The 56189-nt window shown below is 71.6% G+C and carries 55 protein-coding genes and 1 riboswitch (2 of these 56 cut by a window edge); of the genes, 8 read left to right on the top strand and 47 right to left on the bottom strand.

Annotated elements, in window-relative coordinates:
* Positions 1 to 882, top strand: the end of a protein-coding gene (locus tag ABZX85_RS43115; RefSeq protein ID WP_355882260.1) for an AAA family ATPase. The gene continues 987 nt to the left of window position 1, outside the view; 882 of the gene's 1869 nt are visible here — the last part of the coding sequence; the start codon falls outside the window, past its left edge; it ends in the stop codon at positions 880 to 882.
* A 42-nt stretch (positions 883 to 924) separates the two neighbouring features.
* On the opposite strand, the gene ABZX85_RS43110 is transcribed toward ABZX85_RS43115, so the two are convergent.
* From ABZX85_RS43110 to ABZX85_RS43070, 9 genes are all read right to left on the bottom strand, one after another.
* Positions 925 to 1971, bottom strand: coding sequence for a hemolysin family protein (locus tag ABZX85_RS43110; protein WP_355882258.1), 1047 nt, complete (start codon positions 1969 to 1971; stop codon positions 925 to 927).
* On the bottom strand, positions 1968 to 3293 hold the full coding sequence (locus tag ABZX85_RS43105) for a hemolysin family protein (protein ID WP_355882255.1): 1326 nt from the start codon (positions 3291 to 3293) through the stop codon (positions 1968 to 1970). Before ABZX85_RS43105 ends, ABZX85_RS43110 begins: the two co-directional genes overlap by 4 nt.
* Before the next feature lie 227 nt (positions 3294 to 3520).
* Positions 3521 to 3961: a PH domain-containing protein gene (locus ABZX85_RS43100; protein WP_355882252.1), complete on the bottom strand. Its 441-nt coding sequence runs from the start codon at positions 3959 to 3961 to the stop codon at positions 3521 to 3523.
* 30 nt (positions 3962 to 3991) lie between these two features.
* Positions 3992 to 4849, bottom strand: a complete 858-nt coding sequence (gene hisG / locus ABZX85_RS43095; RefSeq protein WP_355882249.1) for an ATP phosphoribosyltransferase — start codon at positions 4847 to 4849, stop codon at positions 3992 to 3994.
* Positions 4850 to 4894: 45 nt separating this feature from the next.
* A complete protein-coding gene (locus ABZX85_RS43090) occupies positions 4895 to 5167 on the bottom strand; it encodes a phosphoribosyl-ATP diphosphatase (protein ID WP_081223298.1) in 273 nt (90 codons plus the stop codon).
* A gap of 33 nt (positions 5168 to 5200) precedes the next feature.
* Positions 5201 to 5686, bottom strand: a complete 486-nt coding sequence (gene ribH / locus ABZX85_RS43085; RefSeq protein ID WP_355882245.1) for a 6,7-dimethyl-8-ribityllumazine synthase — start codon at positions 5684 to 5686, stop codon at positions 5201 to 5203.
* Positions 5683 to 7071 carry a GTP cyclohydrolase II gene (gene ribA, locus ABZX85_RS43080; protein WP_355882242.1) on the bottom strand — a complete coding sequence of 463 codons (1389 nt, stop codon included), beginning with the start codon at positions 7069 to 7071 and terminating at the stop codon, positions 5683 to 5685. The genes ribH and ribA overlap by 4 nt, the downstream gene beginning before the upstream one ends.
* On the bottom strand, positions 7068 to 7691 hold the full coding sequence (locus ABZX85_RS43075; protein ID WP_355882239.1) for a nicotinamide mononucleotide transporter family protein: 624 nt from the start codon (positions 7689 to 7691) through the stop codon (positions 7068 to 7070). The genes ribA and ABZX85_RS43075 overlap by 4 nt, the downstream gene beginning before the upstream one ends.
* A complete protein-coding gene (locus tag ABZX85_RS43070) occupies positions 7688 to 8296 on the bottom strand; it encodes a riboflavin synthase (RefSeq protein WP_355882236.1) in 609 nt (202 codons plus the stop codon). The genes ABZX85_RS43075 and ABZX85_RS43070 overlap by 4 nt, the downstream gene beginning before the upstream one ends.
* Positions 8297 to 8449: 153 nt before the next feature.
* A riboswitch (FMN riboswitch) is annotated at positions 8450 to 8580 on the bottom strand.
* A 118-nt stretch (positions 8581 to 8698) separates the two neighbouring features.
* On the opposite strand from ABZX85_RS43070, the gene ABZX85_RS43065 reads away from it, so the two are divergent.
* Together ABZX85_RS43065 and ABZX85_RS43060 are read left to right on the top strand one after the other, a co-directional pair.
* Positions 8699 to 9583: an RNA polymerase sigma-70 factor gene (locus ABZX85_RS43065; RefSeq protein WP_355882233.1), complete on the top strand. Its 885-nt coding sequence runs from the start codon at positions 8699 to 8701 to the stop codon at positions 9581 to 9583.
* Positions 9584 to 9698: 115 nt separating this feature from the next.
* Positions 9699 to 10439 (top strand): NAD(P)H-binding protein, encoded by a 741-nt coding sequence (locus ABZX85_RS43060; RefSeq protein ID WP_355882230.1) that lies wholly within the window; start codon positions 9699 to 9701, stop codon positions 10437 to 10439.
* Positions 10440 to 10484: 45 nt separating this feature from the next.
* On the opposite strand, the gene ABZX85_RS43055 is transcribed toward ABZX85_RS43060, so the two are convergent.
* Positions 10485 to 11678 (bottom strand): ROK family transcriptional regulator, encoded by a 1194-nt coding sequence (locus tag ABZX85_RS43055; RefSeq protein ID WP_355882227.1) that lies wholly within the window; start codon positions 11676 to 11678, stop codon positions 10485 to 10487.
* A gap of 132 nt (positions 11679 to 11810) precedes the next feature.
* Between ABZX85_RS43055 and ABZX85_RS43050 the strand changes: the two genes are divergently transcribed.
* Together ABZX85_RS43050 and ABZX85_RS43045 are read left to right on the top strand one after the other, a co-directional pair.
* The gene (locus tag ABZX85_RS43050) at positions 11811 to 12998 is read left to right on the top strand and encodes an MFS transporter (protein ID WP_355882224.1); all 1188 of its coding nucleotides are present in this window, start codon (positions 11811 to 11813) and stop codon (positions 12996 to 12998) included.
* A 93-nt stretch (positions 12999 to 13091) separates the two neighbouring features.
* Positions 13092 to 13781, top strand: coding sequence for a DUF5995 family protein (locus ABZX85_RS43045; protein ID WP_355882221.1), 690 nt, complete (start codon positions 13092 to 13094; stop codon positions 13779 to 13781).
* A 2-nt stretch (positions 13782 to 13783) separates the two neighbouring features.
* On the opposite strand, the gene ABZX85_RS43040 is transcribed toward ABZX85_RS43045, so the two are convergent.
* The 11 genes from ABZX85_RS43040 to fmt form a co-directional block, all read right to left on the bottom strand.
* Positions 13784 to 15481, bottom strand: a complete 1698-nt coding sequence (locus ABZX85_RS43040; RefSeq protein WP_355882219.1) for an NAD(P)/FAD-dependent oxidoreductase — start codon at positions 15479 to 15481, stop codon at positions 13784 to 13786.
* Between the two features lie 14 nt (positions 15482 to 15495).
* Positions 15496 to 16281: a carbon-nitrogen hydrolase family protein gene (locus ABZX85_RS43035; RefSeq protein ID WP_355882216.1), complete on the bottom strand. Its 786-nt coding sequence runs from the start codon at positions 16279 to 16281 to the stop codon at positions 15496 to 15498.
* A 154-nt stretch (positions 16282 to 16435) separates the two neighbouring features.
* Entirely contained in the window at positions 16436 to 16876 is a 441-nt protein-coding gene (locus ABZX85_RS43030; protein WP_355882213.1) for an Lrp/AsnC family transcriptional regulator, read from the bottom strand.
* Between the two features lie 31 nt (positions 16877 to 16907).
* The gene (locus tag ABZX85_RS43025) at positions 16908 to 17408 is read right to left on the bottom strand and encodes a GNAT family N-acetyltransferase (protein ID WP_355882210.1); all 501 of its coding nucleotides are present in this window, start codon (positions 17406 to 17408) and stop codon (positions 16908 to 16910) included.
* Positions 17409 to 17462: 54 nt separating this feature from the next.
* Positions 17463 to 18905, bottom strand: coding sequence for a GuaB1 family IMP dehydrogenase-related protein (locus tag ABZX85_RS43020; RefSeq protein WP_355882207.1), 1443 nt, complete (start codon positions 18903 to 18905; stop codon positions 17463 to 17465).
* A 78-nt stretch (positions 18906 to 18983) separates the two neighbouring features.
* Entirely contained in the window at positions 18984 to 19241 is a 258-nt protein-coding gene (locus ABZX85_RS43015; protein WP_355882204.1) for a barstar family protein, read from the bottom strand.
* On the bottom strand, positions 19238 to 19618 hold the full coding sequence (locus tag ABZX85_RS43010) for a ribonuclease (RefSeq protein ID WP_355882201.1): 381 nt from the start codon (positions 19616 to 19618) through the stop codon (positions 19238 to 19240). The genes ABZX85_RS43015 and ABZX85_RS43010 overlap by 4 nt, the downstream gene beginning before the upstream one ends.
* Positions 19619 to 19658: 40 nt before the next feature.
* Entirely contained in the window at positions 19659 to 20669 is a 1011-nt protein-coding gene (locus tag ABZX85_RS43005) for a sugar-binding domain-containing protein (RefSeq protein WP_355882285.1), read from the bottom strand.
* A gap of 109 nt (positions 20670 to 20778) precedes the next feature.
* Entirely contained in the window at positions 20779 to 21459 is a 681-nt protein-coding gene (gene rpe, locus ABZX85_RS43000; protein WP_355882198.1) for a ribulose-phosphate 3-epimerase, read from the bottom strand.
* 113 nt (positions 21460 to 21572) lie between these two features.
* The gene (locus ABZX85_RS42995; protein WP_355882195.1) at positions 21573 to 22988 is read right to left on the bottom strand and encodes a transcription antitermination factor NusB; all 1416 of its coding nucleotides are present in this window, start codon (positions 22986 to 22988) and stop codon (positions 21573 to 21575) included.
* 75 nt (positions 22989 to 23063) lie between these two features.
* Complete coding sequence (gene fmt / locus ABZX85_RS42990; RefSeq protein WP_355882192.1) at positions 23064 to 23996, bottom strand: methionyl-tRNA formyltransferase; 933 nt, start codon at positions 23994 to 23996, stop codon at positions 23064 to 23066.
* A gap of 449 nt (positions 23997 to 24445) precedes the next feature.
* On the opposite strand from fmt, the gene ABZX85_RS42985 reads away from it, so the two are divergent.
* Positions 24446 to 24976: a hypothetical protein gene (locus tag ABZX85_RS42985; RefSeq protein ID WP_355882189.1), complete on the top strand. Its 531-nt coding sequence runs from the start codon at positions 24446 to 24448 to the stop codon at positions 24974 to 24976.
* A gap of 460 nt (positions 24977 to 25436) precedes the next feature.
* Here ABZX85_RS42985 and ABZX85_RS42980 read toward each other — a convergent pair whose 3' ends face one another.
* Positions 25437 to 27587 (bottom strand): primosomal protein N', encoded by a 2151-nt coding sequence (locus tag ABZX85_RS42980; RefSeq protein ID WP_355882186.1) that lies wholly within the window; start codon positions 27585 to 27587, stop codon positions 25437 to 25439.
* An 88-nt stretch (positions 27588 to 27675) separates the two neighbouring features.
* On the opposite strand from ABZX85_RS42980, the gene ABZX85_RS42975 reads away from it, so the two are divergent.
* Entirely contained in the window at positions 27676 to 28341 is a 666-nt protein-coding gene (locus tag ABZX85_RS42975; protein ID WP_355882183.1) for a hypothetical protein, read from the top strand.
* Positions 28342 to 28405: 64 nt separating this feature from the next.
* Here ABZX85_RS42975 and metK read toward each other — a convergent pair whose 3' ends face one another.
* The 13 genes from metK to pyrR form a co-directional block, all read right to left on the bottom strand.
* Positions 28406 to 29614, bottom strand: a complete 1209-nt coding sequence (metK, locus tag ABZX85_RS42970) for a methionine adenosyltransferase (RefSeq protein WP_355882180.1) — start codon at positions 29612 to 29614, stop codon at positions 28406 to 28408.
* A 241-nt stretch (positions 29615 to 29855) separates the two neighbouring features.
* Positions 29856 to 31073 carry a bifunctional phosphopantothenoylcysteine decarboxylase/phosphopantothenate--cysteine ligase CoaBC gene (gene coaBC, locus ABZX85_RS42965; RefSeq protein WP_355882177.1) on the bottom strand — a complete coding sequence of 406 codons (1218 nt, stop codon included), beginning with the start codon at positions 31071 to 31073 and terminating at the stop codon, positions 29856 to 29858.
* Positions 31074 to 31191: 118 nt separating this feature from the next.
* Positions 31192 to 31461 carry a DNA-directed RNA polymerase subunit omega gene (gene rpoZ, locus ABZX85_RS42960; protein WP_010357929.1) on the bottom strand — a complete coding sequence of 90 codons (270 nt, stop codon included), beginning with the start codon at positions 31459 to 31461 and terminating at the stop codon, positions 31192 to 31194.
* Between the two features lie 81 nt (positions 31462 to 31542).
* Positions 31543 to 32136, bottom strand: coding sequence for a guanylate kinase (gene gmk, locus ABZX85_RS42955; RefSeq protein ID WP_355882174.1), 594 nt, complete (start codon positions 32134 to 32136; stop codon positions 31543 to 31545).
* A gap of 59 nt (positions 32137 to 32195) precedes the next feature.
* Positions 32196 to 32519: an integration host factor gene (locus tag ABZX85_RS42950; protein WP_355882171.1), complete on the bottom strand. Its 324-nt coding sequence runs from the start codon at positions 32517 to 32519 to the stop codon at positions 32196 to 32198.
* Positions 32520 to 32818: 299 nt separating this feature from the next.
* Positions 32819 to 33649, bottom strand: a complete 831-nt coding sequence (pyrF, locus tag ABZX85_RS42945) for an orotidine-5'-phosphate decarboxylase (protein ID WP_355882168.1) — start codon at positions 33647 to 33649, stop codon at positions 32819 to 32821.
* Positions 33646 to 34752, bottom strand: a complete 1107-nt coding sequence (locus ABZX85_RS42940; protein ID WP_355882165.1) for a quinone-dependent dihydroorotate dehydrogenase — start codon at positions 34750 to 34752, stop codon at positions 33646 to 33648. Before ABZX85_RS42940 ends, pyrF begins: the two co-directional genes overlap by 4 nt.
* A gap of 61 nt (positions 34753 to 34813) precedes the next feature.
* Positions 34814 to 38122, bottom strand: coding sequence for a carbamoyl-phosphate synthase large subunit (gene carB, locus ABZX85_RS42935; RefSeq protein ID WP_355882162.1), 3309 nt, complete (start codon positions 38120 to 38122; stop codon positions 34814 to 34816).
* Positions 38115 to 39257, bottom strand: coding sequence for a glutamine-hydrolyzing carbamoyl-phosphate synthase small subunit (gene carA, locus ABZX85_RS42930; protein WP_355882159.1), 1143 nt, complete (start codon positions 39255 to 39257; stop codon positions 38115 to 38117). The genes carB and carA overlap by 8 nt, the downstream gene beginning before the upstream one ends.
* Positions 39254 to 39823 (bottom strand): hypothetical protein, encoded by a 570-nt coding sequence (locus ABZX85_RS42925; RefSeq protein ID WP_355882156.1) that lies wholly within the window; start codon positions 39821 to 39823, stop codon positions 39254 to 39256. The genes carA and ABZX85_RS42925 overlap by 4 nt, the downstream gene beginning before the upstream one ends.
* Complete coding sequence (locus ABZX85_RS42920; protein ID WP_355882153.1) at positions 39820 to 41106, bottom strand: dihydroorotase; 1287 nt, start codon at positions 41104 to 41106, stop codon at positions 39820 to 39822. Before ABZX85_RS42920 ends, ABZX85_RS42925 begins: the two co-directional genes overlap by 4 nt.
* 4 nt (positions 41107 to 41110) lie before the next feature.
* Positions 41111 to 42100, bottom strand: coding sequence for an aspartate carbamoyltransferase catalytic subunit (locus tag ABZX85_RS42915; RefSeq protein WP_355882151.1), 990 nt, complete (start codon positions 42098 to 42100; stop codon positions 41111 to 41113).
* 85 nt (positions 42101 to 42185) lie between these two features.
* Entirely contained in the window at positions 42186 to 42743 is a 558-nt protein-coding gene (gene pyrR / locus ABZX85_RS42910) for a bifunctional pyr operon transcriptional regulator/uracil phosphoribosyltransferase PyrR (protein WP_355882148.1), read from the bottom strand.
* 252 nt (positions 42744 to 42995) lie between these two features.
* Here pyrR and bldD point away from each other — a divergent pair, with 252 nt between their 5' ends.
* Positions 42996 to 43496, top strand: a complete 501-nt coding sequence (gene bldD / locus ABZX85_RS42905) for a transcriptional regulator BldD (protein WP_010357917.1) — start codon at positions 42996 to 42998, stop codon at positions 43494 to 43496.
* A 219-nt stretch (positions 43497 to 43715) separates the two neighbouring features.
* Here bldD and nusB read toward each other — a convergent pair whose 3' ends face one another.
* The 12 genes from nusB to alaS form a co-directional block, all read right to left on the bottom strand.
* Positions 43716 to 44141 (bottom strand): transcription antitermination factor NusB, encoded by a 426-nt coding sequence (gene nusB, locus ABZX85_RS42900; RefSeq protein ID WP_355882144.1) that lies wholly within the window; start codon positions 44139 to 44141, stop codon positions 43716 to 43718.
* A gap of 2 nt (positions 44142 to 44143) precedes the next feature.
* On the bottom strand, positions 44144 to 44710 hold the full coding sequence (efp, locus tag ABZX85_RS42895; protein ID WP_355882142.1) for an elongation factor P: 567 nt from the start codon (positions 44708 to 44710) through the stop codon (positions 44144 to 44146).
* 51 nt (positions 44711 to 44761) lie between these two features.
* The gene (locus ABZX85_RS42890) at positions 44762 to 45853 is read right to left on the bottom strand and encodes an aminopeptidase P family protein (RefSeq protein ID WP_355882139.1); all 1092 of its coding nucleotides are present in this window, start codon (positions 45851 to 45853) and stop codon (positions 44762 to 44764) included.
* Between the two features lie 107 nt (positions 45854 to 45960).
* Positions 45961 to 46893 (bottom strand): AAA family ATPase, encoded by a 933-nt coding sequence (locus ABZX85_RS42885; RefSeq protein ID WP_355882136.1) that lies wholly within the window; start codon positions 46891 to 46893, stop codon positions 45961 to 45963.
* A gap of 197 nt (positions 46894 to 47090) precedes the next feature.
* Positions 47091 to 48164, bottom strand: a complete 1074-nt coding sequence (gene aroB, locus ABZX85_RS42880; RefSeq protein ID WP_355882133.1) for a 3-dehydroquinate synthase — start codon at positions 48162 to 48164, stop codon at positions 47091 to 47093.
* Entirely contained in the window at positions 48161 to 48676 is a 516-nt protein-coding gene (locus ABZX85_RS42875) for a shikimate kinase (protein WP_355882130.1), read from the bottom strand. Before ABZX85_RS42875 ends, aroB begins: the two co-directional genes overlap by 4 nt.
* Positions 48673 to 49857, bottom strand: a complete 1185-nt coding sequence (gene aroC / locus ABZX85_RS42870) for a chorismate synthase (RefSeq protein WP_355882127.1) — start codon at positions 49855 to 49857, stop codon at positions 48673 to 48675. The genes ABZX85_RS42875 and aroC overlap by 4 nt, the downstream gene beginning before the upstream one ends.
* Before the next feature lie 167 nt (positions 49858 to 50024).
* Entirely contained in the window at positions 50025 to 50354 is a 330-nt protein-coding gene (locus ABZX85_RS42865; protein WP_355882125.1) for a hypothetical protein, read from the bottom strand.
* Positions 50355 to 50411: 57 nt separating this feature from the next.
* Positions 50412 to 51251: a shikimate dehydrogenase gene (locus ABZX85_RS42860; RefSeq protein ID WP_355882122.1), complete on the bottom strand. Its 840-nt coding sequence runs from the start codon at positions 51249 to 51251 to the stop codon at positions 50412 to 50414.
* Positions 51252 to 51368: 117 nt separating this feature from the next.
* Positions 51369 to 53093, bottom strand: a complete 1725-nt coding sequence (gene mltG / locus ABZX85_RS42855; protein WP_355882120.1) for an endolytic transglycosylase MltG — start codon at positions 53091 to 53093, stop codon at positions 51369 to 51371.
* Between the two features lie 133 nt (positions 53094 to 53226).
* Entirely contained in the window at positions 53227 to 53679 is a 453-nt protein-coding gene (gene ruvX / locus ABZX85_RS42850) for a Holliday junction resolvase RuvX (RefSeq protein ID WP_187750760.1), read from the bottom strand.
* On the bottom strand, positions 53679 to 56189 hold the 3' portion of the coding sequence (gene alaS / locus ABZX85_RS42845) for an alanine--tRNA ligase (RefSeq protein WP_355882117.1). It continues 162 nt past the right edge of the window; 2511 of the gene's 2673 nt are visible here — the last part of the coding sequence; the start codon falls outside the window, past its right edge — the gene reads right to left on this strand; its stop codon occupies positions 53679 to 53681. The genes ruvX and alaS overlap by 1 nt, the downstream gene beginning before the upstream one ends.

The following is a 56189-nucleotide window of genomic DNA, read 5'->3' as shown; positions in this document are numbered from 1 at the left end:
GCCGACCCCGTCTTACTTGAGGAGGCGCTCGCCGAACTGGAGCGCATGGTCGGTCTCGAACCCGTGAAACGGCAGGTCAAGGCGCTCTCCGCGCAGCTCAACATGGCGCGTCTGCGGGCCGGTCAGGGCCTGCCCGTGCAGCCGCCGAAACGGCACTTCGTCTTCTCCGGGCCCTCCGGCACCGGCAAGACCACCGTCGCCCGCATCCTCGGCCGGGTCTTCTACGCGCTCGGGCTGCTCGGCGGGGACCACCTCGTCGAGGCGCAGCGGGCCGACCTCGTCGGGGAGTACCTCGGGCAGACCGCCGTCAAGGCGAACGAGCTGATCGACTCCGCGCTCGGCGGCGTCCTCTTCGTCGACGAGGCGTACTCGCTCTCCAACTCCGGCTACGGCAAGGGGGACGCGTACGGCGACGAGGCGCTCCAGGTGCTGCTGAAGCGGGCCGAGGACAACCGGGACCACCTCGTCGTCATCCTCGCGGGGTACCCGGAGGGGATGGACCGGCTCCTCGCCGCCAACCCCGGGCTGTCCTCCCGGTTCACCTCCCGCGTCGACTTCCCCTCCTACCGCCCCCTCGAACTCACCTCCATCGGCGAGGTGCTGGCCGCGGAGAACGGGGACGTGTGGGACGAGGAGGCCCTCGACGAGCTGCGCTCCATCGCCGGGCACGTCGTCGAGCAGGGGTGGATCGACGAGCTGGGCAACGGGCGGTTCCTGCGGACGCTGTACGAGAAGAGCTGCGCGTACCGGGATCTGCGGCTGTCGATGTACACGGGCGCGCTGTCGCGGGACGACCTGTCGACGCTGCGGCTGGCGGACCTGATGCAGGCGTACGGCGAGGTGCTGTCGGGAAGGGGACCGCAGGACCCGTCGGCGATGTGACCGACCGGCCCGCGGCCCCCTCCTGATCGGACGATCGGACGGTCAGACCGCCAGCGCCCCTTCCGGAGCCTCCCGGTGGGCCGGGTCCGTCACCTCCCCCACCAGCATCTCCAGCACGTCCTCCAGCGCCACCAGCCCCAGCACCCTGCCGGACGCGTCCGCTACCTGGGCGAGGTGGGTGGCCGCCCGGCGCATCACCGTCAGGGCGTCGTCCAGGGGGAGTTCGGAGCGCAGGGTCGTCATCGGGCGCCACAGGTGCTGGGGGACCGCGCGCTGCGAGTCCTCCAGGTCCAGGACGTCCTTGACGTGGAGGTAGCCCATGAAGGCGCCGTTCTCGGCCGTTATCGGGAAGCGCGAGTACCCCGTACGGGCCGTCAGGGCGACGATCTCGCCGGGCGTCACCGCCGGGGTCACCGTCACGAGGGCCTCGCGTTTGAGGAGGACGTCCGTGACCGGGCGGGAGCCCAGCTCCAGGGCGTCCTCCAGGCGCTCGCGCTCCTCGGGGTCGAGGAGGCCCGCCTGGCCGGAGTCTTCGAGGAGCCGGTTGAGCTGCTCGCTCGTCACCACCGCCTCGACCTCGTCCTTCGGCTCGACGTGGAAGAGCCGCAGGATGCCCTGGGCCACGGCGCCGAGGGCGATCGTGACCGGCTTGCAGAGGCGGGCGAACCAGACCAGGCCGGGGCTGAGCCAGAGCGCGGCCTTCTCGGGGGCCGCCATCGCGAGGTTCTTCGGGACCATCTCGCCGATGACGAGGTGGAAGAAGACGACCGCCGCGAGGGCGATGACGTACCCGAGGGGGTGGATCATGCCGTGCGGGATGTGCATCCACTCGAAGACCGGCTCCAGCAGCTGGGCGACGGTCGGTTCGGCGACCGCGCCCAGCGTCAGCGAGCAGAGCGTGATCCCGAACTGGGCCGCCGCCATCATCTGCGGAAGCCGCTCCAGGCCGTAGAGGACCTGGCGGGCCCGCGCCGTGCCCAGCGGCTCGATCTGGCTGCGGCGCACGGAGACGAGCGCGAACTCGGCACCGACGAAGAAGCCGTTGGCGAGGACGAGGAGCCCGGCGAACAGGAGCTGGAGGAGACTCATCGGGCGGCCTCCACGACAGCCCCCGTACGCACCACGCGCACCCGTTCGGCGCGGTAGTGGCCGACGCGGCGCACCGAGAGCCGCCAGCCGGGGAGTTCCGTGCGGTCCCCCACGGCGGGGATGCGGCCGAGGAGGTCGGCGACCAGGCCGGCGACCGTCTCGTAGGGCCCCTCGGGGACGTCGAGCCCTATGCGCTGGAGGGTGTCGACGCGGCAGCTGCCGTCGACGTCCCACGCGGGCCGTCCGTCCTCCGGCGGGGCCGCGGCCAGTTCGGGGGTGTCCTGGCCGTCGTGCTCGTCGCGAACCTCGCCGACGATCTCCTCGACGATGTCCTCCAGGGTGACCACCCCGGCCGTACCGCCGTACTCGTCGACGACGACGGCGATGGGCTGCTCGCTGCGCAGCCGGGCCAGCAGGGGCTGGACGGGGAGGGTCTCGGGGACCAGCAGGGCGGGGCGGGCGATCCGGCTCGCCGGGGTGCGCAGCCGGTTTCGGGCCGGGACTGCGAGGGCGTCCTTCAGATGGACCATGCCGACGATCTCGTCGATCTTCTCGCGGTAGACGGGGAATCGGGACAGCCCGGTGGCCCGGGTGAGGTTGACGACGTCCTCGGCGGTGGCCGACGCCTGGAGGGCGCTGACCTTCACGCGGGGTGTCATCACGTGCTGGGCGGTCAGCTCGGCCAGGGAGAGGGTGCGGACGAACAGGTCGGCCGTGTCCTGCTCCAGGGCGCCCGCCTGCGCGGAGTGCCGGGCCAGGGAGACGAGTTCACCGGGGGTGCGGGCCGAGGCCAGCTCGTCGGTGGGCTCGACGCCCAGGGCGCGGACCAGCCGGTTGGCGACGGTGTTCAGGGCGGCGATCACCGGGCGGAAGAGCCGGGAGAACGCGTGCTGCGGGCCGGCGACGAACCGCGCGACCTGCAAGGGCTTGGACACCGCCCAGTTCTTGGGCACGAGTTCGCCGATCACCATCTGGATGGCCGAGGCCAGCAGCATGCCGACGACGACGGCGACCCCGGAGACGGCGCCCTCGGGGACGCCGATCGCGGTGAACGGGCCGTCGAGGAGCTCGGCGAGGGCCGGTTCGGCGAGCATGCCGACGACGAGGGACGTGATGGTGATGCCGAGCTGGGTGCCGGAGAGCTGGAAGGAGAGTTCCTTCAGCGACTCCACGACCGTACGGGCGCGTTTGTCGCCCTCGGCGGCGGCCTTCTCGGCGTCGGGGCGCTCGACGGTGACGAGTCCGAACTCCGCGGCCACGAAGAAGCCGTTGGCCAGGATCAGGACGAACGCGGCCGTCAGGAGCAACAGGGGGGTGGTCATGATGCCGCCGCCTCCGGGGTGAGGGGGGAGGGGGCGGCGCAGGTACTACAGGACGATCCGTCCATTGCCGGAGGGAGTCACTCCTCGGATAGCAGGTGATCCCCTGCCCGCCGGGGCGCGGTACGGCAGGGGCGAAGACGCCACGAATGCGTCTCCGCCACCAGATTAATCAAGACAGGGCCCTCAGCGGCAGGCCCGGCGGCCCCGAGTCAGCCCCGAACTTGCCCCTAGGACGGCTCGGGGTCCCGGATCGAGCGCGCCTCGGCCAGCGCGCGCAGGGCGGTCGCGTCGGTGATGGCGTGCTTCTTGTCCAGGCCCGGCTGGATGCCGAGCGCGGGCAGGCTGGTGCCGTCGCTGAGGTTCAGGAACACCCAGGGGTCGCCCGGACGCAGGTTGACCTGGAGGATCTCGGCCCAGTCCAGCCGGCGCCGGGAGGCGATGTTGACGACGGTGACCCCGGCGTCGTCGGCGACGACCCGGACCCGCGCGAGCAGCGCGAGGACCCAGAAGACGAGGCCGCCGGTGACGATGAAACTCAGCCGCTCCCCCGGGCCGAGCTGTTCGAGCAGCAGGGAGATGACGGTGATGGTGAGGAAGATCATCACACCGGAGCCGAGCAGCACCGCGCGGGTGCGGCCGGGGCGGAAGGTGACAGGCAGATCAGGCATGGCGCGACCCTTCGGGACCTCGCGGGCGGGTCAGAGCCGGCAGGCGTGGATGGCCGTCGTGAGGATCGCGCGCGCGCCGATGTCGTACAGGTCGTCCATGATCCGCTGGGCCTCCTTGGCGGGGACCATGGCGCGGACGGCGACCCAGCCCTCGTTGTGCAGCGGGGAGACCGTCGGGGACTCAAGGCCGGGCGTGAGGGCGACGGCCTTCTCCAACTGCTCGACGCGGCAGTCGTAGTCCATCATCACGTACGTCCGGGCGACCAGGACGCCCTGGAGGCGGCGCAGGAACTGCTGGACCTTCAGCTCGACGGCGTCCTCGGTGTCCGCGCCGGTCCGGCGGATCACGACCGCCTCGGACTTCATGATCGGCTCGCCGAAGACCTCGAGTCCCGCGTTGCGCAGGGACGTTCCGGTCTCGACGACGTCGGCGATGACCTCGGCGACGCCCAGCTCGATGGCCGTCTCGACGGCGCCGTCGAGGTGGACGACGGAGGCGTCGATGCCGTTGTCGGCGAAGTACTTGGCGACGATCCCCTCGTACGAGGTGGCGACCGTCTTGCCGGCGAGGTCGGCGATGCTCGACGCCGTGCCGGGCTTGGCGGCGAAGCGGAACGTGGAGCGGGCGAAGCCGAGCGGGAGGATGACCTCCGCGTTCGCGCCCGAGTCGACCAGCAGGTCCTCGCCGGTGAGGCCGATGTCGAGGCGGCCGGAGGAGACGTAGATCGCGATGTCGCGGGGGCGGAGGTAGAACAGCTCCACCTCGTTGACCGGGTCGACGACCCGCAGCTCCTTGGACTCCCGGCGCTGCTGGTAGCCGGCCTCATGCAGCATGTCCGCCGCAGGGCCGGAGAGGGAACCCTTGTTGGGGACGGCGATGCGCAGCATGAGGGCGGCTTCCTTTGCTCTGGGTGGAGTGGTGACGGGAACGGTTTACAGGTGGGCGTACACGTCGTCCAGCGAGATTCCGCGGGCGACCATCATCACCTGGACGTGGTAGAGGAGCTGCGAGATCTCCTCCGCCGCGGCGTCCTTGCCCTCGTACTCGGCGGCCATCCAGACCTCGGCGGCCTCTTCGACGACCTTCTTGCCGATGGCGTGGACGCCCTTGCCGACGAGTTCGGCGGTGCGGGAGGTGGCGGGGTCGCCGGTGGCGGCCTTCTGCTGGAGCTCGGTGAACAGCTCCTCGAACGTCTTCTTGGACATGGTGGGGTCACTCTAGCCCGACGCTCATCTGGCTCAGTGCCATGGTTCGGATACTGAACGCAGCACGGCCGCCGTCGCGAGCGCCGCCGTCACCGCCTCGTGCCCCTTGTCCTCGTTCGAGCCCTCGATACCGGCCCGGTCGAGGGCCTGTTCCTCGGTGTCGCAGGTGAGGACGCCGAAGCCGACGGGGACGCCGGTCTCCACGGAGACCTGGGCGAGACCCTGGGTGACGCCCTGGCAGACGTACTCGAAGTGGGGGGTGCCGCCGCGGATGACGACGCCGAGGGCGACGATCGCGTCGTAGCCGCGGCCGGCGAGGACCTTCGCGGCGACCGGGAGCTCCCAGCTGCCGGGGACCTTGATGAGGGTCGGCTCGTCGATGCCGAGGTCGTGCAGGGCGCGCAGGGCGCCGTCCACCAGGCCGTCCATCACCTTCTCGTGCCACTGGGCCGCGATGACGGCGACCCGCAGGTCACCCACATTGCGTACGGACAGCTCCGGTGCGCCCTTGCCGCTCACTTCTCTCCTCGGTTCTCTCGCTGATCGCCGCCGGCCGCATCCAGCCAGGGCAGGTCGTGGCCCATCCGGTCCCGCTTGGCGCGCAGGTAGCGGATGTTGTGCTCGCCGGCCACGACGGGGACCGGCTCACGGGCCGTCACCGTCAGGCCGTACCGGGCGAGCGCGGTGGTCTTGTCGGGGTTGTTGGTCATCAGGCGTACGGTGCTGACGCCCAGGTCGGCCAGGATGCGGGCGCCCGCGCCGTAGTCCCGGGCGTCGGCGGGCAGGCCGAGCTCCAGGTTGGCGTCGAGGGTGTCGTGCCCCTGTTCCTGGAGCTCGTACGCGCGCAGCTTGGGCAGCAGCCCGATGCCGCGTCCCTCGTGTCCGCGCAGGTAGACGACGACTCCCCGGCCCTCCTCCTGGACCCGCTCCAGCGCGGCGTCCAGCTGGGGCCCGCAGTCGCACCGCCGTGATCCGAAGACGTCCCCGGTGAGGCACTCGGAGTGCAGCCGCACGAGGACGTCCTCGCCGTCGCCGAGGTCGCCGTGCACGAGCGCGACGTGCTCGACACCGTCGGCGGCGCGGTAGCCGTAGGCGGTGAAGGCGCCGTGAGCGGTGGGGAGGGGGGTCTCGGCCTCGCGGTGGACGAGGGGGGCGACGAGGGGCTCGGGGGTCACGGAGAGCCGGTCCCGTAGTCCCTCGGTCAGTTCGCCGCGTCCGACGCTCGTCAGGTCGGCGCCTGCGGTGAGTTCCCTGGTCCGGCGGTAGGCGATCAGGGCCTCGATGGAGATGATCGTCAGCCCGTGCTTGCGGGCGAAGGGGACCAGCTCGGGCAGGCGCAGCATCCGGCCGTCCTCGCCGGCGATCTCGACGATCGCGCCGGCCGGGCGCAGCCCCGCGAGGCGGGCGAGGTCGACGGCGGCCTCGGTGTGGCCGTCGCGGGCGAGGACGCCGCCGGGGCGGGCGCGCAGCGGGAAGACGTGCCCGGGGCGGACGAAGTCGTCGGCGACGGCGTCGGCCGCGGCCAGGAGGCGGATCGTGGTCGCGCGGTCGGGCGCGGAGATACCGGTCGTGACGCCGTGGGCGCCGGACGCGTCGACGGAGACGGTGAACGCCGTCTTCATGGACTCGGTGTTGTCGCCGACCATCTGCGGCAGGGCGAGCCGGTCGAGTTCGGCGCCCTCCATGGGCACGCAGATCAGTCCCCGGCACTCGCTCATCATGAACGCGATGATCTCGGGGGTGACCTTCTCGGCGGCGACGACGAGGTCGCCCTCGTTCTCGCGGTCCTCGTCGTCGACGACCACGATGGGCCGCCCGGCGGCGATGTCGGCGATGGCCTGCTCGACGGGGTCGAGGGAGAGATCCGTGTCGTGGGCGTCGTACAGGACGGTTGCCGTGCTCATGCGGGGGCCCCTTCCAGGACGGTCCGGCGGGAGCGCAGCCACCAGTCGCGCATGCCCCACAGGACGAGCGCGCCGTAGATGACGTAGACGAAGCCGGAGAAGGCGTAGCCGTTGGCGAAGTTGAGGGGGACGCCGACGGCGTCGACCAGGAGCCAGGCGAACCAGAACTCGACCATGCCCTTGGCCTGCGCGTACATGGCGACGAGCGTGCCGACGAAGATGTACGCGTCGGGCCAGGGGTCCCAGGACAGGCTGGGGTTGGCCTTGAAGATCAGAGCGACCGCGACCGTGCCGGCGGCGCCCGCCGCGATCATCGCGCCGCGTTCGTTCCACGTGGCGAACCGGGGGCTGATGCCGCTGCGACCGCGCTTGCGGGTCCACTCCCACCAGCCGTACACCGCGACGACCATGACGACGACCTGCTTGCCGGCGCTGCCCGCGAGATGCCCGTAGAAGGCGCCGAACAGGATCAGGCCGGAGAGGAACTGGACGGGCCAGGTCAGCAGATGGCGGCGCCAGCCGAGGGCGAGGGCGACGAGGCCGAGGATGTTGCCGATCATGTCCGACCACTTGATGTGCTGGTCGAGCAGGACGAACGCCTCGGAGTTCAGCCAGTTCACTTCGCCGCTCCTGGGACCCGGTCGCCCATCAGGCGCTCGACGTACTTCGCGATGACGTCCACTTCGAGGTTGACCGGGTCGCCGGGCTGCTTGTGGCCGAGCGTGGTCAGCGCGAGGGTCGTCGGGATGAGGCTGACGGTGAAGAAGTCCGCGCCCGCCTCGACGACCGTGAGGCTGATGCCGTCGACGGTGATCGAGCCCTTCTCGACGACGTAGCGCCGGAGGTCGGCCGGGAGGGAGACCTTGACGATCTCCCAGTTCTCGGAGGGCGTGCGGGCCAGGACCTGGCCGGTGCCGTCGACATGGCCCTGGACGATGTGGCCGCCGAGGCGCGCGCCGACGGCCATGGGGCGTTCCAGGTTGACGCGGGAGCCGACCGCGAGGGCGCCGAGGCTGGAGCGGTCGAGGGTCTCGGCCATGACGTCGGCGGTGAACTCGTCGCCTTCGTGCTCCACGACGGTGAGACAGACCCCGTTCACGGCGATGGAGTCGCCGTGCTTCGCGCCGTCGGTGACGACGGGGCCGCGCAGCCTGAACCGGGAGGCGTCGCCGAGGTTCTCGACGGCGGTGATCTCACCCAGTTCTTCAACGATTCCGGTGAACACTTCCCGGGTCCTCCTGCCACGTCGGGCACGGACTCCGGGGCCTGTCGAGAGACGACAGAGAAGACGGACAGGAACACACTCGGGGGAGGTCGCCGGACGCACCCGTCCACGGACGGGTACATATACGGCGGCGCACCCCGAAGGGCCTGCCCGCCGCGCACTGCCTCCCATCCGGACTTTAACCGTCGGTCCAGGAATTCCACCTGGTCAACCGATCACTGGAAGCGATCGGGTCGCGGACTGTAACCGCCGGTTCGGACTTTCACCGACCCCGGAGTGCGCTGCTGTTGGTACAGGGTCAGTGTGCCACGCCGGGCGGTGGTCCATACGGGTGAAGTGTGTGGAGTGGCTCACAGGGAGTGCCCCGGCACGCTGTGTGCCCGCTTCGGGCACAGTGGGCACATGACGACCGCGCTCGCCGAGGAGTTCGAGACCCACCGCCCCCGTCTGTTCGGGCTGGCCTACCGGATGCTGGGCTCCGCCGAGGAGGCCGAGGACACCGTCCAGGACGTCTACCTGCGGTTCAGCGGTGTGGACCGGGCGGGCATCGAGCACCTCGGGGCCTGGCTCGCGAAGGCCACGACGAACCTGTGCCTGAACCGGCTGACCTCGGCGCGGGCCCGCCGCGAGCGGTACGTCGGCCCCTGGCTGCCGGAGCCGGTCATCACCTCCGGGGGCGCGCTCGGCCCGCTGGAGACGGCCGAGCAGCGCGACGCGGTCTCGCTGGCGCTGCTCGTCCTGCTGGAGCGGCTCACCCCGACCGAGCGGGCGGTGTACGTCCTGCGCGAGGCGTTCGCCTACGGGCACGCGGAGATCGCGGGCGTCCTCGATCTCACGGAGGCAAACTCCCGTCAGCTGTACCGGCGGGCTGAGCGGCGGATCGCCGAGGAGCGGACCCGGTTCGAGCCGGACTCCGGGCAGCGGGCCTCGCTGCTGACCTCCTTCCTCGCCGCCGCGCAGGAGGGCGACCTCTCGGGTCTGGAGAAGCTCCTCGCCGCCGATGTCACCTGGTGGGGCGACGGCGGCGGCAAGGTGTCCGCGACCCTGCGGCCGGTGCTGGGGCGGGAGAAGGTGGCGCGGTTCACGGACGGGATCTTCCGCCGCCACCTGGTCGGCAAGAAGTTCACCGTGGTCGAGATCAACGGCACGCCGGGGGCGCTGTTCTGGGACGGCGACGTCGTCTTCGGCGCGGTCGGCTTCGACTACCGGGACGGCCTCGTCACCGGCGTGCGGGCGGTCCTCAACCCCGACAAGCTGACTTTCGTACGGCGGCAGCTGGCCGGCTGACGCGGCTGTCACGTTCCGCCGGGCTATCACGTTTCGGCAGGCTGTCACGTTCCGGCGGGCCGTCCGGTCTCAGGGGTGTCAGGGGTTGTCCTCACCAGCCAAGGAGCTGATACGCATGGCCACGATCCTGGTGACCGGAGGGACCGGGACGCTCGGGCGGCCGGTCGTCGAGCGGTTGCGGGCGGACGGGCACGAGGTGCGGGTGCTGAGCCGGCGCGGCCCGGAGCACCCCGTCGACCTGTCCGTCGGCGGGCCCGCCCTCGATACGGCGCTGGCGGGCGTCGACACGGTCGTCCACTGCGCGAGTTCGCCGCGCGGGGGTGACGAGAAGGCCGCCCGCGTCCTGATCGAGGCGGTGCGGCGGGCCGGGGTCGGGCATCTGGTGTTCATCTCGATCGTGGGCGTGGACCGGGTGCCGTTCGGCTACTACCGGGCCAAGTTCGCCGTCGAACGCCTGGTGGAGGAGTCGGGGGTGGGCTGGACGACCCTCCGCGCCACCCAGTTCCACGACCTGGTCGCCCAGGTCCTGGGCGCCCTCTCGAAATCCCCGGTGATGCCGGTCCCCTCCGGAGTGAGCGACCAGCCGATCGAGGTGGCCGAAGTCGCCGTACGCCTCGCGGAGTTGGCGACGGGCGAGCCCCAGGGCCGGGTCCCCGACATGGGCGGCCCCGAGATCCGTACGTTCGACTCCCTGGCCCGCTCGTACCTGCGCTCCCGGGGCAAGCGGCGACTGGTGGTCCGGGTCCCGCTGTGGGGCGCCGCGTACCGGGCGTTCCGGGCGGGCGCACATCTGACGCCGGAGCACGGGGTAGGGAAGGGGACGTTCGAGGAGTACTTGTCGGAGAGGGCCGGCTGAGGCGGAGGGGCCGGAGGGGTCGTAGGGGCGGCGAGGGCGTCGGGGCTAAGGCGTCCCGAACAGCTCCCCCTGCGCCGCCTCCCTCGCCGTCAGCAGCGCCCCCCGCAGCACGGCTCCACCCCCCAGCCCGCTCGCCCTCACCTCGGTCACCAGCGGCGCCATCCCCCGTATCCGCCGCTCGACCCTCCGCGCCAGCTCCGCCCCGCCCGCCTGTCCGACCTCCCCGCCGAGCACGACACACCCGGGATCGAGCACGGCGACCACGGAGGCGACCCCGAGGGCGATCCGCTCAGCGAGGGCGTCGAGGAAGAGCGAGGCGGGGACGGGTACGACGGCGAGGGGCCCCTGCTCGACGGAACCCACCGCCCCCACAGCCCATCGGACCACCCCCGCGGCCCCCTCCCCCGGCACGCCGAACTCCCCCGCGAGCCGCTCCACGGCCAGCCCCCCGGCCACCGAGTGGAACCCGCCCTCGCAGTCCCCGGCCGACGGCAGCCCCGCCCCCGGCACCGGCAGGAACCCGATCTCGCCGGTGCCTCCGGAGGCGCCCCGGCGCAGGGTGCCGTCCAGGACGACGGCCGCGCCGATGCCGTGGCCGAGCCACAGCAGGACGAACGTGTCGCGGTCCCGGGCCGCCCCTTCCTCGCGCTCCGCGAGCGCCGCGAGGTTGGTCTCGTTCTCGACGAGGGCCCGTGTGCCGGGGAAGCGTTCCTGGAGGGCGGCGACGAGGCGGCGGTGCCAGGTGGGGAGGGTGCCGGAGTCGCGGAGGTCGCCGGTGGCGGGGTCGATGAGGCCGGGGGCGCCGACGCAGACGGTGTGCAGGGCGTCCGCGCCGGCCTCCTTCGCGGCCCGTTCGACGAGGGTGACCGCCTGGTCCAGCGCGGGCCCGGTGTCCGTGTCACCGCCGATGGGGACAGACGCCTCGGCGAGGACGCGGCCGACCAGGTCGGAGACGATGACGGCGACGCTGTCGGTGCGGGCGTCGAGCGCGGCGAGGTGGGCGCGGGAGGCGACGATGCCGTACAGCTTCGCGTTGGGCCCCCGGCGGTGCACCCCCGACTCGCCCGCGACCTCGATCAGGCCGGCGGCGGTGAGGCGCTCGACGAGGTCCGCGACCGTCGGCCGGGACAGCCCCGTGAGCTGCTTCAACTGCCCTGCGGTGAGCGGGCCTTCCCGCTGGAGCAGGTCCAGCGCGAGCCGGTCGTTGATGGCTCGGGCCGTGCTCGGTGATGCGGGCATGGCGAGATCCTCCCATGGCCGGGACCGTCTCGAACGGCAAGCGCCCTCTTTTTATCAGGAAGGGTCCCTGATAGTTTTCCGCGCGGCATGAACTGACACGTGGCATGACCTGACATACGAGGAGGGCCGGGGATGGGCGGGGATGTACGCCGGGGCCGGTACGCCGTCGCGGCGGTGTTCGCCGTGCACGGCGGGGTGACCGGTTCGTTCGCGACCCGGGTGCCGTGGGTCCAGGACCACGCGGGGCTCGGCGCGGGACAACTCGGCTTCGCGCTGGCGTTCACCGCGTTCGGCGCGGCCTGCGCGATGCCGCTGGCCGGCTGGATCACCCACCACCTGGGCAGCCGTACGGCCCTGCGCCTGCTGCTCTCGCTGTGGACCCTCTCCCTGGCCCTCCCCGCCCTCGCGCCGAACCTCCTCACCCTGTGCCTCGCGATGTTCACGTACGGGGCGGCGGCGGGCATGGCGGACGTCGCGATGAACGCGATGGGCGTCGAGATCGAGCGGCGCCTCGGCCGGTCGATCATGTCGAGCCTGCACGGCATGTGGAGCGTGGGCACCCTGGCCGGCTCGGGCGTCGGCACGCTCGCCGCGCACCTCGACGTGGACGCCCGCGTGCATCACACGCTGGCCGCGCTGGTCCTGACCGCGCTGGGGCTGACCGCCTGCCGGTGGGTGCTGGACCTGCGGCCGACGGAGGAAGAGGAGGCGCCGCCGCGCTTCACGCTGCCGCCCCGCTCGGCGCTGCTGATCGGCGCGGTCGGCTTCTGCGCGGTGTTCGCGGAGGGCGCCAGCATGGACTGGGCGGCGGTCTACCTGGAGGACCGGCTCACGGCGTCGGCGGGTCTCGCGGCGGCCTGCGCGACCGGGTTCATGCTGACGATGGCGATCGCGCGGCTCGTCGGGGACACGGTCGTCAACCGGTTCGGGGTCGTACGGACCGTGCGGACGGGCGGGGCGCTGGCGGTCGCGGGCGGGGCGCTCGTCGTCGTGGCGGAGCAGCCGGCCGTCGCGATGGCCGGGTTCGGGCTGATGGGGTTCGGGATCGCCGTCGTCGTCCCGCTGTGCTTCGCGGCGGCCGGGCACGCGGGGCCGAATCCGAGCCAGGCGATCGCGGGGGTGGCGACGATCACCTACACCTCGGGGCTGATCGCGCCGAGCCTGATCGGCGGGGTGGCCCACGCGACGAACCTGACGGTGTCGTTCGGCGTCGTGACGGTCCTGGCGTGCGGGCTGCTCCTCTTCGCGGGCGTCCTGCGCGGCGCCGAACGCGTCAAGCCGGGCGTGCCGGCCGCCCCGGTGCCGGACCCGCGCCCCTGACGGATGGCTACGGCCGTGCTGTCCCGTCCCTCGTTCCGGCGAAGCCCGCCGCCCGGGGCCCCGAACCGGGCCCGCCCCTGGCACCCTTCCCCCATGCCGGAGTTGGAGCAGTTCACGTCGTCCGCCGTAGATGCGGTGATCGCCCGGATGCGGGACCTGGAGGCGGGGCTGCCCGCGCGGGACGGGGTCGCCGTGTTCAACCGGGTCTATCTGGCCGTCACCGAGGAGGTGGACCGGCGGATCGACCGGGGCGGTTTCGCGGACGCGCGCGCGGCGGCGGCGCTGGACGTGCGGTTCGCGCGGCGGTACCTGGACGCCGTCGACGCGGTGGCGGACGACAGGCGCCCGCCCGCCTGCTGGCGCCCGCTGTTCCAGATGCGCCGCCATCCGGGCGTGCGGCCCCTCCAGTTCGCGCTGTCGGGGATCAACGCCCACATCGGGCACGACCTGGTGCTCGCGGTCGTCGACACCTGCCACGGCCTGGGCTGTGAACCGGCCGAGCTGGAGGACGAGTTCGACCAGGTCGGTGACCTCCTCGTGGCGCTGGAGGAGCAGATCAGGGAGGAGCTGATGCCGGGCCCCGACCTGCTCCAACTCGCCGACCCGCTCACCCACTTGATGGGTTCGTGGAGCCTGGAGCGGGCGAGGTCGGCGACCTGGTCGGCGGCGCGTGCGCTGTGGGCGCTGCGGCGGTTCCCCGATCTCGCCGAGGAGTTCACCGAACGGCTGGACGCGGCGGTGGGGCTCGCGGGGCGAATGCTGCTCACCCCGCTGCCCGACTAGCCCTAATCCTCGGGGAGTTCGACCGGCGCGATCTCGTCGTACACGTCCCCCGGTCCCGGGTTGCTCGCGTCGGTCTCGCCGCCGAAGTGGTGCATGACGCCCCACACGGCGTTCAGCGCGGTCTGCACGGCGCCCTCGGCCCAGCCGGCGGTCCAGGAGATGTCGTCCCCGGCGAGGAACAGGCCGCGCCGGTCGGCGGGGAGGCGGTCCTGCATGAAGTGGGTGAACAGGCGGCGCTGGTAGCGGTAGTGGCCGGGGAGGTTGGCCTTGAACGCGCCCATGAAATAGGGCTCGTTCTCCCAGGAGACGGTCACCGGGCTGCCGATGACGTGCCGCCGGATGTCGACACCGGGGTAGATCTCGCCGAGGGACTTCAGCATGACCTCCATCCGCTCGTTCGCGGACAGCGGCAGCCACTTGAGGCTGTCGTCGCACCAGGTGTACGACAGGCAGATCACGGCCGGCCTGTCGGGGCCGTCGTCGAGGAGGTAGGTCCCGCGCGTCATCCGGTCGGTGAGGGTCATCGACATGGTGTCCCGGCCGGTCGCCGGGTCCTTGTCGAGCCAGAACGGGCGGTCGACGGGGACGAACAGCTTGGAGCTCTCCATGTAGTGGGTGCGCTCGATGGCGGTCCAGTGGTCGACCGGGAAGAGGTCGTCGTCGCACACGACCTTGGAGAGCAGCATCCAGGACTGCGCGGTGAACACGGCCGCGCGATACGTGCGGATCTCGCCGTCCGCGTCCGTGACGGTGATCCGGTTCCCGGCGGTGCGGTGCAGCCGGGTGACGGCGGGCCGGGGTTCGCCGTGCGGGTGCAGCGTCCTGAGGGAGGTGCCGTAGGGCCAGTGGACGAGCTTCTGCGGCTCCGACTCCCAGAGCCTGAGCGGGAGTTGCTGCGAGCCGCCGACGATCCCCCGGTGGTGGTCGTCCGCCTCGGTGTAGACGACCCGCAGGATCTCCAGGATCGAGTTCGGGAAGTCGGTGTCCCAGCCGCCGGTGCCGAACCCGACCTGGCCGAAGATCTCCCGGTGCCGGAACGACCTGAACGCCTCGGAGGCGCACAGGAATCCGTAGAACGTCTGGTTGTCGAGCTTCTCGACGAGCCGCGCCCAGATCTCCCGGATCTTCGGCACGTCCCGCTCGCGCAGGGCCCGGTTCATCTCGCCGAACTCGGCACCTTCCTCAAGGCACTTGGCCCACGCCTCGGCGACGTCCCGGTAGACCTGCGGGAGATCCTCGGCCGTCTCCGCGTAGTGGGACTCGCCCTTGAGGTCGACGACCGTCGAAGGAGTCGCCTCGGCAAGGGGGTTGGGGAACGGGCGGGTCTCCAGGCCGACCAGGTCGATGTAGTGCCGGAGGGCCGTGGAGGACGGCGGGAAGCGCATCGCGCCCATCTCGGCGGTCAGCGAGGGATCGCAGCCCTCGAAGCCGACCGTCCGCAGCCGGCCGCCGATCCGGTCCGCCTCGTACACGACCGGCTTGAGGCCCATCCTCATCAGCTCGTACGCGGCGACGATCCCCGAGAGGCCGCCCCCGATGATCGCGACCTCGGCGCCGTGCTCGGTCGCCGGGACCTGGCCGAGACCTGCCGGGTGGGCGAGGAAGTCGTCGTAGGCGTAGGGGAAGTCGGGGCCGAACATGGTGATCGGGGGCTGCTGCGCGTCGGTGTGCTCGACGGCGTTGGGCACCATGGAGGTCATCGGGGTACGGGTTCCTAGCGGGTCAGGGAGCGGTAGAGGTCCGGGCGCCGGTCGGCGAGGTACGGGTTGGCCTCGCGGGACGCGGCGAGGAACGCGGGGTCGGCGTCGGCGAGGAGCAGTTCCTCGTCCCGGCCGGCGCGGGCGCGGGCGACTCCGTCGGGGCCGGCGAGCACGGACAGGCCGACGAAGTCGAACTCCCCTTCCTCACCGGCCCGGTTGACGTACGCGACGTACATCTGGCTCTCGAACGCCCGCACCGGGATCATCGACTCGGCGACGAACTGGAAGGGGTGCATCTGGGCCGTCGGGACGATCAGGAGGCCGGTGCCGGCGAGGGCGTGCGCGCGGACGTTCTCCGGGAACTCGACGTCGTAGCAGATCATCAGGCCGACCGTGAGACCGCCCAGTTCGGTCTGGACGACGGGCTGCTCGCCGGGGGTGAAGTGGTCGCGCTCGAAGCAGCCGAAGAGGTGGGTCTTGCGGTAGTTGACGAGCCGGTCGCCGCTCGCCGCGATCACCTGCGCGGAGTTGAAGACGGCGTCGCCGGCCCGCTCGGGGTAGCCGTACGCGATCGCCAGTCCGTGCCGTGCGGCCAGGTCCGCGACCGCGTCCGCCGACTCCCCGTCGGCCGGCTCCGCGAGGCCCTGGACGTCGACCGCGTACCCCGTCAGGAACATCTCCGGGGCGACCAGCAGCTCCGCGCCCGCCTCCGCCGCCCGCCCGGCCGCCTCGCCGAGCACCTTGAGGTTCCCCTCGACCGCTCCGGGACGTCCGGAGCTCTGGAGCAGGGCGATGCGCATGCGTGTCCTCACCTGGGGCGGAGGGGGTGTCGGGGGCCAGATAGACGGTACGGTCGGGCCGGCCGGGCCGACAATAGGCACCCGTTGCACATGGGTGAGCGATTCGTTGCGCGGGGCTGGGGTGCCCCGGCGATTCGTTGCGCGGGGCCCCGCGTCAGGCGGGTGCCCTCCTCAGCAGCGGCGACAGCACCAGCACCGACTTGGTCCGCTCCACGAACGGCTCCCCCGCGATGCGTTCGAGGACCCGCTCGAAATGCCGCATGTCGGAGGCGAAGATCTGGGCGACGGCATCGGCGTCCCCGGTGACGGTCGACGCCGCCACCACCTCCTGGTACCGCTCAAGGCCCCGCCGGATCGTCTCCGGCGAGGTGTTGCGCCGGCAGTGGATCTCGACGAACCCCTCGGTCTCCCAGCCGAGCGCCGCCGGATCGACCCGTACGGTGAACCCGGTGATCGCCCCGCTCTCCCGCAGCCGGTCCACGCGCCGCTTCACGGCGGGCGCGGACAGCCCGACGAGCTGCCCGATGTCGGCGTAGGAGCGCCGGGCGTCCTCCGCGAGGGCGTGCACGATACGTTCGTCCAGGTCGTTCAACACATACCGCAGTAGACCACGCCCCGAGGGGATCTCAGCAGCTCAGCTCCCGGGTGAGGAACCGGCACGGGTCGGCGTGTTCGTGCCGGACACCGTTGCGGGTGAACTCGGTCCAGCGGTCGGTGTACCGCACGCCGGGCCGGTATCCGAGGCGCTCGTACAGCGCCGCCGCGCGCGGGTTGCGGTCGTCCACGCCGAGTCCCATGATCTCGACGCCCCGGGCGAGCGCCCACTCCTCGGCGGCCCGCACCAGCGCCGTGCCGATGCCCCGCGAGCGCAGGTCCTCGGGCCACACGACCAGGCCGTTGATCTCGGGGCAGCCGGGATGCGCGACCTGGACCTCGGGCGCCTCGCAGCCGGTCCAGCGGACCTCCGCGTGCCCGACGGGGCGCCCGTCGAGCCACGGGATCAGGTACGTACTGTGCCCCTTCTCCTGCCGGGCGAAGCGCATGGGGTGGCTGCCGTCGATACTGTCCGACGGCATGACGCGTTCCAGTACGACGAGGTCCTCGCGACGGCAGGCCATGATCTCCATGGGGACGACGCTAGAACGCGCCGCCCCCGGCCCGCTGCTCCTTTTCCGAAGCGGCTAGTTCCAGCTGGCGTGCAGCGGCTTGCCCTCGGCGTAGCCGGCGGCGCTCTGGATGCCGACGACGGCCTTCTCCTCGAACTCGGCCAGGGAACCGGCGCCCGCGTACGTGCAGGACGAGCGGACGCCCGCGATGACGGAGTCGATCAGGTCCTCCACGCCGGGGCGGGCCGGGTCGAGGAACATGCGGGAGGTCGAGATGCCCTCTTCGAACAGCGCCTTGCGGGCCCGGTCGTAGGAGGACTCATCGGAGGTGCGGTTACGGACCGCGCGGGCCGAGGCCATGCCGAAGGACTCCTTGTACAGGCGCCCGTTCGCGTCCTGCTGGAGGTCGCCCGGCGACTCGTACGTCCCGGCGAACCAGGAGCCGATCATGACGTTGGACGCCCCGGCGGCGAGCGCCATCGCGACGTCGCGGGGGTGGCGGACACCACCGTCGGCCCAGACGTGCTTGCCGTGCCTGCGAGCCTCGGCGGCGCACTCCAGGACGGCGGAGAACTGCGGCCGGCCGACGCCGGTCATCATGCGGGTCGTGCACATCGCGCCGGGGCCGACCCCGACCTTGATGATGTCCGCGCCGGCCTCGATCAGGTCCCGCACACCCTCGGCGGAGACGATGTTGCCGGCGACGATCGGCACCCGGGGGTCCAGCGCCCGGACCGTCCGGATCGCGCTGATCATCGACTCCTGGTGGCCGTGGGCCGTGTCGATGACGAGCGTGTCGACGCCCGCGTCGAGGAGCTGCTTGGCCTTGCCCGCGACGTCGCCGTTGATCCCGACGGCGGCGGCGATCCGCAGCTTGCCGTCCGCGTCCACGGCCGGCGTGTAGAGGGTCGCCCGCAGCGCGCCCTTGCGGGTGAGGATGCCGGCGAGCCCGCCGTCCTCGTCGACGGCGGGGGCGTAGCGCCGGTTCGCCGCGTCGAGGCTGGTGAACGCCTCGCGCGGGTCGATCCCGGCGTCGAGGAGCAGCAGGTCACGGGACATGACCTCGCCGAGCTGGGTGAACCGGTCGACGCCGGTGAGGTCCTGGTCGGTGACGACGCCGACGGGCCGGCGGTTCTCGTCGACGACGACTCCGGCGTTGTGGGCGCGCTTGGGGAGCAGGGCGAGGGCGTCGGCGACGGTCTGCTGGGGGGAGAGCACGATCGGCGTGTCGAGGACGAGGTGCCGGCTCTTGACCCAGCCGACGACGTCGGTGACGACGTCGATCGGGATGTCCTGCGGAATGACGACGAGCCCGCCGCGCCGGGCGACCGTCTCGGCCATCCGGCGTCCCGCGATCGCGGTCATGTTGGCGACGACCAGCGGGATCGTCGTCCCCGTGCCGTCCGGCGAGCGGAGGTCGACGGCCTGGCGGGAGCCGACCGCGCTGCGGCTCGGCACCATGAAGACGTCGTCGTACGTGAGGTCGTACGCGGGCTTGATGTCATTGAGAAAACGCACGTACTTGAGTCTCCCACGCGGGCCCCCGAAACCACCCCGGAGAAACGTCCAGCCTGCGTGGGAGCGTCCTGGAGTTTCCTACAGGGCGAGCAGGACCGTAAGGTCCGCCTCCTCGAAGATCTCCAGCGCGATCTCCCACTCGTCGGGCCTCGCCTTGGCGTACGGCCGCCAGTCGCGGACGACGATCCGCCGCCCCCCGGGGACGTCGCGCAGGACGTCGGCCAGCGCGTCCCAGTTGCGGCCGAACCAGTCGGGGAGGCTCAGGCCGTCGGCGAAACGATCCATCAGCCCGGTCCTGGCCGTGACGCCGCCGAGGTCGATCACGATGTCGGTCATCTCAGTACCGTCCGGAACGAGTCGTAGTGATCATCGGTGTAGTAGATCTCGCCGTCCTGCCCGGTGACAATGCGCCGGGCGCCCCGGTCGCGCGAGCCCGGGGTCCTGACGGTGTACTCGTGGTAGTACCCGCGCTTCTCCTTCGGCAGCCGCCCCTCGAAGTTCCCGAAGACGACGCCGTCGCGGGAGTAGGGGTAGGGGCCGCCCTTGTCGATGAGGGCGAGGGTCTTGCGGGCTTCGGCGGGGAGGTCGGCCGCCTTGACGGTGGCGAGGCCACTCGCGCTCGCGTTCGTACGATGGTCCGACGAACACCCGGCGACACCCCCGACCAGGACCAGCACACACAGAAGCACCCGGGAGACGAACCGCAGCAGCATGCCGTAGATGCTGCCACGGCCGTCCCCGTGCGGCCTTCTGTCAGACCCCGTCCGGGTCGGCCCGGTTCAGCGCCGACTTGGGGGTGGGCCCGGCGGTCATCAGGTAGTCCGCCGCCGAGGTGTCCGTGACGAGGCTGGTGACCAGCCCCGAGCGGAGCACCGCGTCGATCGCGGCGGCCTTGCGCTGTCCGCCCGCGATCGCGACGACCTCGGGGATACGGCGCAGCTGGTCCGCCTTGACGGTGATGCACCGCTCGCCGAGGTCCCGGCCGACCCGGCGGCCGTCGGCGTCGAAGAGGTGCGCGGACATCTCGGCCGCGACGCCGAGGGAGGAGTAGTGGGCCCGCTCCTCGTCCGTCAGCATGTCGTGGACCGTGGAGATGCCCGGCTCCCAGGAGCCGATGGAGACGCAGGCGACGGTGACCTTGTCGAAGTACTCGAAGGCCCGCGCGATCCCGGTCTGGCTGCGCAGCGCGGCGGCGGTGGCCGCGTCCGGCAGCAGCATGGGCGCGTAGATGGGGTGGGCGTCGCCGCCGGACACCTGAGCTGCCCGGCGGACCGCCTCGACCGAGCCGCGCTCGGCCGTACCCGCGTCGTACACACCCGTCAGCTGCACGACCGTGCACGGCGGGAGCCGGTCGAGGGCCGCCGCCATGTTGATGGTGGAGCGGCCCCAGGCCAGGCCCAGGACGTCGCCCTCGTCGACGAGTTCGCCGAGCAGGTCGGCGGCCACCTCGCCCAGGTTCTCGGGGTCGGGGGACTCCTCGGCGTCGGCCGGGGACTCGACCACGACGGCGTGCCTCAGTCCGTAGCGGGCGCGGAGCGCGTCGGAGCGCTCGGCGTCCAGCTCGGCCGGCACGCGGATCTCGATGCGTACGAGATCCCGTTCGAGAGCGGTCTCCAGGACCCGGGCCACCTTGAAGCGGCTGACGCCGAACTCCTCGGCGATCTGGATCTTGGACTTGCCCTCCAGGTAGAAGCGGCGGGCCATGGCCGCCGCCTGCACCAGCTCTGCGGGTCCCATCCGCATGGCCGACCGGCCCGCCGACATACCCGACACGGCGATCTCCTCACTGCTGTTTCACACTCTGGATTCGCCGTTCATCCTCGCAGATCCGGCGGTCTTGATCAGCCCTGAAGGGCTCTGTCACGGGGTTCGTTCACCTGCCCGTGGCCCGGTGGTCGCACACGGCCTCGGCCTGGGCGCGCAGGGCACGGACGGCGGCGGCGGGGTCGCTCGCGCCGTACACCGCCGAACCGGCGACGAAGACGTCCGCGCCGGCCTCCGCGCAGCGTTCGATGGTGCTCGCCGAGACTCCGCCGTCGACCTGGAGCCACATCTGGAGGCCGTGCTTGTCGATCAGCTGCCGGGTGCGGCGGATCTTGGGCAGCATGATGTCGAGGAACGCCTGGCCGCCGAAGCCCGGTTCGACCGTCATGATCAGCAGCATGTCCAGCTCGGGGAGCAGGTCCTCGTACGGCTCGATCGGCGTCGCCGGCTTCAGGGCCATCGACGCCCGGCCGCCCTTGGCGCGGATCTCGCGGGCGAGGCGGACGGGGGCGGCGGCGGCCTCGACGTGGAAGGTGACCGAGGAGGCGCCGGCCTCGATGTACTGCGGGGCCCAGCGGTCGGGGTCCTCGATCATCAGGTGGCAGTCCAGCGGGGTGTCCGTCGCCTTCGCCAGGGACTCCACGATCGGGACGCCGAGGGTGAGGTTCGGGACGAAGTGGTTGTCCATGACGTCGACATGGAGCCAGTCGGCGCCGGTGACCGCGTCGGCCTCTTCGGCGAGGCGGGCGAAGTCGGCGGACAGGATGCTGGGGTTGATCTGCACGGCCATGGGGCTAGCCTCCCATGTCCGGGCGGGGTGGTGGGCACCGGTGGGGGAGGTGGGAGCACTTTAGTGCGATGATCTCATTTACCTCGCCTTTACCTTTTCGTACGATGATCCACTCACCCGGTACGGCGGATCAGCGCCAGATACATCGCGTCCGTCCCGTGCACATGCGGCCACAGCTGTACGTCGGGACCCTCCCCCAGCCCCGGCACACCCGGCAGCAGGGGGCGCGCGTCGATCAGGTCGGCCCGCGGGAACTGCTTGAGGACGTCCGAGACGACCGCCCGGGTCTCCGCGAGGTGCGGCGAGCAGGTCGCGTACCCGACGACCCCGCCGACCCGCACCGACTCCAGCGCCGTCCTCAGCAGGTCCCGCTGCAACGGGCCGAACCCTTCGAGGTCCTCCGGACGACGCCGCCAGCGGGCCTCCGGACGGCGGCGCAGGGCGCCGAGGCCGGTGCAGGGGACGTCCATCAGGACGCGGTCGAAGGACCCAGGTTTCCACGGCGGGCGCGTCCCGTCGGCCGTGACGACCTGGTACGGCCCCGGGTTGCCGGCCAGCGCCTTCGCGACCAGTCCCGCGCGGTGCGGCTGTTTCTCGGAGGCCAGCAGGGTCGCGCCCCGCCGCGCGGCGAGGGCGGCGAGGAGCGCGGCCTTACCGCCGGGTCCGGCGCAGCCGTCCAGCCAGTGCGCGTCCGGGCCGTCGAGGGGGGCGTTCGCGAGGGCCAGCGCGACGAGCTGGCTGCCCTCGTCCTGCACCCCGGCCCGCCCCTCCCGCACGGCGTCGACCGCGCCCGGTTCGCCGCCCTCGGTGAGCCGTGCGGCGTACGGCGACCAGCGGCCGGGGACGGCGGCCTCCTCCGCCAGCAGCTCCCGGACCTCGGACCGGCCCGGCCGGGCCACGAGGGTCACCTCGGGCCGTTCGTTGTCCGCCGCGAGCAGCTCCTCGATACCGGCCCGGCCGCCGCCCAGCGAGTCCCACAGCGCCGAGACGATCCAGCGGGGGTGGGAGTGGACGACGGCGAGGTGGTCCTCGGGGTCGTCGTCGTAGGGCGGGGCGACCTTCGCGGTCCAGCCGTCCAGGTCGTCCTGGGCGATCTTCCGGAGCACCGCGTTGACGAACTTGGCACGGCCGTCGCCGAGGACGACCCGGGCCAGCTCCACCGAGGCGGAGACGGCGGCGTGGGTGGGGATGCGGGTGCCGAGGAGCTGGTGGGCGCCCAGGCTGAGGACGTCGAGGACCGGGGGGTCGACCTCTCGGAGCGGGCGGTCGATGCACGCGGCGATGATCGCGTCGTACGTCCCCTGCCGGCGGAGTGTGCCGTACACCAGTTCCGTCGCCAGCGCGGCGTCCCGGCCGTCGAAGTCGCCCTTCTCGCGGGCTTTGCGCAGCAAGGGGGGCAGCACCAGGTTCGCGTACGCGTCCCGCTCGTCCACCGCGCGCAGCGCCTCGAACGCGAGCATCCGGACGGGGTCCTTCTTGGGGCGCCGGTACGGCTTGCCGGTCTGCGGGGGGCGTGCGGTGTCGCTCACGAAAAAGGTGCTCCGGATTTCAGAAAAGGGGACGCCTCAAGCCTACGTCGGGCGTCGGAGGTGAGGGGGCGGGGCTCAGTCGCCCAGCGTCTCGCCGTCGGCGCCGCGCACGCCCCGCGCCCAGTCCGCCGCGCGCATCGGCTTCTTGCCCTGGGGCTGGACCCAGAGGAGTTCGACGGCGTACGAGCCGGTGCCGGCGTACACGTTGTTCTTGCCGACGGCGAGCTGTCCCGGGGTGAGGCCGCCGCGGTCGGGGAGCGGGGTAACCTGGATCAGCTTGAGGCGTTCGCCGCGGAAGGTGGTCCAGGCGCCGGGGGCGGGCGTGCAGCCGCGGACGACGCGGTCGACGCGCAGCGCGGGGGCCGACCAGTCGACGCGGGCGTCCTCGACGGTGATCTTCGGGGCGAGCGTGACGCCCTCACCGGGCTGGGGGACGGCGGTCAGGGTGCCGTCCTCGATGCCGTCCATCGTCGCCGAGAGCAGGCCGGCGCCGGCGAAGGCGAGGCGGGTGAGGAGGTCGCCGCTGGTGTCGGTGGGGCGGATCTCCTCGGTGACGGTGCCGTACACCGGGCCCGAGTCGAGGCCCTCCTCGATGAGGAACGTGGACGCGCCGGTGATCTCGTCGCCGGCCATGATCGAGTGCTGGACGGGGGCGGCGCCGCGCCAGGCCGGGAGGAGGGAGAAGTGGAGGTTGACCCAGCCCTTGGCGGGCACGTCCAGCGCGACCTTGGGCAGGAGGGCGCCGTACGCGACGACCGGGCAGCAGTCGGGGGCGATCTCCCGGAGGCGCTCCAGGAACTCCGGGTCCCTCGGGCGGGCCGGCCTGAGCACCTCGATCCCCTCCTCCATCGCCCGCTCGGCCACCGGTGACGCCACGAGCCTGCGGCCCCGGCCCGCCGGTGCGTCCGGGCGCGTCACCACCGCGACCACCTCGTGCCGGCCCGAGCCGATCAGGGCGTCCAGGGCGGGGACGGCGACCTCTGGGGTACCAGCGAAGACAAGCCTCATGGAAGAGCGGAACCTCTCGGACGGAACGGATGTGGCGCGGATGTGGCCGGCACAGCAGTTTAGGAGGCGGGGGTGGGGAGGGGGGTGAGGGGGAGTGGCGGGTGGTGGCCCGTGGAGTGGGTGCGGGTACGTCGTGGTTGTTCGCGCAGTTCCCCGCGCCCCTGAAGGATGGGGTGCTGGTGAGTGGTCGAGTGCGGGAAGTCCCCGGGCCCGGTCGGCCTGCGCCGCCGGTGGTCGGGGCGGCGCGTCCGTGGATGTGCGTGCCGTCGGGGGCGAGGGGCGTGCTCGGGTGGGACCGGCGTGCTCGGTCCGGAGGTTCGTGTGCCGTCGGGAGCGGGGGGCGTACGCATATGCCCATACGCCCCCACCCCGTGACCCGGGGAGCGAATCCGCGTTGGTCAAGAAAGAGTTGACCCCTATCTCTTAACGCCGGTTCGAGAGGCTTGTTCATGGCCGACCACGCAACCCACGACGCCCAGGCCCGGGCCAGCCTGCACTTGCTGGTGCGGGACATCGAGCGGGTCCGTCGACAGGTGGACGCACTCCGTACGCTCACCGCCCAGTTGGGCAACGTCTACCGCCCCCGCCGCTCCGGCCCCTCCACGGGGTTCGTGGTCTACGGCCGCGCCCCCGCGCCCACCGTCCGACTGGCCCAGGAACTCCGGGACAGCGTGGAGACGCTGGTGACGGCGGCGGTCGAGTTCGACCGCTCCCTCGGCTTCTCCTGGGACGCGGTCGGCTCCGCCCTGGGCGTCACGAAACAGGCGGTCCACCGCCGCTACGGCGCCCGCCGCACACCCCCCTCCTCCCTCCCGGACCAGGACCTCCCCCAGGACCACCCCCTGAACGTGGGCGGCGGCATCACCACGGTCCCCACCGTCCCGGCGGCCCGCTCCATGCCGACCCAGCCCACAGCCGGCAGCCCCGCCCTCCACAACGACCCCCGCCCCACCCCTTTCCCCAGCCCCCGCAACGGCTGACCCCTCCCCCCACCCTGCCCTCTCGCCCGACCACGAGGGGGCAGCGGCATACCCACACCCACTCTCCCCCACACCGCGCACCCAAAGCCGACCAAGCCCCTGCCCACCACCCGCACCCCATCCTTCAGGGGCGCGGGGAACTGCGCGAACAACCACGACGCACCCGCACACACCTCACGGGCCACCCCTCAGCGACAACCCGCCGCACCCTCCACACACCCGGCGAGAGCCCGCAGTACCCTCCACACACCTGGTGAAAGCCCGCCGCACCCTCCACGCCCACCCACCCGCAGCCACTCCACTCCCCCTACCTAGCTGCGGGCAGTCGTGCCGCCAGGGCACGGGTGGGCTGGGGGTCCCCCTGCTCGAAGAGCTCGGGGGAGGCACCCCGCACGCGCGGGCAAGCGCCCCACCCGCCCCAGCCACCCACCGGCCGCACCACCCCCCAACCCCCACCCCCTCACCCAATATCCGGCGGATCAACCCGAACCCAAACCCGCCCCTCCTCCCCCCCACCCCCCCGAGCCATCCGCGCAGCCAACGCCGCCTTCAACGCCCCGGCCAACACCCCACCCCGCCCCGGCGGCACCCGCACCAACGCCCGCTCCCACCGCTCCCCCGGCGGCGGCCCCCCCACCCTCCGGGGCCGCCCGACAGGCGTGACCGGCACCGGAACCGGCCCCAACACCTCAGCCTCGGCGGGCAGTTCGACGACGGACAGGAACCCGGCCACAGCCTCCGCGCTCCCCGACACCGAGGCCATCCGGGAAACCGGCGGAAACCCCAGCTCCGCCCGCTCGGCAAGCTCCCGCACCGCATGCCCCACAGGGTCCCACCGCACCAACGCCTGCACAGCCCGCAACGTGGGCTCGGCGACCACGACGACGGTCCCCCCCACCCCCTGCCCCCGCACCAGCCCCGCCGCCCCGATCCACCGCCGCAACGCCTCCTCCCCGGCCCGCAGATCGGGCCGCCCGAGCATGGCCCACCCGTCGAGCAGCAACGCGGCGGCATACCCCCCTTCGGCCACCGGCTCGGCCCCGGGCGTACTCACGACCAACGCCGGCACCCCCGGCACCGTGTCCAGCACCTGCTCCCGCCCGGACGTCCGCACCGGCACGGCCGGAAACGCCCGCCCCAGCTCCTCCGCGGTCCGCCGAGCCCCCACGACCTGCGCCCGCAACCGCACACCCCCGCACTCGGCACACCGCCAGCTCCCCTCCCCCCGCCCGCACCACCCGCACACGAGCCCACCCCCGTCGACCCCCTCCAACGGCCCCGCGCAGTGCCGGCACCGCGCCGGCTCCCGGCACTGCGCACAGGCCATCCGCGGCACGTACCCCCGCCGAGGCACCTGCACCAGCACCGGCCCCGACCGCAGCCCGTCCCGCACGACCTGCCACGCGAGCGACGGCAGCCGCGCCGCCCGCGCCGCCTCGTCCCGCGCCAGCTCCTGATCCCCCACGGTCCGCACGAGCGGCGCGGCCGACCGCACCTGCTCCCGCCGGGCGACGACCGGCCGAGCCCACCCGCTCTCGACGAGCTGGGCGGCCTCGACGGTGCAGCTCCAGCTCCCCAGCAGGAACCCGCACCTCTCCTGCGCGGCCCGCAGCAGCAGCACGTCGCGCACATGCGGCTGCGGGGCATGGGGCTCGCTGTGGCTCCCGTCCCCGTCGTCCCAGACGACGACCAGCCCCAGATCCCGCACCGGCGCGAACATCGCGGCCCGCGTCCCGACGACGGCCCGCACGCTCCCCCGCGACACGGCGAGCCACTCCCGGTACCGCTTCTCGGGCCCGGCGTCGGCGGTCAGCACGGCATGCCGCCCCTCCCCCAGCACCCCCCGCAACGCGGCGTCCACCCGCCCGACGGCCCGCCCGTCGGGCACGACGACGAGGGCCCCCCGCCCCGAGGCGAGCGTGGCCCCCACGGCCCGGGCGACCTCCTCGCTCCACCCCTCCCCCGGCAGCGCGTTCCACACGGCCCGAGGCGCCCCGCCCCGCCCCAGCGCCTCCACGAACGCGACCCCGGACTCGTACCGCTCCCACGACCCCGCCGAGGGCATCTCCGGCGGCCCCACCGGCTCCGGCGAAGCCCTCTTCTCGGCCCGGGCGCTCCGCGGCGGCACAGCGAGCTGAAGCACATCGGCCAGACTCCCCGCATACCGGTCCGCGACCCCCCGGGCCAACGCCAACAACTCAGGCCCGAGCACCACCTCGGGCGAGACGACCTGCGCGAGAGCGGCCAACGGCCCGGAGTAGTCGGAGCCGGCCACCCGCTCGACGAGATACCCGTCGATGAGCCCGCCCCCCTCCCGCCGCCCGTCCCGCACTTTCCCCCGCCCCGCCCCGAACCGCACCCGCACCCGCACCCCAGGCTGAGCCACCGCATCCAACTCGGCAGGCACCGCGTAGTCGAACAACCGATCCAGATGCAGCACCCCCTTGTCCACCAACACCCGAGCCACCGGCAGCTCCCCCGCCAGCTCGGCCCCCCGCCAGCTCCGAGGCTTCGCCCGCTCCCCCTTCCCCTTCCTGACCCCCTCCCTGATGAAGGCCAACTGCTCAGCCCCCACCCCGCCCCCACTCCCCGACCCGTCCACGCTGCTCACACCCCCATAGATACCAAACCCCACTGACAACGCGGTCCATGCGCGGACCGGAGTTCCGTTTCCCGGGATGAGCGGCTTGGATGACCGGATGACCGTTCATGACACAGCCCGGGATCTGCCCGAGATCACCGCACTGCGTGACCATTGCCGTTCGCTGGCCGTCCTGGAGGCGATACTCAGCCCCGAATGGGCGGACCGCTACCACTCGTTCGACGCGAGCTGGTCGGAGACCGAGGAAACCGCGTCGATGCGGGACGGTGAGGGGGACGAGTACTCCATCGTGTTCTCGCCGGCCGGCGCGTACGTGCGCGGCTTCGCCCACGAGTCGCCCATGAGCCCCTACCAGAACGACGGCCCGTGGCCGGGTGTCCTCGATTCCGTCCCGGAGGTGTTCGCCCCGTGCGTCGACGAGCCCGCGTTCAGCGACGAGGACGGGATGCCGGTCGTGACCGCGTGCCTGTGGCGGCGGACCGGGGACGAGGGGTGGTCGACGGGGGAGATCGACTTCCCGGAGTCCTTCAACGGGGACCCGGACGGCTCACGGTCCCTGTTCGCCCTGTTGACGGACCGCAGCGCGGAGGCGTTCCAGGAGTGGGCGGAGGACTACTACGAGACCGAGGTGGACCTGGACGCGATACGCCACGTCCTCGCCTCACGCCCGCTGACCGAGGACGTCGTCACCCGCCTCAACCCGGAGGTGCGCCTCACCGGCTTGGCCAAGGAGCTGACCGAGGCCGGTTACCCGCAGGCGTGAGCGGACGCACGGAGGCCCGGCGCCCATCAGGGTGCCGGGCCTCACTGAGCGAGCAGGTCAGGACCTACAGGCCCGCGGCCTTGCGGAGCGCGTCCACCCGGTCCGTCCGCTCCCACGTGAAGTCGGGGAGCTCGCGGCCGAAGTGGCCGTACGCGGCGGTCTGGGCGTAGATCGGGCGCAGGAGGTCGAGGTCGCGGATGATCGCGGCGGGGCGGAGGTCGAAGACCTCGTCGATCGCCTTCTCGATCTTGTCGGTGTCGACCTTGTGCGTGCCGAAGGTCTCGACGAAGAGACCGACGGGCTCGGCCTTGCCGATCGCGTAGGCGACCTGGACCTCGCAGCGGGAGGCGAGCCCCGCGGCGACGACGTTCTTGGCGACCCAGCGCATCGCGTACGCGGCGGAGCGGTCGACCTTGGACGGGTCCTTGCCGGAGAAGGCACCGCCGCCGTGGCGGGCGAAGCCGCCGTACGTGTCGATGATGATCTTGCGGCCGGTGAGGCCGGCGTCGCCCATCGGGCCGCCGATCTCGAAGCGGCCGGTCGGGTTGACCAGCAGGCGGTAGTTCTCGGTGTCGAGCTTGATGCCGTCGTCCAGGAGGGCCTTCAGCTCGGCCTCGACGACGAACTCCCGGATGTCGGGCGCGAGGAGCGACTCCAGGTCGATGTCGGAGGCGTGCTGCGAGGAGACGACGACCGTGTCGAGGCGGACGGCCTTGTCGCCGTCGTACTCGATGGTGACCTGGGTCTTGCCGTCGGGGCGCAGGTAGGGGATGGTCCCGTTCTTGCGGACGTCCGAGAGGCGCTTGGCCAGGCGGTGCGCGAGGAAGATCGGCAGCGGCATGAGGGTCGGCGTCTCGTCCGACGCGTAACCGAACATCAGGCCCTGGTCGCCGGCGCCCTGCTTGTCGAGTTCATCTTCGTCGCCCTCGACCCGGGACTCGTACGCCGTGTCGACGCCCTGCGCGATGTCCGGGGACTGCGCGCCGATGGACACGGAGACGCCGCAGGACGCGCCGTCGAAGCCCTTCTTCGACGAGTCGTAGCCGATCTCCAGGATCTTCTCCCGGACGAGCTGCGGGATCGGCGCGTACGCCTGGGTGGTGACCTCACCGGCGACGTGTACCAGGCCGGTGGTGATCAGCGTCTCGACGGCGACGCGGGACGCGGGGTCCTCGCGCAGCAGCGCGTCGAGAATCGTGTCGCTGATCTGGTCAGCGATCTTGTCGGGGTGACCTTCGGTCACGGACTCCGAGGTGAACAGGCGACGGGACACAACGCTCCCTGTGGTTGCAGCGGCTGCTGGCTGATCATTGGCGGGCCTCCCGGGAGCTGCGCCCGGTGCGGTCCGGGAACAGCTTATCGGTCGTACCCCGCCACCGGCCCACCCGTCTCGCCTCTCGGGAGCGCTGTGAGCTGCGGCACGGGCATTCTGACCGATGCCTCACGGGCTTGGCCAGAGCCGCCGCTCCCGATCCGGGCGAGTCTCCAGTGGTTCCGGGGTGCGCATCCAAGCGTCATTCGAGGCGCCGCGTCACCAGGTCCCACACGATTTCGGCCAGTTCCTCCTTGGGGCCGTGGGGTACGGGGGTCTCGCTGCCGTCGGCGCCGAGGACGACCGCCTCGTTCTCCTCGGAGCCGAAGGTCCGGCTCTCCCCCACCTCGTTCACGACCAGCAGATCGCATCCCTTCCGGGCGAGTTTCGCGCGTCCGTTGGCGAGGACGTCGTCGGTCTCCGCGGCGAACCCGACGATCACCTGTCCGGGCCGGGCGCGGCTCCCGGAGATCTCCGCGAGGATGTCCGGATTCCGTACGAGAACGATCGGCTCCGGCTCCTGGCCGTCCTTCTTCTTGATCTTGCCCGCCGCGTACGTCTGCGGCCGGAAATCGGCGACGGCCGCCGCCATCACCACCACGTCGGCGTCCGCCGCGTGCTTCAGCACGGCCTCCCGCATCTGGACGGCCGTCCCGACGGGGACGACGTCGACGCCGGCCGGGTCGGGGAGGCTCGCGTTCGCCGCGATCAGCGTGACGCGGGCGCCGCGCGCCGCCGCCGTACGCGCGAGGGCGTAGCCCTGTTTGCCGGAGGAGCGGTTGCCGAGGAAGCGGACGGGGTCGAGGGGTTCGCGGGTGCCGCCGGCGCTGACGACGACATGGCGCCCGGCGAGGTCGGGTTCACGGACGCCGCGCGCCGGGCCCTGCCTCCTCAAGACGTTTCGGCAGACCTCGAAGATCTCGGCGGGGTCGGGAAGACGGCCCTTGCCGGTGTCGACGCCGGTGAGGCGGCCGACGGCGGGTTCGATCACGACGGCTCCGCGGCGGCGCAGCGTCGCCACGTTCTCCTGCGTCGCCGGGTGTTCCCACATCTCCGTGTGCATCGCGGGGGCGAAGACCACGGGGCAGCGGGCCGTCAGGAGCGTGTTGGTGAGGAGGTCGTCCGCGAGGCCGTGGGCCGCCTTGGCGAGCATGTCGGCGGTCGCGGGGGCGACGACGACGAGGTCGGCGCCCTGGCCGATCCGGACATGCGGCACCTCGTGGACGTCGTCCCAGACCTCCGTCGAGACCGGGTAGCCGGAGAGGGCGGACCAGGTCGCGGCGCCCACGAAGTGCAGCGCGGAGTCCGTGGGGACGACCCGGACGTCGTGCCCCGACTCGGTCAGTCTGCGCAGCAGCTCGCACGCCTTGTACGCGGCGATGCCTCCGCTGACCCCCAGGACGACCTTGGGCTTGTCCACCGTCACTCCCCTCTCGGAAACCCGTACGACCCCATGACACACCACAGGCCCGGCAATCTGCTTGCCGGGCCTGTGGATAAGTCAGTCGCGAACTGACAGTCGTACTTACGAGCCGTACTTACGCCGGGTCCGGAACGGCCTCGGACGTCAGCAGACCGGCGTTGATCTCGCGCAGCGCGATCGACAGCGGCTTCTCGTGGACGTGCGTGTCGACGAGGGGACCGACGTACTCCAGGAGGCCCTCACCGAGCTGCGAGTAGTACGCGTTGATCTGACGGGCGCGCTTGGCCGCGTAGATCACGAGGCTGTACTTCGAGTCCGTGGCTTCGAGGAGCTCGTCGATCGGAGGGTTGATGATGCCCTCGGGCGCGGAGATGGAAGAGGACACGCTCTACCTTCCGTGGATGGGAGAAATCTCAGACTGTGTTGCCATAAGACAGTTGCCATAAGACATTGGTGACCGTAACGGTCACACCACATCCATCAAGGCTAGCAGCTCACGCGCCACATCCTCGACAGAGGTGTTGACCAGCGTCTCGTCGAACTCCGGCTCGGCCGCGAGTTCGATCTTGGCGGCGTCCAGGCGGCGCTCGATCACGTCGGGCGCCTCGGTGCCGCGGCCGGTGAGCCTGCGCACCAGCTCCTCCCAGGAGGGCGGCGCGAGGAACACGAGCTGGGCGTCCGCCATGGACTCGCGGACCTGCCGGGCACCCTGGAGGTCGATCTCCAGGAGCACCGGCTCGCCGTTCTCCAGCCGCTCCAGCACGGCCGCGCGGGGCGTGCCGTAGCGGTTGCCGGCGAACTCGGCCCACTCCAGCAGCTCGCCGTTGGCGATCAGCTTGTCCATCTCGTCGTCGCCGACGAAGAAGTAGTGGACGCCGTGCTTCTCACCCGGACGGGGCCCCCGGGTCGTCGCCGACACCGACAGCCACACCTCCGGGTGGGCCTTGCGCATATGAGCGACGACCGTGCTCTTACCGACCCCTGAGGGGCCGGAGAGCACGGTCAGCCGCGGACGTACGTCCGGGGGCTCGGGGGTCGTCCCCCGGAATGTTGCAGCCATGCAGCGATTATTCCAGCAATCCCGGAGTGCCCGGGACGCCCTGCCCGGCGGCGCCGGGATCAGGAACCGGTGCTGCCGAACTCACGCTCCAGGGAAGCGATCTGGTTGGAGCCGAGGCCGCGCACACGGCGGCTCTCGGAGATGCCGAGTCGCTCCATGATCTGCTTGGCGCGGACCTTGCCCACACCCGGCAGGGACTCCAGAAGCGCGGAGACCTTCATCTTGCCGATGACGTCATTCTTCTGACCCTGCTGGATGACCTCTTGCAGGGAAGCGCCGGAGTGCTTGAGTCGATTCTTGACCTCGGCCCGCTCCCGGCGAGCCGCGGCGGCCTTTTCGAGCGCGGCTGCGCGCTGTTCGGGGGTAAGGGGCGGAAGAGCCACGCCTACGTCACCTCGGATGTCGAACTGTCGGATACGGACCGGTGAGGAACCTAGTCGCCCCACACCTGGCGAGCGACGAGCAACACGCTTGCCCGTTCACTCTCCGTCGGAGACTAGCGGCCAACTCCGCCTGAGTCAGCGAGAACAGCGGAAAAGTCCTGGTCAGCCTCTACGGGACCGGACATATGCCGCAAAACTCCCCGGATTTGAGACTGTATCCATCCTCAAGTCGGCGAGAACCAGCCGGTCGAGCCCACCCGAGGTTCCGTTCGACCGCCTCGACCGGCCCTCGCCACGCCCTACCCCACCGCCTCCCGAACCTCCCCCGAGATCCGATCCGCCGCCTCCCGCAACCCCCGCACATCAGGCCCGAACCGCAACACCCCCCGGCTCACATTCGGCACGACCCGCGAAACGGCGCTCCCGAACACCCGTGGCAGATCGGCGGCGGTGGCCCCCTGCGCCCCCACCCCCGGCGCCAGCAGAGCCCCGCCCATGTCGAGGTCGTAGGCGGAGAGATCCCCCAGCGTCGCCCCCACGACCGCGCCGAAGGACCCCAGCGGCCCCTCCCCGGCGTTCTCGGCCCGAAGATGCGCCAGCATGGTCGCCGCGACGTCCACCCCGTCGGCACGGACGGCCCGCTGCACCTCCCCGCCCTCGGGATTGGAGGTCAGGGCCAGCACGAACAGCCCGCACCCGTTCTCCCGGGCGAGCGACACGGCCGGCGCGAGCGACCCGTACCCGAGATACGGCGACACGGTCAGCGCGTCGGAGAACAGCGGCGAGGCGGGCGAGAGGAACGCCTCGGCGTACGCGGCCATGGTCGACCCGATGTCCCCCCGCTTGGCATCCATCAGCACCAGCGCCCCCGCCGCCCGGGCCTCCGCGACGGACTTCTCCAGCACGGCCACCCCCCGCGACCCGAACCGCTCGAAGAACGCGCTCTGCGGCTTCAGCACGGCGACCCGGTCGGCGACCGCCTCCACGACGGTCCGGCTGAACCGTTCGAGCCCGGCGACGTCGTCGTCGAGCCCCCACTCCGCGAGCAGCGAGGCATGCGGATCGATCCCCACGCACAGCGGCCCGCGCTCGTCCATCGCCCGGCGCAGCCGCGCCCCGAACCCGCTCATACCGTCTTCCTCACGTCGGAGCCGACCGCGTCGGCGAGAGTGGCGTACGGACTCGTGCGGAGCCGCGCGGCGAGCCCCTTGTGCAGCGCGCGGTTCCAGAACGGGCCCTCGTAGATGAACGCGCTGTACCCCTGGACGAGCGTCGCGCCCGCGAGGACGCGCTCCCAGACGTCCTCGGCGTTCTCGACGCCGCCGACCCCGACGAGGGTGATCCGGTCGCCCACGCGCGCGTACAGGCGCCGCAGGACGGCGAGGGAGCGTGCCTTGAGGGGTGCCCCGGAGAGCCCGCCGGTCTCCTTGACGAGATCCGGAGCGGATTCGAGGCCGAGCCCCTCGCGGGCGATGGTGGTGTTCGTCGCGATGATCCCGTCCAGCCCCAGTTCGACCGCGAGATCGGCGACGGCGTCGACGTCCTCGTCCGCGAGGTCCGGCGCGATCTTCACGAGCAGCGGCACGTGCCGTCTGGGAACGACCCGGTCGGCCGCCTCACGCACGGAGGTGAGAAGCGGTCGCAAGTGATCGACCGCTTGCAGATTCCGCAACCCGGGCGTGTTGGGCGACGACACGTTGACGACGAGGTAGTCGGCGTACGGCGCGAGGCGCTCCGCGGACTTCACGTAGTCCCCGGCGGCCTCCTCCTCGGGCACCGCCTTGGTCTTGCCGATGTTGACGCCGACGACGGTCCGGAAGACCGCCTCCCGGGAGGCGAGCCGCGCGGCGACGGCCAGCGAGCCGTCGTTGTTGAAGCCCATCCGGTTGATGAGCGCCCGGTCGGCGACCAGCCGGAACAGCCGCTTCCTGGGGTTGCCGGGCTGTGCCTCCCCGGTGACCGTGCCGATCTCGACATGGTCGAACCCGAGCATGGCCATTCCGTCGACGGCGACGGCGTTCTTGTCGAAGCCGGCGGCGAGCCCGAACGGGCCGTGCATCCGCAGCCCGAACGCCTCGGTGCGCAGCTCCTTGTAGCGGGGCGCGAGGGCGGCGGCGACGAAGGTGCGCAGCACGGGCACGCGGGCGGCGAGCCGAATCCACCGGAAGGCGAGGTGGTGGGCGCGCTCGGGGTCCATGCGCTGGAAGAAGAGCCGGAAGAAAAGTCCGTACATCACATGTCCTCATGAAGAGGGGGACACCGGCTCCGGTGTCCCCCTCGTGGCTGCTGGTGCCTCAGTCCCGTGCCGCGGTCAGCTGTTCCGCGTGTTCCTGGAGCGAGCGCACGCCCACTCCGCCGTGGTTGAGCGCGTCGATGCCCTGGACGGCGGCGGCGAGCGCCTGGACGGTCGTCAGGCAGGGCACGGACCGGGCGACGGCGGCCGTCCGGATCTCGTAGCCGTCGAGCCGGCCGCCCGTGCCGTACGGGGTGTTGACGATGAGGTCGACCTCGCCGTCGTGGATGAGCTGGACGATCGTCCGCTCGCCGGCGGGGCCCTCGCCGTCGCTGAGCTTGCGCACGACCGTCGCGTTCAGGCCGTTGCGCTTGAGGACCTCGGCCGTCCCGGAGGTCGCGAGGAGCTCGAAGCCGTGGGCGACGAGTTCACGCGCCGGGAAGATCATCGAGCGCTTGTCGCGGTTGGCGACCGAGATGAACGCGCGGCCCTTGGTCGGCAGCGGCCCGTACGCGCCCGCCTGCGACTTGGCGTACGCCGTGCCGAAGACGGAGTCGATGCCCATGACCTCGCCGGTGGAGCGCATCTCCGGGCCGAGGACCGTGTCGACGCCCCGGCCGTGGATGTCGCGGAAGCGCGACCACGGCATGACGGCCTCCTTGACGGAGATCGGCGCGTCCATGGGCAGCTCGCCGCCGTCCCCGCGCGCGGGCAGCAGCCCCTCCGCGCGCAGCTCGGCGACGGTCGCGCCCAGGGAGATCCGGGCGGCGGCCTTGGCGAGCGGCACGGCGGTCGCCTTCGAGGTGAAGGGGACCGTGCGGGACGCGCGCGGGTTGGCCTCCAGGACGTACAGGATGTCCCCGGCCATCGCGAACTGGATGTTGATCAGACCGCGGACGCCGACGCCCTTCGCGATGGCCTCCGTGGAGGCGCGCAGCCGCTTGATGTCGTGGCCGCCGAGGGTGATCGGGGGCAGCGCGCACGCCGAGTCGCCGGAGTGGATGCCGGCCTCCTCGATGTGCTCCATGACGCCGCCGAGGTACAGCTCCTCGCCGTCGTACAGGGCGTCCACGTCGATCTCGATCGCGTCGTCCAGGAACCGGTCGACGAGGACCGGCCGCGAGGGGCTGATCTCGGTCGACTCGGCGATGTAGGACTCCAGCCGGGTCTCGTCGTAGACGATCTCCATGCCGCGCCCGCCGAGGACGTACGAGGGCCGCACCAGGACCGGGTAGCCGATCTCGTCGGCGATGGCCTTGGCGCCCGCGAAGGTGGTCGCCGTGCCGTGCTTGGGGGCCGGGAGGCCCGCCTCGGCGAGGACCTGCCCGAAGGCGCCCCGGTCCTCGGCGGCGTGGATCGCCTCGGGGGAGGTGCCGACGATCGGTACGCCGTTGTCCTTGAGCGCCTGCGCGAGGCCGAGCGGGGTCTGCCCGCCGAGCTGGACGACGACGCCCGCGACCGGTCCGGCCTGCGTCTCCGCGTGGACGATCTCCAGGACGTCCTCCAGGGTGAGCGGCTCGAAGTAGAGCCGGTCGGAGGTGTCGTAGTCGGTGGAGACGGTCTCGGGGTTGCAGTTGACCATCACGGTCTCGTACCCGGCGTCGGACAGCGCGAAGGAGGCGTGGACGCAGGAGTAGTCGAACTCGATGCCCTGGCCGATGCGGTTCGGCCCGGAGCCGAGGATGATGACGGCCGGCTTCTCGCGCGGGGCGACCTCGGTCTCCTCGTCGTAGGACGAGTAGAAGTACGGGGTCTTCGCGGCGAACTCGGCGGCGCAGGTGTCGACCGTCTTGTAGACCGGGCGGACGCCCAGCGCGTGCCGGACCTCACGGACGACGTCCTCGCGCAGGCCGCGGATCTCGGCGATCTGCTGGTCGGAGAAGCCGTGCCGCTTGGCCTCGGCGAGGAGGTCCGCGTCGAGGCGCTCGGCGGCGGCCAGCTCGTCGGCGGTCTCCTTGATCAGGAAGAGCTGGTCGACGAACCAGGGGTCGATCTTGGTGTACTCGAAGACCTCCTCGGGCGTGGCGCCCGCGCGGATGGCCTCCATGACGGTGTTGATCCGGCCGTCGGTCGGCCGTACCGCCTCCTCCAGGAGGAGAGTCTTGTCGCCGACCGGGCCGACGAAGGTGAACTGGCTGCCCTTCTTCTCCAGCGAGCGCAGCGCCTTCTGGAACGCCTCGGTGAAGTTGCGGCCGATGGCCATCGCCTCGCCGACCGACTTCATGGTGGTCGTCAGGGTCGAGTCGGCCTGCGGGAACTTCTCGAACGCGAACCGGGGAGCCTTGACGACGACGTAGTCGAGCGTCGGCTCGAAGGAGGCCGGCGTCTCCTGCGTGATGTCGTTGGGGATCTCGTCGAGGGTGTAGCCGACGGCGAGCTTCGCGGCGATCTTCGCGATGGGGAATCCGGTCGCCTTGGAGGCGAGCGCGGAGGACCGGGAGACACGCGGGTTCATCTCGATGACGATGACCCGGCCGTCCTCGGGGTTGACCGCGAACTGGATGTTGCAGCCGCCCGTGTCGACGCCGACCTCGCGGATGATCGCGATACCGATGTCCCGCAGGATCTGGTACTCGCGGTCGGTCAGCGTCATCGACGGCGCCACCGTGATCGAGTCGCCCGTGTGGACGCCCATCGGGTCGAAGTTCTCGATGGAGCAGACGACCACGACGTTGTCGTTCTTGTCGCGCATCAGCTCCAGCTCGTACTCCTTCCAGCCGAGGATGGACTCCTCCAGGAGCACCTCGGTGGTCGGGGAGAGCGTGAGGCCCTGTCCGGCGATGCGGCGCAGCTCCTCCTCGTCGTGCGCGAACCCCGAACCGGCGCCGCCCATCGTGAAGGAGGGGCGGACGACGACGGGGTAGCCGCCGAGGGTGTCGACGCCCGCGAGGACGTCGTCCATGGAGTGGCAGATCACCGAGCGGGCGGACTCGCCGTGCCCGATCTTCGCGCGGACGGCCTCGACGACGCCCTTGAACAGGTCGCGGTCCTCGCCCTTGTTGATCGCCTCGACGTTGGCGCCGATCAGCTCCACGCCGTACTTCTCCAGCACACCCTGCTCGTGCATGGAGATCGCGGTGTTGAGGGCCGTCTGGCCGCCGAGGGTCGGCAGCAGGACGTCGGGGCGCTCCTTGGCGATGATCTTCTCGACGAACTCCGGGGTGATCGGCTCGACGTAGGTCGCGTCGGCGATCTCCGGGTCGGTCATGATCGTCGCCGGGTTGGAGTTGACCAGGATGACCCTGAGGCCCTCGGCGCGCAGGACGCGGCACGCCTGGGTGCCGGAGTAGTCGAACTCGGCGGCCTGGCCGATGACGATCGGGCCGGAGCCGATGACCAGGACGGACTGGATATCGGTGCGCTTAGGCACGCTGGCCCTCCAAGAGGCTGACGAAGCGGTCGAACAGGTAGGCGGCGTCGTGCGGGCCCGCCGCGGCCTCCGGGTGGTACTGGACGGAGAAGGCGGGCTGGTCGAGCAGGCGCAGCCCCTCCACCACGTCGTCGTTGAGGCAGACGTGGGAGACCTCGGCGCGGCCGAACGGCGTCTCGCTGACCTGGTCGAGCGGCGCGTCGACGGCGAAGCCGTGGTTGTGCGCGGTGACCTCGACCTTGCCGGTCGTGCGGTCCTGGACGGGCTGGTTGATGCCCCGGTGGCCGTACTTCAGCTTGTAGGTGCCGAAGCCGAGGGCGCGGCCGAGGATCTGGTTGCCGAAGCAGATGCCGAACAGGGGGGTCTTCCGCCGGAGGACCTCGGTCATCAGGGCGACCGGGCCCTCGGCGGTGGCGGGGTCGCCGGGGCCGTTGGAGAAGAAGACGCCGTCCGGCGCGATCGCGTACACGTCTTCCACGGTCGCCGTCGCGGGCAGGACGTGCACCTCGATGCCGCGCTCCGCCATGCGGTGCGGGGTCATGCCCTTGATGCCGAGGTCGATCGCGGCGACGGTGAACCGCTTCTCGCCGACCGCGGGGACGACGTACGCCTCCTCGGTGGCGACCTCCTCGTACAGGCTGAGGCCCTTCATCGGGGCCTGTGCCTGGACGCGGGCGACGAGGTCGGACTCCGGGGCGATCGTCGCACCGGAGAAGATCCCGGCGCGCATCGAGCCGCGCTCGCGGAGGTGGCGGGTGAGGGCGCGGGTGTCGATCCCGGAGATGCCCACGACGTTCTGCGCCACCAGTTCAGCGTCGAGCGAACGCGTGGCACGCCAGTTGGAGGGCACGCGCGCGGGGTCGCGGACGACGTAGCCGGAGACCCAGATGCGGGACGACTCGTCGTCCTCGTCGTTCCAGCCGGTGTTGCCGATCTGGGGGGCGGTCGCGACGACGATCTGGCGGTCGTAGGACGGGTCGGTCAGGGTCTCCTGGTAGCCGGTCATGCCGGTGGAGAAGACCGCTTCGCCGAAGGTCTCCCCCACGGCCCCGTAGGCACGGCCGCGGAAGACCCGGCCGTCCTCCAGGACGAGTACGGCGGGAGTCTTGTCGGCTCCCCTGGTGGAGGTCGTCATCGTTCGGCGCCTTCCGTCTGGTTGTTCTTGATCATGGAGTTGATGGCCTCGACCCAGTCGGTGTGCTCGGCCGCGTGGTCGGAGCGGAATCCGGAGTCGATCAGCTTGTCGCCGTGCGCCCAGGTCACCACGAGGAGCCCGCCCTCGCTGAGGACCTTGCCCGCGATGCCCTTGCCGAGCAGCGCCTCGCGCAGCGCGTCGGCCGGCACGAAGAAGTCGGCCGCGCCGGGCCGGACGACGTCCAGCCCGGCGTCCGTCAGGGTCAGCTCGACCCGGCTGCGGGTGCCCAGGCCGTGCGCGACGATGCGGTCGAGCCACTGACCGGCGGTGGTGGAGCCGTGGTAGCGGCCGGTCATGGTCAGTCTGGCCTCGCCCGGCGATTCGGGCGCGGTGGGCAGCTCGGGCAGGTCGCTCTGGAGCGTGCCCCGCCACTTCCAGCCCTCGCGCATCAGCCAGTAGACGAGGGCGACGAACAGGGCGAGTCCGACGACCCAGCCGATCCGCGCGGCCCAGTCGGTCACCGCGGCCGATTGCTTCTCGGCGGCGATCAGGAGAGGTGATGTCACGTGAGCTTCCCGTCGACGAGCGTGGCCTTCCCCCGCAGCCAGGTGTGCGTCACACGGCCCGGCAGCTCACGCCCCTCGTACGGGGTGTTGCGGCTGCGCGAGGCGAAACCGGCGGGGTCCACGGACCCACGGTATGCCGTGTCGACGAGCGTGAGGTTGGCGGGCTCACCTGCCGAGACGGGGCGGCCGTGGCCCTTCGCCGCGCCGATCTCGGCCGGCTTGGACGACATGCGCTCGGCGACCCCGGCCCAGTCCAGCAGGCCCGTCTCCACCATCGTCTCCTGCACCACCGACAACGCGGTCTCCAGGCCGACCATCCCCATCGCGGCGGCGGCCCACTCGCAGTCCTTGTCCTCGTGCGGGTGGGGCGCGTGGTCGGTGGCGACGATGTCGATCGTGCCGTCCGCGAGCGCCTCCCGCAGCGCGAGGACGTCCCGCTCGGTGCGCAGCGGCGGGTTGACCTTGTAGACCGGGTTGTAGGAGCGGACCAGCTCGTCGGTGAGGAGGAGGTGGTGCGGGGTGACCTCGGCGGTGACGTCGATGCCGCGGGACTTGGCCCAGCGGACGATCTCGACGGACCCGGCGGTCGAGAGGTGGCAGATGTGCACGCGCGAGCCGACGTGCTCGGCGAGCAGGACGTCCCGGGCGATGATCGACTCCTCGGCCACCGCCGGCCAGCCCCCGAGCCCCAGCTCGGCGGAGACGACGCCCTCGTTCATCTGGGCGCCCTCGGTCAGCCGGGGCTCCTGCGCGTGCTGCGCGACGACCCCGCCGAACGCCTTCACGTACTCCAGCGCGCGGCGCATGATGACCGCGTCGTCCACGCACTTGCCGTCGTCGGAGAAGACGGTCACCCCGGCGGCCGACTCGTGCATCGCGCCCAGTTCGGCGAGCTTCCTGCCCTCCAGGCCGACGGTGACGGCGCCGATCGGTTGGACGTCGCAGTAGCCGTGCTCCCGGCCGAGCCGGTAAACCTGCTCGACGACGCCGGCCGTGTCGGCGACGGGGAAGGTGTTGGCCATGGCGAAGACGGCCGTGTAGCCGCCGGAGGCCGCCGCGCGCGTGCCGGTCAGCACGGTCTCGGAGTCCTCGCGGCCGGGCTCGCGCAGGTGGGTGTGGAGGTCGACGAGGCCAGGGAGCAGCACCTTGCCGTCGGCCTCGACGACCTCGGCACCCTCGGCGGACAGGCCCACGCCGACCTCGGCGATCGTGTCTCCGTCGATCAGGACGTCCTGCGGCTCGCCGCCGAGCACCTTCGCACCACGGATCAGGATCTTGCTCATGGTCTTACTTCTCCTCGGAACCGGTGGTGGGGCGGGTGTGCGTGACGGCGGGTTCGTTGCCGCCCAGCAGGAGGTACAGGACGGCCATCCGGATCGACACGCCGTTGGCGACCTGCTCGACGACCGTGCAGCGCGGGGAGTCGGCGACCTCGGCGGTGATCTCCATGCCGCGGACCATCGGGCCGGGGTGCATGACGATCGCGTGCTCCGGCATCCTCGCCATCCGCTCGCCGTCCAGCCCGTAGCGGCGCGAGTACTCCCGCTCGGTCGGGAAGAACGCGGCGTTCATCCGCTCCCGCTGGACGCGCAGCATCATCACCGCGTCCGACTTGGGCAGCACCGCGTCGAGGTCGTACGACACCTCGCAGGGCCAGTTCCCGACGCCGACCGGCACCAGGGTCGGCGGGGCGACGAGCGTGACGTGGGCGCCGAGGGTGTGCAGCAGGTCGACGTTGGAACGGGCGACCCGGCTGTGCAGGACGTCACCCACGAGGGTGATCCGCTTGCCGCTCAGGTCCTGGCCGAGCCCGGCGTCGCGGCCGATGAGCCGGCGGCGCATCGTGAACGCGTCCAGGAGGGCCTGGGTGGGGTGCTGGTGGGTGCCGTCACCGGCGTTGATGACGGCCGCGTCGATCCACCCGGAGGTGGCGAGGCGGTACGGGGCTCCCGAGGCGCCGTGCCGGATGACGACGGCGTCGACGCCCATCGCCTCCAGGGTCTGCGCGGTGTCCTTCAGGGACTCGCCCTTGGAGACCGAGGAGCCCTTGGCGGTGAAGTTGATGACGTCCGCGGAGAGGCGCTTCTCGGCGGCCTCGAAGGAGATGCGGGTACGGGTGGAGTCTTCGAAGAAGAGGTTCACGACCGTGCGTCCGCGCAGGGTGGGGAGTTTCTTGATGGGCCGGTCGGCGACCCGGGCCATCTCCTCGGCGGTGTCGAGGATCAGGACGGCGTCGTCGCGGGTGAGGTCGGCGGCCGAGATGAGATGACGCTGCATCTGTCAGGCTCCGTAAAAGGTCTGTTTCGGGAGGTTCGAGGCAGGCCGGGGCATGCCGGAGAGACCGGCGTGCCGCACGGGCCCGCTACTGGTCCGGCTTCGCGCCGAGCAGCACGGTGTCGCGACCGTCCTCCTCGGCGAGCTGGACCTTGACCGTCTCCCGCAGCGACGTGGGGAGGTTCTTGCCGACGTAGTCGGCGCGGATGGGCAGCTCCCGGTGACCCCGGTCGACGAGCACCGCGAGCTGCACCGCGCGCGGGCGCCCGATGTCGTTCAGGGCGTCGAGGGCGGCGCGGATGGTGCGGCCGGAGAAGAGCACGTCGTCGACGAGGACCACCAGCCGGCCGTCGATCCCGTCACCGGGGATCTCGGTGCGGGCGAGGGCGCGCGGCGGGTGCATGCGCAGGTCGTCGCGGTACATCGTGATGTCCAGCGAGCCGACCGGGATCGCGCGCTCGGTGATCTCCTCGAGTTTCTCGGCGAGACGCCGGGCGAGGAACACGCCGCGGGTCGGGATGCCGAGGAGCACCACGTCGTCGGCGCCCTTGGCGCGCTCGACGATCTCGTGGGCGATGCGGGTCAGTACCCGCGCGATGTCGGGGCCCTCGAGAACGGGCCGCGCATCGGACGATCGGATGTCCATGGAAAAGGGACCTCCTTCTCCGCCTCACGGGACGGACCTTAAAGGACGTCGGGTTTGCGCCGTCAACCGTAGCAGGCCGTCGCGTCCTGGCTGATCACCCCCCTGGAGTAATCGGCCATCGCTACCACGGAAGGGTCGGTGTGGACCATTCGGCTTGACGCAGGAGAATCACGCTGCGTAACCTCACAATGAGTTACCAGCCGAGCGGGACGGCAACACAGCCGTCCGCGTCGACACAGCGCCGGGAGCTATATGTCCAGCGAATACGCCAAACAGCTCGGGGCCAAGCTCCGCGCGATCCGCACCCAGCAGGGCCTTTCCCTCCACGGTGTCGAGGAGAAGTCCCAGGGCCGTTGGAAGGCGGTCGTCGTCGGGTCGTACGAGCGCGGGGACCGCGCCGTCACCGTGCAGCGCCTCGCCGAGCTGGCGGACTTCTACGGCGTCCCGGTGCAGGAGCTGCTGCCGGGCACCACCCCGGGCGGCGCCGCCGAGCCGCCGCCGAAGCTGGTCCTGGACCTGGAGCGCCTCGCCCACGTCCCGGTCGAGAAGGCGGGCCCCCTCCAGCGCTACGCGGCGACGATCCAGTCCCAGCGCGGCGACTACAACGGCAAGGTCCTCTCGATCCGCCAGGACGACCTGCGCACCCTCGCGGTCATCTACGACCAGTCCCCCTCGGTCCTCACCGAACAGCTGATCAGCTGGGGCGTCCTCGACGCGGACGCCCGCAGAGCGGTGACCCACGAGGAAGGCTGAGAGCGCCGAGCGCTTGCAGCACCTGAGCAGAAACGTGCCGCCGGGTTGGCCAGAACCGAGTGATTCGGTTCCAGCCACCTGGCGGCACGTTTTTTGTGAAGCGGCGGCGCTGGGAGACGCAGGGCTCCTCGCAAGGGCCTTTTGCTTTTAGGGGCGCGGGGAACTGCGCGACAAGCCACGACGCAGCCGCAGCCGCCCGCGCAGAGGACTCCCCACCCCCTATCGGCGCAAGGACCCCTTCAGCTCCTTGAACCGCCCCAGAAGCCCGTTCACGAACGCCGGGGACTCGTCCGTCGAGAACTCCTTCGCGAGCTGGACCATCTCGTCCAGCACCACCGCGTCCGGCGTCTCGTCGACCCAGATCAGTTCGTACGCGCCGAGCCGCAGAATGTTCCGGTCCACCACCGGCATCCGGTCGAGCGTCCACCCGACCGAGTACTGGGAGATCAGCGAGTCGATCCGGGCGGCATGCTCCGCATACCCCTCGACCAACTGCATCGTGTACTCACTGACCGGCGGCTGCCGGTCGTCGGACCGGGACAGCCGCACCCAGTCCGCGAGCACCGTCAGAACGTCCGCATCCCGCTGGTCGCCCTCGAACAGGATCTGGAAGGCACGCTTGCGGGCCGTGTTGCGAGCAGCCACGGTTAGCTGTTCACCCGGCCGAGGTAGTCGCTCGTACGGGTGTCGACCTTGATCTTCTCGCCGGTCGTGATGAAGAGCGGAACCTGGATCTGGTGACCGGTCTCCAGCTTCGCGGGCTTCGTGCCCCCGGTGGAGCGGTCGCCCTGGAGGCCCGGCTCGGTCTCGGCGATGACCAGCTCGACGGCGGCCGGCAGCTCGACGAAGAGCACCTCGCCCTCGTGCCGCGCGACGGTCGCCTCGAAGCCCTCGATGAGGAAGTTCGCGGCGTCACCGACGGTCTTGCGGTCGATGTGCAGCTGGTCGTAGGTCTCCATGTCCATGAAGACGAAGTAGTCGCCGTCCATGTACGAGAACTGCATGTCGCTCTTGTCGACAGTGGCCGTCTCGACCTTGACGCCGGCGTTGAAGGTCTTGTCGACCACCTTGCCGGACAGCACGTTCTTGAGCTTGGTGCGCACAAAAGCCGGGCCCTTGCCGGGCTTGACGTGCTGGAACTCGACGACGGACCACAGCTGGCCGCCGTCGAGCTTGAGCACCAGGCCGTTCTTGAGGTCGTTCGTGGAAGCCACGGTTGCGGAATCTCCTGGACTGACGTGGACGACCCCGGCGCACGCCACTGGCTAGAGGGCGAGCAGCTCCTTGGTCGTGATGGTGAGTAGCTCGGGTCCGCCGTCCGCCTCGGGGCGCACGACGAGCGTGTCATCGATCCGGACGCCGCCCCGGCCCGGGAGGTGTACCCCGGGTTCGACGGTGACCGGCACGCAAGCGTCCAGTTTACCCATGGCCGCGGGGGCGAGCTGCGGGTCCTCTTCGATTTCCAGTCCGACGCCGTGTCCCATGGCCCCCGGCAGCCCCTCGGACCACCCCGCGGCCTCCAGGACCTGACGGGCCGCGCGGTCCACGTCCCGGTACGCGGCACCGGGCGCGAGAGCCTCCCGGCCCGCCCGCTGAGCGGCGAAGACGGCGTCGTACAGCTCGATCTGCCAGTCCGCCGGAGCCGTGCCGATGACGAAGGTACGGCCGATCTCGCAGCGGTAGCCGCGGTACGTCGCGCCCAGGCAGACGGAGAGGAAGTCGCCCTCCTCCACGCGCCGGTCGGTGGGCCGGTGGCCGCGCAGACCGGCGTGCGGGCCGGTCGCGACGGACGTGGGGAAGGCGGGGCCGTCCGCGCCGTGGTCGACGAGCCGGCGTTCCAGCTCCAGGGCGAGGTGGCGTTCCGTGCGGCCCACCAGGATCGACTCCAGGAGTTCGCCGAGGGCCTGGTCGGCGATCTCGGCGGCGACGCGCAGGCAGGTGATCTCCTCCTCGTCCTTGACGATCCGCAGCTGCTCGACGGCGCCGGCGAGGTCGTTCAGGTAGAGGTGGGGGGCGACCGAGTGGATGGCCCGGTGGCGGGCGACCGTGAGGTGGTGCTCCTCCACGGCCAGCGTGCCGATGTCCTGGGCCGTGAGGAAGTCGGCCGCGGCGACGGCCGGGTCACCGCCCTCGGCGGGCAGGACGTGCACGCGCACGCTGTCGTCCGGGCGGCCGTCCGGGGGGTGGGTGCACAGGAGGACGTCCTCCTCGGTGCCGACGAGGAGGACGGCGTTCGCGGGGGCGGCGCCGGAGAGGTATCTCACGTTGGCCGGGCGGGTGACGAGCGCGGTGGCGCTGCCCGCTGCGGTGCAACGATCTCTGAGGCGGGCCCGGCGGATGGCGTGAGCGTCTGACATACGTCGAGCGTAGGAGTTCGTACGGAAATATGCCGTTTTGGGGGGTGCCGTTCGGGGGACCAAGGCGGGCTCCGGACCATCTGGGCGGCAGAGGCGTCTGTGTCCGGCTACCACTTCGGCGGGCTGGCAATCGCCCTTGCCAGAACCTCGTCCAGGACTCTCGCCGTCGACTCCACGTCCAGCTGGGAGTTGTCGATGATCGGCAGGCCCGAGCCGTACCAGCCGGCCATGCGGCCGTGGATGCGGGCGACCTCCTCGTCCGTGAGACGGCGGTTGCCGGAGCGTTCCGCGTTGCGTTCCAGGACGACCTCAAGGCCGGGGAGGAGGACGACCGGCAGCAGGCCGGGGCCCACATGCCGCTTCCAGCCGCCGAGTCCCACCGCCGGGCGGTCGGGGAAGATCGCGTCGTCCAGGACGCAGGAGATGCCGTTGGCGAGGAAGTTGCGGGCGGCGAAGCCGCAGGTGCGGCGGGCCAGGCGGTACTGGGCCTCGGAGTGGTCGTTCCAGCCGCGCTGGGGGTCGGCGAAGCCGGAGCGGACCCACTCGCGGACGTCGTCGAGGCTGATGTGGGCCGTGGGGACCCGGCGGTGGTCGGCCCAGTACTTGGCGACGCTGGTCTTGCCCGCGCCCGCCGGTCCGATGAGCAGGACCGCGAGCATCGTGGTCGCCGGGTCGGGCGCGGCCGGCGCGGGGGCGGTGAACGGCGCGGCGGGCGGCAGCGGGAGGTGCCCGGTGACGTCACCGGGGGGCTGCCGGGGCGGCGGGGAGTAGGGGGGCACCGGCGGCTGGGGCACTGTGGGCGGGCCGGCCGGAGGCGCGGGAGGGTGCGGGACCGGGGGCGCGGGGGGCCGGCCGGCCGGGGGCGCGGGCGGGACCGGGGGTACGGGGGGCTGCGGGGCCGGGGGGGTGAAGCCCGGGGCCGGGTGTGCCTGGGGAGGGGGGTGGTGCGGTCCCGAATGCTGTGCGGCCGGCGGCCCGCCGACCGGACCGTGCCCCCACTGGTGGGGCGGCGGCAGCGGAGAACCCACTGCGTGCTGCATCCGGTGCCACTCCGTCTCGTTCTGTGCGGGCTCGGGTTCGCCTCCGGGGCGCGGAGACCGGCACGGCAGGCGATCGACGCCGGTGACGGGCGGGCCCGCTCCCTACCGAACGGTACCGCCCCCGGCCGTCGTTTGGTGAACGACCGGGGGCGGTCCGAAGTGCCCGTCGTGCGAAGGGATTCGGGAGGTTCCGGGGCCTACTGCCCCACCTCTCCGTAGGCGGCGAGCAGGACCGCCGGGTCGGGGCCCTCCATGACGGTCGGCTTGCCGAGTCCGTCGAGGACGATGAAGCGGAGCAGGTCGCCGCGCGACTTCTTGTCGACCTTCATCGCCTCCAGCAGCTTGGGCCACTGGTCGTAGCGGTAGTGCAGCGGCAGCCCGACCGACTCCAGGACCGTGCGGTGCCGGTCGGCGGTCGCGTCGTCCAGCCGCCCGGCGAGCCGCCCGAGTTCGGCCGCGAAGTGCATGCCGACGGAGACGGCGGCGCCGTGCCGCCACTTGTAGCGCTCGTTCTTCTCGATGGCGTGCGCGAGGGTGTGGCCGTAGTTGAGGATCTCGCGCAGGCCCGCCTCCTTGAGGTCGGACGACACGACGTCCGCCTTCACCCGGATCGACCGCTCGATCAGCTCGGCGGTGTGGGGACCCGCGGGCGTGCGGGCGGCCTCGGGGTCGGACTCGATCAGGTCGAGGATCACCGGGTCCGCGATGAACCCGGCCTTGATGATCTCCGCGAGCCCCGACACGTAGTCGTTGACGGGCAGCGACTCCAGCGCGGCCAGATCGCACAGCACCCCGGCGGGCGGGTGGAACGAGCCGACGAGGTTCTTGCCCTCGGCCGTGTTGATGCCGGTCTTCCCGCCCACGGCCGCGTCGACCATGGCCAGCACAGTCGTGGGCACGGCGATCCAGCGCACCCCGCGCAGCCAGGTCGCCGCGACGAACCCGGCGAGGTCCGTCGTCGCCCCGCCGCCGACACCGACGATCACGTCGGTGCGGGTGAACCCGGACTGCCCGAGCGCCTTCCAGCAGTACGCGGCGACCTCGGCGGTCTTGGCCTCCTCGGCGTTCGGCACCTGGATGGCGACCGCCTCGAACCCCTGCTCGGCGAGGTCGGCGCGCAGCGCGTCCCCGGTCTCGGCGAGGGCCTCGGGGTGGATGACGGCGACCCGCCTGGCCTTCTGCCCGATCAGCCCGGCGAGTTCGCCGAGCAGCTGACGGCCCACCAGGACGTCGTACGGAGTGTCGCCGCCGACGTGGATGCGTGTCGTCATACGTCCTTCAGCTCCAGGGAATCCAGGGCGACTCGGGTGACCTCTTCGGGGGTGCGGCCGTCGGTCGCGACGACGGCCGTCGCGACGGACTCGTACAGCGCGCGCCGGGCCTCCATCAGCTCGCGCCACTGTTTGCGGGGGTTGACCGCGAGGAGCGGGCGGGCGGTGTTGAGGCCGGTGCGCCTGACCGCCTCCTCGACGTCCATCGACAGGTAGACGACCTGCCGCCCGGCGAGCAGCGCGCGGGTGTCGGCGTCCAGGATCGAGCCGCCGCCGAGCGCGAGGACGCCCTCGTGCGTGTCGAGCGCGGCCTCCACCGCCGCCTTCTCGATCGCGCGGAAGGCGGGCTCGCCCTCCTCGACGAAGATGTCGGCGATCGTGCGGCCCTGCGCGGTGACGATGTCGTCGTCGGTGTCCCGGTAGGGCACCCCGAGGTGCTCGGCGAGGAGCTGCCCGACGGTCGACTTCCCGACGCCCATCGGCCCGACCAGGACGACCAGCGGACCGCTCATCGGATCGTCAGGCTGTCGAGGTACGAGCGGACGTTGCGCCGGGTCTCGGTGACGCTGTCGCCGCCGAACTTCTCCGCGACCGCGTCCGCGAGGACCAGCGCCGTCATCGCCTCCGCGACGATCCCGGCGGCCGGCACCGCGCACACGTCGGAGCGCTGGTGGTGGGCCTGGGTGGCCTCGCCGGTCGCGACGTCGACGGTCCGCAGGGCGCGCGGCACGGTCGCGATCGGCTTCATCGCCGCGCGCACACGCAGGAGTTCACCGGTCGACAGGCCGCCCTCGGTGCCGCCGGAGCGGCCGGTGACGCGGCGGATGCCGTCGTCGGTGCTGACGATCTCGTCGTGCGCCTGCGAGCCCGGCACCCGGGCCAGGTCGAAGCCGTCGCCGACCTCGACGCCCTTGATCGCCTGGATGCCCATCAGCGCGGCGGCGAGCCGCGCGTCCAGACGCCGGTCCCAGTGGACGTGCGAGCCGAGGCCCACCGGCACGCCGTAGGCGAGGACCTCGACGACGCCGCCGAGGGTGTCGCCGTCCTTGTGGGCCTGGTCGATCTCCGCGACCATCGCCTTCGAGGCGTCCGCGTCCAGGCAGCGCACCGGGTCGGCGTCCAGCTTCTCGACGTCCGCCGGGGTGGGGTACACCCCGTACGGGGCCTTCGCGGCGGCCAGTTCGACGACGTGGCTGACGATCTCGATGCCGGCCGTCTCCTTGAGGTAGGAGCGGGCGACCGCGCCGAGCGCCACGCGGGCGGCGGTCTCGCGGGCGGAGGCGCGCTCCAGGATCGGACGGGCCTCGTCGAAGCCGTACTTCTGCATGCCGGCGAGGTCGGCGTGGCCCGGGCGGGGGCGGGTCAGCGGGGCGTTGCGGGCTGACTGCGCGAGCTCGGCCGGGTCGACCGGGTCGGCCGACATGACCTTCTCCCACTTCGGCCACTCGGTGTTGCCGACCATGACCGCGACCGGGGAACCCATCGTCAGGCCGTGCCGGACACCGCCGAGGAAGGTGACCTCGTCCCGCTCGAACTTCATCCGCGCACCCCGGCCGTAGCCGAGCCGACGCCGCGCGAGGTGGTCCGCGACCATCTCCGTGGTGATCGGCACGCCGGCGGGAAGGCCCTCCAGCGTGGCGACGAGTGCGGGACCGTGGGACTCCCCTGCGGTCAGCCAACGCAGCCTGCTCAACGATGCTCCTCGGTGCTCGCGCCTGCTACGGTTCCGCCGCCGCGCATCGACGCGTACGGCGCGGGCGGCACCGGGTGCGCGGCCCTGGCCCGCCACCCCCGATCCTCCCACGTCCCGCCCCCGGACCCGCCCTCCGGTCCATCACCCGGACGTGCCCGGAAAGCGGCTCAACTCTGCTCGGGCCGGTTCTGGGGCGCGTAGGACCCCAGGAAGTCGGCCCCGCGCGGCCCCTGTGCCTGGGGCTGCTGCGGCGCGTACGCGCCGAGGAAGTCCGCACCCCGCGTCCCGTCCCCCTGCTGCTGGACGACACCGCCCCCGGCCCCGGCCGCCGCCACCGCCCGGCGCAGACGCCGGAGCATCAGCTTCCGGCGCAGCGCGAGCACCCAGGACCCCACGACCAGCAGGATGATCAGGCACAGGACCGGGATCTGAATCCAGTCCGGCATGAACTGAAGGACGACCTCGAAGATCTCGCTCTTGGCGGACGCGATGAACACGACCGTGCTCCCCCCGAAAAAACGCGCCCCGCCCCCTGCGTGACGCCCTCGCGAACCCTAGCGGGACGCGAGCGCGTGTTCGCCCGCTTTTCGCATCGCGTCCAGGGGGGCCGGCCGGTGCCCGGTCATCTGCTCGACCTGGAGCACCGCCTGGTGGACGAGGAGGTCGAGGCCGCTCACGACCGCGCCGCCGTACATCGACCAGCGGGCGGCGAGCTGGGTGGGCCAGGGGTCGTACAGGACGTCGAAGAGGGTCGCCGGGCGTTCGGGGACGTCATGGGCGAGGGCGTCCGTCGCGCCGGCCGGGGTCGTGGCGACGACCAGCGGCGCCCGGAGCGCCTCGGCCGCGTCGGACCAGTCCGCCGTGCGCAGGTCGACGCCGAGCCGCTCCCCCCACTCCCGCATCTCGGCGGCGCGCGCCGCGCTGCGGACGTAGGCGACGATCTCCCCGGCGCAGACCCGGGAGAGCGCGGCGAGGGCGGAGGAGGCGGTGGCGCCGGCGCCCAGGATCGCGGCGGACCCGACCTGTTCGACGCCGCGTTCCCGCAGGGCCGCGACCATGCCGGGGATGTCGGTGTTGTCGCCGACCTTGCGGCCGTCCGCCGTGCGGATCAGCGTGTTGACGGCCTCGACCGACGCCGCCGTCTCGGTGATCTCGTCGAGCAGCGGGATGACGGCCCGTTTCAGCGGCATCGTCAACGACAGTCCCGCCCACGTCTCGTCGAGGCCGGCGACGAAGCCCGGGAGGGCCTCCTCGTCGACCTCGAAACGGTCGTAGGACCATTCCGTGAGCCCGAGCGCGTCGTACGCGGCGCGGTGCAGGACCGGGGAGAGGGAGTGGGCGATGGGGGAACCGAGCACGGCGGCGCGGCGGGCTGCGGGGGCCCGAGCTGTCATGACACCTGTCCTTGAACCTGACGTACCCGTTGTCCGACGGGCCTGGTGAACCGTATTGTCCTCACACCGTGATCGGTTGTCACGAAAGGCCCGTCAGTCCGTCATGTCCGCAGGTGGTCAGCCCTTCCTCGACTCGTTGAACTCCGCGACCAGTTCCTCGTGCTCGGCGAGGGTCTTCGTGAACTTACTGGTCTTGCCGTCCAGCGAGATGAAGTAGTACCAGCCTTCCTTCGTCGGGTTGAGGGCGCCGCGCAGCGCCTCCTCGCCCGGGTTGTCGATCGGTCCGGGCGGCAGGCCCTTGACGTAGTAGGTGTTGTACGGGTTCTTGAACCGCTTGAGCTCGGCGATCGTGAGGTCGATCTTGCTCTGGTTCTTGATGTAGTTGTACGTGGAGTCGAACTCCAGCGAGCCGTACGTCTGGGGGTTGCCGGGCTTGAGGCGGTTGTAGACGACCTCGGCCATCCGGCGGTAGTCGTCGTGGCTGGTGCCCTCGGCCTGCGCGAGGCTCGCGACGGTGAGGAGCTGCCAGGGGCCGTCGAGGCCGAGCTGGTCGGCCTGCTTCTCCAGGCCGAGCTGCTGGTACTTCTCGGCGGCGCGGGCGACCATCTCCTTGAGGACGGTCTCCGGCTTGTCGTCCTTGCCGATGGAGTAGCGCGAGGGGTAGAGGAAGCCTTCGAGCGGGTCCTTCACCTCGGGGTGGTTCTGCGCCCACTCGGGCAGCCCGAGGTCCTTGTACTTCTCCTGCGCGACCTTCGCGGTGGTGCCCTCGGAGAGGTCGAGGCGCTTGTCGATCTGCGCGTAGACCGCGACGTTGCGGGTGCCCTCGGCGATGATCAGGTTGTTCTGGCTCTTGGGGTCGAGCATCATCGCGACGGCCGCCTTGGCGGACATCTCCTTGTTCAGGACGTAGGAGCCCTCCTGGATGCCGCTCGCCTTGGCGTTCTGCGTGTACGCCGAGACGAACGCGTCGACGCTCTTGACGACGCCCTCGGCCTTGAGGAGCCGCCCGATCTGCGCGCCGCCCGCGCCTTTGGGGACGGTGACGGACACCGTCTCGCTCGTGCCGTCGCCCGCGAAGTCGGGGGCCGTGCCGTAGCGGTTTTGGTAGAACTGGAGGCCGAAGTAGGCGACCCCGCCGATGCCGCCGCCGAAGACGAGGACGACGACGAGGCAGGCGAAGCCGTTGCGGCGCTTCTTCTTGCCCGAGTCCCCTTTTCCTTTGCCACCTTTGCCTCCGCGTCGGCCGCGCTCCTCAAGGGCGGTCTCGGCTACGGCGGCTTCCGCGTCGGAGTCGGTGTCGGGTTCCGGGAGGATGCCGCCGAGCGGCTCGGGCTCGGGTTCGGGCTCCGGCTCGGGGTCGCGGCGGCGGGCCGGGGGCTCCGGGGGCGGATAGGCGTCGGGGGTGCCGTAGAAGTCGGGCTGCTCGGCGCCGTACGCCGCGGGCTGCTGGCCGTAGGGGTCACCGGGGTCGGCCGCGTAGGGGACGTGCGCATGCGTACCGGTGCCGTCCCAGCCGCCCTGATGGTAGGACTGCGGCTGGTTCTGCTGGTCGTACTGGGGGTAGACCGGCTGACCGTACTGGTCGTACTGCTGTTGGTCGTACTGCGGCTGGGCGTGCTGCTGGCCGGGGTGGGGCTGCTGGCCGTAGCCGGCGTGCTGGTCGCCGCCCGCCCAGCCGTTGTAGGCCGCCTGCTGCTGCGGCTCCTGCGGGTACTGCTGCTGGCCCCCGTAGGCAGGCTGGTGCCCCATGGGGGCCTGCTGCCCTTCCCATCCGCCGTCCCCGAACAACGGGTCCTCCGGATGCCACGGTGCGGGGCCCGGACCCCGGCCATACTCAGTCATCGATCCCCTAGAGCCGCGAGGCGGCGGTTCGCGGCTGGGGGGTCCGGCTGCGGTTCCGCCTCTTGCTGTGCGGAGGCTGTTCGAACACCTCCGCATCGCGCGGAACGTTACCGTATCGCGATCAGATGACCACTTAGACGCCCTCTCCGGGTGCTTTACCTGACACCCGTTCGGATTCGAGCGCCTGCTGAAGGATGATCACAGCGGCTGCCTGGTCGATGACGGAGCGTCCCTTCTTGGACTTCACACCCGAGGCGCGCAGCCCCTGACTGGCCGTCACGGTCGTCATCCGCTCGTCCACGAGCCGAACCGGAATCGGGTCCACCGCCTTGGCCAGCGCCTCGGCGAAGCCGCGGACCTTGACCGCCGCCGGGCCCTCGCCCCCCTTGAGGGAGCGCGGGAGCCCGACCACGATCTCGATCGGCTCGTACTCCTCGACGAGCTGCCTGAGCCGCCGCTGAGCTGCGGGAACGTCCCTCCCGGGGACCGTCTCGACCGGGGTCGCGAGGATGCCGTCGGGGTCGCAGGACGCGACCCCGATCCGGGCGTCACCGACGTCGATGGCCAACCGCCGTCCCCGGCGCATCAGTTGGCCGTCTCCGCGACCAGCCGCTCGACGGCGTCCACGGCCTCGCCGACGGCGGCCGGGTTCTGCCCGCCGCCCTGGGCGACGTCCGGCTTGCCGCCACCGCCGCCGCCGAGCGTCTTGGCGGCCGTCCGAACCAGGTCGCCCGCCTTGAGACCGCGCTCACGGGCGGCCTCGTTGGTGGCGATCACGGTCAGCGGTTTGCCGTTGTTCACGGTGAACAGCGCGACGACGACGGCCCGCCCGCCCTGGATACGGCCCCGCACGTCGAGGACCAGCTTGCGCAGGTCGTCCGGGGTCGTCCCGTCCGGGACCTGGCCGGTGACCAGGGCGATCCCGCGTACGTCCTTCGCCGAGTCGGCGAGTCCGGCGGCGGCCTGGAGGACCTTCTCCGCGCGGAACTTCTCGATCTCCTTCTCGGCGTCCTTGAGCTTGCCGAGCATCGCCGAGACCTTCTCCGGCAGCTCCTCCGGACGCCCCTTGATCAGCTCCTGGAGCTGGGCGACGACCGTGTGCTCACGGGCCAGGAAGTTGTAGGCGTCGACCCCGACGAGCGCCTCGATACGCCGCACACCCGAGCCGATCGACGACTCACCGAGCAGCTTGACCAGGCCGAGCTGCGAGGTGTTGTGGACATGCGTGCCGCCGCACAGCTCCTTGGAGAAGTCCCCGATGGTGACGACCCGGACCTGCTCGCCGTACTTCTCGCCGAACTCGGCGATGGCGCCCTGCTTCTTGGCCTCGGCGATCGGCAGGATCTCGGCGTGCACGTCGAGATCGCGGGCGAGCACCTCGTTGATCTTCTGCTCGACGTCGGTCATCACGGCCGTCGGGACGGCGGACGGCGAACCGAAGTCGAAGCGGAAGCGGCCGGGCTGGTTCTCGGAACCGGCCTGGGCGGCCGTCGGGCCGAGGGCGTCGCGCAGCGCCTGGTGGGTGAGGTGGGTGGCCGAGTGGGCGCGGGCGATGGCGGTCCGGCGCCGGATGTCGATCGTGGCCTGGGCCTTGGCCCCGACAGTCACCTCGCCGACCTGGACGACGCCCTTGTGGACGTACACCCCCGGGACCGGCTTCTGGCAGTCGCGGATCTCGATCACGGCACCGGAGTCGATCCGGATCTTGCCGGTGTCGCCGATCTGGCCGCCGCCCTCCGCGTAGAAGGGGGTGCGGTCGAGGACGATCTCGACCTCGTCGCCCTCGGTGGCGGCCGGCGAGGAGACGCCGTCCACGAGGATGCCGACGACCGTGGTCTCGCCCTCGGTGTCGCTGTAGCCGATGAAGTCGGTCTCACCGGTCCGGTCGGCGATCTCCCGGTAGGCGCCGGCGCCGGCGTGGCCGGTCTTCTTGGCCTGGGCGTCGGCCTTGGCGCGCTCCCGCTGCTCCTTCATCAGGCGGCGGAAGCCGTCCTCGTCCACCGAAAGGCCCTGCTCGGCGGCCATTTCGAGGGTCAGGTCGATCGGGAAGCCCCACGTGTCGTGGAGGAGGAACGCCTTGTCGCCGGCGAGGACCGTACCGCCGGACGCCTTGGTCTCGGTGACGGCCGTGTCGAGGATGTTCGTGCCGCCCTTGAGGGCCTTGAGGAAGGCGTTCTCCTCGGCGACGGCGACCTTCTCGATCCGCTCGCGGTCGGTGATCAGCTCCGGGTACTGCTGGCCCATCATCCGGATGACGGTGTCGATCAGTTCGAGGACGACCGGGCCGGTGGCGCCGAGGAGGCGCATGTTGCGGATGGCCCGGCGCATGATGCGGCGCAGGACGTAGCCGCGGCCCTCGTTGCCGGGGGTCACGCCGTCGCCGATGAGCATCACGGACGTCCGCATGTGGTCGGTGACCACGCGCAGGGAGACGTCCGAGGTGTGGGCGTCGCCGTAGCGGACGCCGGTCAGCTCGGTGGCCTTGTCGATGACGGCCATCGAGGTGTCGATCTCGTACATGTTCTGCACGCCTTGCAGGATCATCGCGAGGCGCTCCAGGCCGAGGCCCGTGTCGATGTTCTTGCTGGGCAGCTCGCCGAGGATCTCGAAGTTGTCCTTGCCGATGCCCTCGCCGCGCTCGTACTGCATGAAGACGAGGTTCCAGATCTCGACGTACCGCTCGTCGTTGACGGCCGGGCCGCCCTCGACGCCGAACTCCGGGCCGCGGTCGTAGTTGATCTCGGAACACGGGCCGCAGGGTCCGGGGACGCCCATCGACCAGTAGTTGTCCTTCATGCCGAGGCGCTGGATGCGCTCCTTCGGCACGCCGACGACCTCGTGCCAGATGCGCTCGGCCTCGTCGTCCTCCAGGTAGACGGTGATCCACAGGCGCTCGGGGTCGAGGCCGTAACCGCCCTTGTCCTGGGGGCTGGTGAGCAGCTCCCAGGCGTACTTGATGGCGCCTTCCTTGAAGTAGTCGCCGAAGGAGAAGTTGCCGCACATCTGGAAGAACGTGCCGTGGCGGGTGGTCTTGCCGACCTCTTCGATGTCGGGGGTGCGCACGCACTTCTGCACGCTGGTGGCGCGCGCCCACGG

It is taken from the genome of Streptomyces sp. NPDC004539 (assembly GCF_040610055.1).
Lineage (GTDB): Bacteria > Actinomycetota > Actinomycetes > Streptomycetales > Streptomycetaceae > Streptomyces.
The sequence above is the reverse complement of the archived record's forward strand: the minus strand, read 5'-3'. Positions and strand labels throughout refer to the sequence as shown.

Coding starts and splice junctions, on each gene's coding strand:
- ABZX85_RS42915 (WP_355882151.1), bottom strand. CDS start 42,100: ATGCAGCGTCATCTCATCTCGGCCGCCGACCTCACCCGCGACGACGCC.
- ABZX85_RS43100 (WP_355882252.1), bottom strand. CDS start 3,961: ATGCCTGATCTGCCTGTCACCTTCCGCCCCGGCCGCACCCGCGCGGTG.
- ABZX85_RS43025 (WP_355882210.1), bottom strand. CDS start 17,408: ATGGAGATCATGGCCTGCCGTCGCGAGGACCTCGTCGTACTGGAACGC.
- ABZX85_RS43105 (WP_355882255.1), bottom strand. CDS start 3,293: ATGACCACCCCCCTGTTGCTCCTGACGGCCGCGTTCGTCCTGATCCTG.
- ABZX85_RS43045 (WP_355882221.1), top strand. CDS start 13,092: ATGCCGGAGTTGGAGCAGTTCACGTCGTCCGCCGTAGATGCGGTGATC.
- ABZX85_RS43040 (WP_355882219.1), bottom strand. CDS start 15,481: ATGACCTCCATGGTGCCCAACGCCGTCGAGCACACCGACGCGCAGCAG.
- ABZX85_RS43060 (WP_355882230.1), top strand. CDS start 9,699: ATGGCCACGATCCTGGTGACCGGAGGGACCGGGACGCTCGGGCGGCCG.
- ABZX85_RS43035 (WP_355882216.1), bottom strand. CDS start 16,281: ATGCGCATCGCCCTGCTCCAGAGCTCCGGACGTCCCGGAGCGGTCGAG.
- pyrR (WP_355882148.1), bottom strand. CDS start 42,743: ATGGACATCCGATCGTCCGATGCGCGGCCCGTTCTCGAGGGCCCCGAC.
- hisG (WP_355882249.1), bottom strand. CDS start 4,849: ATGCTGCGCATCGCCGTCCCCAACAAGGGTTCCCTCTCCGGCCCTGCG.
- ABZX85_RS43090 (WP_081223298.1), bottom strand. CDS start 5,167: ATGTCCAAGAAGACGTTCGAGGAGCTGTTCACCGAGCTCCAGCAGAAG.
- ABZX85_RS42940 (WP_355882165.1), bottom strand. CDS start 34,752: ATGTACGGACTTTTCTTCCGGCTCTTCTTCCAGCGCATGGACCCCGAG.
- ABZX85_RS43065 (WP_355882233.1), top strand. CDS start 8,699: ATGACGACCGCGCTCGCCGAGGAGTTCGAGACCCACCGCCCCCGTCTG.
- ABZX85_RS42985 (WP_355882189.1), top strand. CDS start 24,446: ATGGCCGACCACGCAACCCACGACGCCCAGGCCCGGGCCAGCCTGCAC.
- aroB (WP_355882133.1), bottom strand. CDS start 48,164: ATGACGACACGCATCCACGTCGGCGGCGACACTCCGTACGACGTCCTG.
- ribA (WP_355882242.1), bottom strand. CDS start 7,071: ATGAGCACGGCAACCGTCCTGTACGACGCCCACGACACGGATCTCTCC.
- ABZX85_RS42885 (WP_355882136.1), bottom strand. CDS start 46,893: ATGCAGCACGCAGTGGGTTCTCCGCTGCCGCCGCCCCACCAGTGGGGG.
- ABZX85_RS42875 (WP_355882130.1), bottom strand. CDS start 48,676: ATGAGCGGTCCGCTGGTCGTCCTGGTCGGGCCGATGGGCGTCGGGAAG.
- pyrF (WP_355882168.1), bottom strand. CDS start 33,649: ATGAGCGGGTTCGGGGCGCGGCTGCGCCGGGCGATGGACGAGCGCGGG.
- ABZX85_RS43005 (WP_355882285.1), bottom strand. CDS start 20,669: ATGTCGGCGGGCCGGTCGGCCATGCGGATGGGACCCGCAGAGCTGGTG.
- mltG (WP_355882120.1), bottom strand. CDS start 53,093: ATGACTGAGTATGGCCGGGGTCCGGGCCCCGCACCGTGGCATCCGGAG.
- ABZX85_RS43055 (WP_355882227.1), bottom strand. CDS start 11,678: ATGCCCGCATCACCGAGCACGGCCCGAGCCATCAACGACCGGCTCGCG.
- ABZX85_RS43015 (WP_355882204.1), bottom strand. CDS start 19,241: ATGACCGACATCGTGATCGACCTCGGCGGCGTCACGGCCAGGACCGGG.
- fmt (WP_355882192.1), bottom strand. CDS start 23,996: ATGAGGCTTGTCTTCGCTGGTACCCCAGAGGTCGCCGTCCCCGCCCTG.
- gmk (WP_355882174.1), bottom strand. CDS start 32,136: ATGGCTGCAACATTCCGGGGGACGACCCCCGAGCCCCCGGACGTACGT.
- ABZX85_RS43050 (WP_355882224.1), top strand. CDS start 11,811: ATGGGCGGGGATGTACGCCGGGGCCGGTACGCCGTCGCGGCGGTGTTC.
- ABZX85_RS42920 (WP_355882153.1), bottom strand. CDS start 41,106: ATGAGCAAGATCCTGATCCGTGGTGCGAAGGTGCTCGGCGGCGAGCCG.
- bldD (WP_010357917.1), top strand. CDS start 42,996: ATGTCCAGCGAATACGCCAAACAGCTCGGGGCCAAGCTCCGCGCGATC.
- ruvX (WP_187750760.1), bottom strand. CDS start 53,679: ATGCGCCGGGGACGGCGGTTGGCCATCGACGTCGGTGACGCCCGGATC.
- ABZX85_RS42860 (WP_355882122.1), bottom strand. CDS start 51,251: ATGACAGCTCGGGCCCCCGCAGCCCGCCGCGCCGCCGTGCTCGGTTCC.
- rpe (WP_355882198.1), bottom strand. CDS start 21,459: ATGGCCGTGCAGATCAACCCCAGCATCCTGTCCGCCGACTTCGCCCGC.
- ABZX85_RS43010 (WP_355882201.1), bottom strand. CDS start 19,618: ATGCTGCTGCGGTTCGTCTCCCGGGTGCTTCTGTGTGTGCTGGTCCTG.
- ABZX85_RS43110 (WP_355882258.1), bottom strand. CDS start 1,971: ATGAGTCTCCTCCAGCTCCTGTTCGCCGGGCTCCTCGTCCTCGCCAAC.
- carA (WP_355882159.1), bottom strand. CDS start 39,257: ATGACGACCTCCACCAGGGGAGCCGACAAGACTCCCGCCGTACTCGTC.
- ABZX85_RS42975 (WP_355882183.1), top strand. CDS start 27,676: ATGACCGTTCATGACACAGCCCGGGATCTGCCCGAGATCACCGCACTG.
- ABZX85_RS42890 (WP_355882139.1), bottom strand. CDS start 45,853: ATGTCAGACGCTCACGCCATCCGCCGGGCCCGCCTCAGAGATCGTTGC.